This window comes from Nostoc sp. UHCC 0251 (genome assembly GCF_034932245.1).
In the GTDB taxonomy this organism is placed as follows: domain Bacteria; phylum Cyanobacteriota; class Cyanobacteriia; order Cyanobacteriales; family Nostocaceae; genus Nostoc.
Map to the genome: position 1 here is coordinate 1 of NZ_JAYGHD010000289.1, position 57191 is coordinate 57191.

General features: G+C 42.9%; 67 protein-coding genes and 1 pseudogene (1 of these 68 running past the window's edge). 50 read left to right on the top strand and 18 right to left on the bottom strand.

Annotation, left to right across the window (positions count from 1 at the left end; genetic code table 11):
* The first annotated feature begins 296 nt into the window (after positions 1–296).
* The 4 genes from VB740_RS19395 (at position 297) to VB740_RS19410 (ending at position 5580) form a co-directional block, all read left to right on the top strand.
* Entirely contained in the window at positions 297–1586 is a 1290-nt protein-coding gene (locus VB740_RS19395; protein WP_323201573.1) for a cation:proton antiporter, read from the top strand.
* 335 nt (positions 1587–1921) lie between these two features.
* Positions 1922–4132, top strand: a complete 2211-nt coding sequence (locus VB740_RS19400) for a cation:proton antiporter (protein WP_323201574.1) — start codon at positions 1922–1924, stop codon at positions 4130–4132.
* A gap of 4 nt (positions 4133–4136) precedes the next feature.
* Complete coding sequence (locus VB740_RS19405) at positions 4137–4646, top strand: hypothetical protein (protein WP_323201575.1); 510 nt, start codon at positions 4137–4139, stop codon at positions 4644–4646.
* A 100-nt stretch (positions 4647–4746) separates the two neighbouring features.
* Positions 4747–5580: an AMIN domain-containing protein gene (locus VB740_RS19410; RefSeq protein WP_323201576.1), complete on the top strand. Its 834-nt coding sequence runs from the start codon at positions 4747–4749 to the stop codon at positions 5578–5580.
* A 149-nt stretch (positions 5581–5729) separates the two neighbouring features.
* Here the strand turns inward: VB740_RS19410 and VB740_RS19415 are convergent, their stop codons facing one another.
* Positions 5730–6269 carry a DUF3172 domain-containing protein gene (locus VB740_RS19415; protein WP_323201577.1) on the bottom strand — a complete coding sequence of 180 codons (540 nt, stop codon included), beginning with the start codon at positions 6267–6269 and terminating at the stop codon, positions 5730–5732.
* 563 nt (positions 6270–6832) lie between these two features.
* On the opposite strand from VB740_RS19415, the gene VB740_RS19420 reads away from it, so the two are divergent.
* Positions 6833–7660, top strand: coding sequence for an ABC transporter permease (locus VB740_RS19420; protein WP_323201578.1), 828 nt, complete (start codon positions 6833–6835; stop codon positions 7658–7660).
* A 186-nt stretch (positions 7661–7846) separates the two neighbouring features.
* On the opposite strand, the gene VB740_RS19425 is transcribed toward VB740_RS19420, so the two are convergent.
* Positions 7847–8323, bottom strand: coding sequence for an NAD(P)H-quinone oxidoreductase subunit N (locus VB740_RS19425; protein WP_196510707.1), 477 nt, complete (start codon positions 8321–8323; stop codon positions 7847–7849).
* A gap of 996 nt (positions 8324–9319) precedes the next feature.
* Here VB740_RS19425 and rplC point away from each other — a divergent pair.
* From rplC to prfA, 31 genes are all read left to right on the top strand, one after another.
* Complete coding sequence (gene rplC / locus VB740_RS19430) at positions 9320–9952, top strand: 50S ribosomal protein L3 (RefSeq protein WP_323201579.1); 633 nt, start codon at positions 9320–9322, stop codon at positions 9950–9952.
* 104 nt (positions 9953–10056) lie between these two features.
* Entirely contained in the window at positions 10057–10695 is a 639-nt protein-coding gene (rplD, locus tag VB740_RS19435; protein ID WP_190891234.1) for a 50S ribosomal protein L4, read from the top strand.
* Positions 10688–11002, top strand: a complete 315-nt coding sequence (locus VB740_RS19440; protein ID WP_069070779.1) for a 50S ribosomal protein L23 — start codon at positions 10688–10690, stop codon at positions 11000–11002. The genes rplD and VB740_RS19440 overlap by 8 nt, the downstream gene beginning before the upstream one ends.
* A gap of 154 nt (positions 11003–11156) precedes the next feature.
* Complete coding sequence (gene rplB, locus VB740_RS19445; RefSeq protein WP_323201580.1) at positions 11157–12020, top strand: 50S ribosomal protein L2; 864 nt, start codon at positions 11157–11159, stop codon at positions 12018–12020.
* 143 nt (positions 12021–12163) lie between these two features.
* Positions 12164–12442: a 30S ribosomal protein S19 gene (gene rpsS, locus VB740_RS19450; RefSeq protein ID WP_012410721.1), complete on the top strand. Its 279-nt coding sequence runs from the start codon at positions 12164–12166 to the stop codon at positions 12440–12442.
* Positions 12443–12522: 80 nt separating this feature from the next.
* Positions 12523–12879, top strand: a complete 357-nt coding sequence (gene rplV / locus VB740_RS19455) for a 50S ribosomal protein L22 (RefSeq protein WP_190727944.1) — start codon at positions 12523–12525, stop codon at positions 12877–12879.
* A 53-nt stretch (positions 12880–12932) separates the two neighbouring features.
* Positions 12933–13715, top strand: a complete 783-nt coding sequence (gene rpsC / locus VB740_RS19460) for a 30S ribosomal protein S3 (RefSeq protein WP_323201581.1) — start codon at positions 12933–12935, stop codon at positions 13713–13715.
* Positions 13716–13808: 93 nt separating this feature from the next.
* On the top strand, positions 13809–14234 hold the full coding sequence (rplP, locus tag VB740_RS19465) for a 50S ribosomal protein L16 (protein ID WP_190727943.1): 426 nt from the start codon (positions 13809–13811) through the stop codon (positions 14232–14234).
* Positions 14235–14237: 3 nt separating this feature from the next.
* Positions 14238–14465 carry a 50S ribosomal protein L29 gene (rpmC, locus tag VB740_RS19470; RefSeq protein ID WP_323201582.1) on the top strand — a complete coding sequence of 76 codons (228 nt, stop codon included), beginning with the start codon at positions 14238–14240 and terminating at the stop codon, positions 14463–14465.
* Positions 14466–14471: 6 nt separating this feature from the next.
* Positions 14472–14720: a 30S ribosomal protein S17 gene (gene rpsQ / locus VB740_RS19475; protein WP_100901244.1), complete on the top strand. Its 249-nt coding sequence runs from the start codon at positions 14472–14474 to the stop codon at positions 14718–14720.
* A gap of 46 nt (positions 14721–14766) precedes the next feature.
* Positions 14767–15135: a 50S ribosomal protein L14 gene (gene rplN, locus VB740_RS19480; RefSeq protein WP_069070772.1), complete on the top strand. Its 369-nt coding sequence runs from the start codon at positions 14767–14769 to the stop codon at positions 15133–15135.
* The gene (gene rplX / locus VB740_RS19485) at positions 15135–15488 is read left to right on the top strand and encodes a 50S ribosomal protein L24 (protein WP_190891243.1); all 354 of its coding nucleotides are present in this window, start codon (positions 15135–15137) and stop codon (positions 15486–15488) included. The genes rplN and rplX overlap by 1 nt, the downstream gene beginning before the upstream one ends.
* Positions 15489–15613: 125 nt before the next feature.
* Entirely contained in the window at positions 15614–16162 is a 549-nt protein-coding gene (rplE, locus tag VB740_RS19490; RefSeq protein WP_012410713.1) for a 50S ribosomal protein L5, read from the top strand.
* A 20-nt stretch (positions 16163–16182) separates the two neighbouring features.
* Positions 16183–16584, top strand: a complete 402-nt coding sequence (gene rpsH, locus VB740_RS19495) for a 30S ribosomal protein S8 (RefSeq protein WP_012410712.1) — start codon at positions 16183–16185, stop codon at positions 16582–16584.
* Between the two features lie 79 nt (positions 16585–16663).
* Positions 16664–17212: a 50S ribosomal protein L6 gene (gene rplF, locus VB740_RS19500; RefSeq protein ID WP_323201583.1), complete on the top strand. Its 549-nt coding sequence runs from the start codon at positions 16664–16666 to the stop codon at positions 17210–17212.
* Between the two features lie 2 nt (positions 17213–17214).
* Entirely contained in the window at positions 17215–17577 is a 363-nt protein-coding gene (gene rplR, locus VB740_RS19505) for a 50S ribosomal protein L18 (RefSeq protein ID WP_099101131.1), read from the top strand.
* Positions 17578–17697: 120 nt separating this feature from the next.
* On the top strand, positions 17698–18225 hold the full coding sequence (rpsE, locus tag VB740_RS19510; protein WP_229450970.1) for a 30S ribosomal protein S5: 528 nt from the start codon (positions 17698–17700) through the stop codon (positions 18223–18225).
* A gap of 102 nt (positions 18226–18327) precedes the next feature.
* Complete coding sequence (rplO, locus tag VB740_RS19515; RefSeq protein WP_292838050.1) at positions 18328–18771, top strand: 50S ribosomal protein L15; 444 nt, start codon at positions 18328–18330, stop codon at positions 18769–18771.
* A 74-nt stretch (positions 18772–18845) separates the two neighbouring features.
* On the top strand, positions 18846–20156 hold the full coding sequence (gene secY, locus VB740_RS19520) for a preprotein translocase subunit SecY (protein WP_190910327.1): 1311 nt from the start codon (positions 18846–18848) through the stop codon (positions 20154–20156).
* A gap of 2 nt (positions 20157–20158) precedes the next feature.
* Positions 20159–20713 (top strand): adenylate kinase, encoded by a 555-nt coding sequence (locus tag VB740_RS19525; protein WP_323201584.1) that lies wholly within the window; start codon positions 20159–20161, stop codon positions 20711–20713.
* 178 nt (positions 20714–20891) lie between these two features.
* Positions 20892–21116, top strand: a complete 225-nt coding sequence (gene infA, locus VB740_RS19530) for a translation initiation factor IF-1 (protein ID WP_006276978.1) — start codon at positions 20892–20894, stop codon at positions 21114–21116.
* Between the two features lie 117 nt (positions 21117–21233).
* Positions 21234–21347 carry a 50S ribosomal protein L36 gene (gene rpmJ / locus VB740_RS19535; protein WP_015129703.1) on the top strand — a complete coding sequence of 38 codons (114 nt, stop codon included), beginning with the start codon at positions 21234–21236 and terminating at the stop codon, positions 21345–21347.
* 114 nt (positions 21348–21461) lie between these two features.
* Complete coding sequence (rpsM, locus tag VB740_RS19540; RefSeq protein WP_323201585.1) at positions 21462–21842, top strand: 30S ribosomal protein S13; 381 nt, start codon at positions 21462–21464, stop codon at positions 21840–21842.
* A gap of 54 nt (positions 21843–21896) precedes the next feature.
* On the top strand, positions 21897–22292 hold the full coding sequence (rpsK, locus tag VB740_RS19545) for a 30S ribosomal protein S11 (protein ID WP_069070761.1): 396 nt from the start codon (positions 21897–21899) through the stop codon (positions 22290–22292).
* Positions 22293–22617: 325 nt separating this feature from the next.
* Positions 22618–23565 carry a DNA-directed RNA polymerase subunit alpha gene (locus VB740_RS19550; RefSeq protein ID WP_323201586.1) on the top strand — a complete coding sequence of 316 codons (948 nt, stop codon included), beginning with the start codon at positions 22618–22620 and terminating at the stop codon, positions 23563–23565.
* Positions 23566–23597: 32 nt separating this feature from the next.
* Entirely contained in the window at positions 23598–23948 is a 351-nt protein-coding gene (rplQ, locus tag VB740_RS19555; protein ID WP_100901254.1) for a 50S ribosomal protein L17, read from the top strand.
* 132 nt (positions 23949–24080) lie between these two features.
* Complete coding sequence (gene truA, locus VB740_RS19560; RefSeq protein ID WP_323201587.1) at positions 24081–24929, top strand: tRNA pseudouridine(38-40) synthase TruA; 849 nt, start codon at positions 24081–24083, stop codon at positions 24927–24929.
* Between the two features lie 116 nt (positions 24930–25045).
* On the top strand, positions 25046–25507 hold the full coding sequence (gene rplM, locus VB740_RS19565; RefSeq protein ID WP_323201588.1) for a 50S ribosomal protein L13: 462 nt from the start codon (positions 25046–25048) through the stop codon (positions 25505–25507).
* A complete protein-coding gene (gene rpsI / locus VB740_RS19570; protein ID WP_104906415.1) occupies positions 25507–25923 on the top strand; it encodes a 30S ribosomal protein S9 in 417 nt (138 codons plus the stop codon). Before rplM ends, rpsI begins: the two co-directional genes overlap by 1 nt.
* Positions 25924–26078: 155 nt before the next feature.
* Positions 26079–26321, top strand: coding sequence for a 50S ribosomal protein L31 (rpmE, locus tag VB740_RS19575; protein ID WP_109011936.1), 243 nt, complete (start codon positions 26079–26081; stop codon positions 26319–26321).
* A gap of 104 nt (positions 26322–26425) precedes the next feature.
* Positions 26426–27523, top strand: a complete 1098-nt coding sequence (gene prfA, locus VB740_RS19580) for a peptide chain release factor 1 (RefSeq protein ID WP_323201589.1) — start codon at positions 26426–26428, stop codon at positions 27521–27523.
* Between the two features lie 9 nt (positions 27524–27532).
* Here the strand turns inward: prfA and VB740_RS19585 are convergent, their stop codons facing one another.
* Positions 27533–27979, bottom strand: coding sequence for a hypothetical protein (locus tag VB740_RS19585; protein ID WP_323201590.1), 447 nt, complete (start codon positions 27977–27979; stop codon positions 27533–27535).
* A 239-nt stretch (positions 27980–28218) separates the two neighbouring features.
* Between VB740_RS19585 and VB740_RS19590 the strand changes: the two genes are divergently transcribed.
* The 3 genes from VB740_RS19590 to VB740_RS19600 all read left to right on the top strand — a co-directional run bounded on the left by VB740_RS19590 (position 28219) and on the right by VB740_RS19600 (position 29823).
* Positions 28219–28581 carry a helix-turn-helix domain-containing protein gene (locus tag VB740_RS19590; RefSeq protein WP_094328443.1) on the top strand — a complete coding sequence of 121 codons (363 nt, stop codon included), beginning with the start codon at positions 28219–28221 and terminating at the stop codon, positions 28579–28581.
* Positions 28582–28784: 203 nt separating this feature from the next.
* Positions 28785–29243, top strand: a complete 459-nt coding sequence (locus tag VB740_RS19595; protein ID WP_323201591.1) for a DUF29 domain-containing protein — start codon at positions 28785–28787, stop codon at positions 29241–29243.
* Positions 29244–29358: 115 nt separating this feature from the next.
* Positions 29359–29823, top strand: coding sequence for a hypothetical protein (locus tag VB740_RS19600; RefSeq protein WP_323201592.1), 465 nt, complete (start codon positions 29359–29361; stop codon positions 29821–29823).
* 27 nt (positions 29824–29850) lie between these two features.
* On the opposite strand, the gene VB740_RS19605 is transcribed toward VB740_RS19600, so the two are convergent.
* Entirely contained in the window at positions 29851–29997 is a 147-nt protein-coding gene (locus tag VB740_RS19605; RefSeq protein ID WP_323201593.1) for a hypothetical protein, read from the bottom strand.
* 80 nt (positions 29998–30077) lie between these two features.
* Between VB740_RS19605 and VB740_RS19610 the strand changes: the two genes are divergently transcribed.
* The 7 genes from VB740_RS19610 (at position 30078) to VB740_RS19640 (ending at position 36648) form a co-directional block, all read left to right on the top strand.
* Complete coding sequence (locus VB740_RS19610; RefSeq protein ID WP_323201594.1) at positions 30078–30575, top strand: hypothetical protein; 498 nt, start codon at positions 30078–30080, stop codon at positions 30573–30575.
* A gap of 34 nt (positions 30576–30609) precedes the next feature.
* Complete coding sequence (locus VB740_RS19615; RefSeq protein ID WP_323201595.1) at positions 30610–31431, top strand: Rpn family recombination-promoting nuclease/putative transposase; 822 nt, start codon at positions 30610–30612, stop codon at positions 31429–31431.
* Between the two features lie 51 nt (positions 31432–31482).
* The gene (locus tag VB740_RS19620; protein WP_323201596.1) at positions 31483–31794 is read left to right on the top strand and encodes a hypothetical protein; all 312 of its coding nucleotides are present in this window, start codon (positions 31483–31485) and stop codon (positions 31792–31794) included.
* A 155-nt stretch (positions 31795–31949) separates the two neighbouring features.
* Positions 31950–33635, top strand: coding sequence for an ABC-F family ATP-binding cassette domain-containing protein (locus VB740_RS19625; protein WP_323201597.1), 1686 nt, complete (start codon positions 31950–31952; stop codon positions 33633–33635).
* Between the two features lie 222 nt (positions 33636–33857).
* The gene (gene gpmI / locus VB740_RS19630) at positions 33858–35456 is read left to right on the top strand and encodes a 2,3-bisphosphoglycerate-independent phosphoglycerate mutase (protein ID WP_323201598.1); all 1599 of its coding nucleotides are present in this window, start codon (positions 33858–33860) and stop codon (positions 35454–35456) included.
* A gap of 132 nt (positions 35457–35588) precedes the next feature.
* Positions 35589–35822, top strand: a complete 234-nt coding sequence (gene secG / locus VB740_RS19635; RefSeq protein WP_094328436.1) for a preprotein translocase subunit SecG — start codon at positions 35589–35591, stop codon at positions 35820–35822.
* Between the two features lie 10 nt (positions 35823–35832).
* On the top strand, positions 35833–36648 hold the full coding sequence (locus VB740_RS19640) for a peptidase (RefSeq protein WP_323201599.1): 816 nt from the start codon (positions 35833–35835) through the stop codon (positions 36646–36648).
* Positions 36649–36735: 87 nt separating this feature from the next.
* Here VB740_RS19640 and VB740_RS19645 read toward each other — a convergent pair whose 3' ends face one another.
* From VB740_RS19645 to VB740_RS19680, 8 genes are all read right to left on the bottom strand, one after another.
* The gene (locus VB740_RS19645) at positions 36736–37179 is read right to left on the bottom strand and encodes a DUF29 domain-containing protein (protein ID WP_323201600.1); all 444 of its coding nucleotides are present in this window, start codon (positions 37177–37179) and stop codon (positions 36736–36738) included.
* A gap of 179 nt (positions 37180–37358) precedes the next feature.
* Entirely contained in the window at positions 37359–37535 is a 177-nt protein-coding gene (locus VB740_RS19650; RefSeq protein ID WP_323201601.1) for a DUF6887 family protein, read from the bottom strand.
* Positions 37532–37708 carry a DUF6888 family protein gene (locus tag VB740_RS19655; RefSeq protein WP_323201602.1) on the bottom strand — a complete coding sequence of 59 codons (177 nt, stop codon included), beginning with the start codon at positions 37706–37708 and terminating at the stop codon, positions 37532–37534. The genes VB740_RS19650 and VB740_RS19655 overlap by 4 nt, the downstream gene beginning before the upstream one ends.
* Positions 37709–37766: 58 nt before the next feature.
* Positions 37767–38915 (bottom strand): glycosyltransferase family 4 protein, encoded by a 1149-nt coding sequence (locus VB740_RS19660; protein WP_323201603.1) that lies wholly within the window; start codon positions 38913–38915, stop codon positions 37767–37769.
* Positions 38916–39268: 353 nt separating this feature from the next.
* Complete coding sequence (locus VB740_RS19665; RefSeq protein WP_323201624.1) at positions 39269–40906, bottom strand: MFS transporter; 1638 nt, start codon at positions 40904–40906, stop codon at positions 39269–39271.
* Positions 40893–41819 carry a DNA repair protein RecO gene (gene recO / locus VB740_RS19670; RefSeq protein WP_323201604.1) on the bottom strand — a complete coding sequence of 309 codons (927 nt, stop codon included), beginning with the start codon at positions 41817–41819 and terminating at the stop codon, positions 40893–40895. Before recO ends, VB740_RS19665 begins: the two co-directional genes overlap by 14 nt.
* Before the next feature lie 87 nt (positions 41820–41906).
* Entirely contained in the window at positions 41907–42587 is a 681-nt protein-coding gene (deoC, locus tag VB740_RS19675) for a deoxyribose-phosphate aldolase (RefSeq protein ID WP_323201605.1), read from the bottom strand.
* 166 nt (positions 42588–42753) lie between these two features.
* Positions 42754–43932 carry a DNA cytosine methyltransferase gene (locus VB740_RS19680; RefSeq protein WP_323201606.1) on the bottom strand — a complete coding sequence of 393 codons (1179 nt, stop codon included), beginning with the start codon at positions 43930–43932 and terminating at the stop codon, positions 42754–42756.
* Between the two features lie 285 nt (positions 43933–44217).
* Here VB740_RS19680 and VB740_RS19685 point away from each other — a divergent pair, with 285 nt between their 5' ends.
* Positions 44218–45489: a glycosyltransferase family 4 protein gene (locus VB740_RS19685; RefSeq protein WP_323201607.1), complete on the top strand. Its 1272-nt coding sequence runs from the start codon at positions 44218–44220 to the stop codon at positions 45487–45489.
* Positions 45490–45724: 235 nt separating this feature from the next.
* Here the strand turns inward: VB740_RS19685 and VB740_RS19690 are convergent, their stop codons facing one another.
* From VB740_RS19690 to VB740_RS19715, 6 genes and pseudogenes are all read right to left on the bottom strand, one after another.
* Positions 45725–47062, bottom strand: coding sequence for an iron uptake porin (locus VB740_RS19690; RefSeq protein WP_323201608.1), 1338 nt, complete (start codon positions 47060–47062; stop codon positions 45725–45727).
* Between the two features lie 139 nt (positions 47063–47201).
* Positions 47202–48209 carry a phosphotransferase family protein gene (locus VB740_RS19695; protein WP_323201609.1) on the bottom strand — a complete coding sequence of 336 codons (1008 nt, stop codon included), beginning with the start codon at positions 48207–48209 and terminating at the stop codon, positions 47202–47204.
* A 196-nt stretch (positions 48210–48405) separates the two neighbouring features.
* Complete coding sequence (locus VB740_RS19700; RefSeq protein WP_323201610.1) at positions 48406–50241, bottom strand: ABC transporter ATP-binding protein; 1836 nt, start codon at positions 50239–50241, stop codon at positions 48406–48408.
* A complete protein-coding gene (locus tag VB740_RS19705; protein WP_323201611.1) occupies positions 50242–51423 on the bottom strand; it encodes a glycosyltransferase family 4 protein in 1182 nt (393 codons plus the stop codon).
* 170 nt (positions 51424–51593) lie between these two features.
* Positions 51594–52040, bottom strand: a pseudogene (locus VB740_RS19710) (colanic acid biosynthesis glycosyltransferase WcaL); the annotation flags it as partial.
* A gap of 55 nt (positions 52041–52095) precedes the next feature.
* Positions 52096–53373, bottom strand: coding sequence for a glycosyltransferase family protein (locus VB740_RS19715; RefSeq protein ID WP_323201613.1), 1278 nt, complete (start codon positions 53371–53373; stop codon positions 52096–52098).
* 423 nt (positions 53374–53796) lie between these two features.
* On the opposite strand from VB740_RS19715, the gene VB740_RS19720 reads away from it, so the two are divergent.
* From VB740_RS19720 to VB740_RS19730, 3 genes are all read left to right on the top strand, one after another.
* A complete protein-coding gene (locus VB740_RS19720) occupies positions 53797–55332 on the top strand; it encodes a HAMP domain-containing sensor histidine kinase (protein ID WP_323201614.1) in 1536 nt (511 codons plus the stop codon).
* 6 nt (positions 55333–55338) lie between these two features.
* A complete protein-coding gene (locus tag VB740_RS19725; RefSeq protein WP_323201615.1) occupies positions 55339–56007 on the top strand; it encodes a response regulator transcription factor in 669 nt (222 codons plus the stop codon).
* Positions 56008–56187: 180 nt separating this feature from the next.
* On the top strand, positions 56188–57191 hold the 5' portion of the coding sequence (locus tag VB740_RS19730) for a HAMP domain-containing protein (RefSeq protein ID WP_323201616.1). The gene runs 127 nt beyond the window's last position; the window shows 1004 of its 1131 coding nt (coding positions 1–1004); it begins with the start codon at positions 56188–56190; the stop codon falls past the right edge of the window.

Genomic DNA, 57191 nt, shown 5'->3' on the forward strand with positions numbered 1-57191 from the left:
TAGAAGGTGATGTCTCTGTTTTTCTTTCCTCTATTACTACTAGCTAGGCAGTTACAAATTAACTCATATATGGCGGTTTCAGTTTCGATGCAATATGTTGTATTGACGTACAGTTGTATGAGCTTTTACGAACAATAGGGTAGTTACTACAACTACCCTATCTCATCAAATTAAAAACAGCTAGCCTATGTTTCCAAAATTGGTACTTGTGCTGATGTAGCCATATGAGAAAAGTAGAGCAAGCTATAAAGCCAGGAGAGATTATTGAATGCAGAGATGCAAATTAAGGAAGTGCAATGTCAAATTTTGATCTAGTTATTCAGCTATTTCTGCAACTCACAGTTATTCTAGCCACATGTCGCATCGTCACGATTTTAGGACGCCGCTATCTTGGTCAAACCGATGTTGTTTGCGAAATGATTGCAGGTGTAATGCTAGGGCCATCACTTTTAGGATTGATTGCACCGGACTTTCAGCAATGGCTGTTTCCTAAGCTTCCCATCATCACTGCTGTAGGACTCAAGATACCCAATCCATCGATGTCTATTTTATATGCTATTAGCCAGATTGGGTTAGCAATTTATATGTTTTTGATTGGTTTAGAGTTTAACACTAAACTCTTAAAACATCATATTAAAAGTGCAAGTTTGCTATCTGCTGCCGGGATTATTACTCCCTTTATTTTAGGAGCGATCGCATCTTTTTGGTTTTATCACAATGGCGATTTCTTTCAACCAAAAGTAACGTCTTGGTCAGCGGCTTTGTATCTAGGCGCATCCATGACAATTACGGCCTTTCCGATGTTAGCTCGCATTCTTTACGAACGCGGTCTTGCACAAACCCGCTTTGGTACTTTGGCTTTAGGTGCAGCATCGGTAGATGATGCAGTTGCTTGGTGTTTGCTAGCGATCGTACTTGCTAGCGTGAAAAATTCTCTTAGCATCGCCATATTAGCAATTGGTGGTGGCATTTGCTATGTGCTATTTGCAATTTTTCTCGGTCAACCTCTACTAAGAGCGTTCACACGCATGACAAAACGTGATGCAGGTGTGAACAAACAAACCCTGACTTTGATGTTGATAATTTTGATGTTTTGTGCATGGTTTACCGATGTCACAGGCATCTATGCAATCTTTGGTGCTTTTGTGCTGGGAGCAGTTACACCACGGGGAGAATTTGCCCAACAAATTCGCCAATATACGGAGTTTTTAACTACTTCATTTTTGTTACCGATATTTTTTGTCTTCTCTGGACTGAACACTCAAATTGGACTGGTAAACACACCTACTTTGTGGGGAATTACGCTGTTAATAATTGCGATCGCAATTCTTGGCAAAGGTGTTGCTTGTATGTTGGCTGCAAAATTGGCAGGGGAAAATTGGCGGGAATCTGCAACTATCGGTGCTCTGATGAATGCTCGTGGTTTGATGGAGCTAATCATCCTGAATATTGGTCTTGAGCAAGGTATAATTACCCCAACTTTATTCACTATCATGGTTATTATGGCAGTCATTACTACACTCATGGCATCACCACTGATTGCCTTTTTATTGCAAGGTACAAGCTATAAGAAATATTCCGCTTAAACAAATTTAAATTTAAAAATAATTACCTAAGGATTGGTAAACCTATCTGCTTTATCTTTGGCTATAACTGCTAATCGGTTTGTAATTACATTTGAGCAATACTACAAGCTGACTGCCTATGATCTAATTTTTTGATATCGGTAATTGAGAACATATTCTAGATGTAGATCCTAAAATCATCAGAATTCATGTTTCCCAGATGCAAAGTTATCGTAACAGCAATTGACATGACAATAAAACACAAATTAGCCTTGGGTCTATCTAACAAACTTGACATTTTTCAGTATTTGGAAGAATTATCTTAGAGAAACCAGATAGTTAATTTTGAGGAAACCATGCATATAGTTATTCTCGTTCTGGTTGAAGTGCTGATTGTTATTGGACTTTCACGGCTAGTAGGACTAGGATTCCGTTCCATTAAGCAACCGCTGGTAATTGGTGAGATTGTTGCCGGGATTATGCTGGGCCCATCTTTATTTGGTTTAGTTGCTCCCGATGTAGCAGTTACCTTGTTTCCACCAGAAACTATTCCTTTTCTAAATGTTTTGTCTCAGGTGGGACTAATATTTTTCATGTTTCTGATTGGGCTAGAACTAAATCCAAAATATCTTAATAGTCAGTTAGAAGTAGCTATTTTAACTTCTCACGTGAGCATTTTGGTGCCGTTTTCTTTAGGAACATTGCTAGCGGTAATCCTTTATCCCCTAGTTTCCAATGCAAGTGTATCTTTCACCGCTTTCGCTTTGTTTTTGGGGGCGGCGATGTCGATTACTGCCTTTCCGGTGTTGGCGCGAATCATTACTGAAAACAATTTACAAGGAACGCGTTTAGGAACGTTGGCGTTAACTTGTGCAGCAGTGGATGATGTGACAGCTTGGTGTCTATTAGCAGTAGCGATCGCAGTTGCTCGAACTGGTGACTTTGCTGGTGCGATACCCACAATTATCGCCAGCATAGTTTACATCGGCTTGATGTTAACGGCGGGACGTTGGTTCCTGCAACGCCTTGCCAAACATTACCTGCGTGCGGGACGCCTCAGCCAATTGCTGCTAGCTGGGATTTATATGGGCGTGGTTGCGTCAGCACTAATTACCGAACTAATTGGTATTCACTTAATTTTTGGGGCATTTTTACTGGGAGCAGCCATGCCCAAAAATGAAGATTTAGTGCGGGAATTGGCAATAAAAACCGAAGATTTTGTCCTGATCTTCTTGCTGCCAATATTTTTTGCCTACAGTGGCTTACGGACGCAGATTGGCTTGCTCAACCGTCCAGAATTGTGGCTTTTGTGTGCGTTGGTTTTAGGAGTGGCGATCGCAGGCAAATATGTTGGCACTTATGTAGCGGCCCGTGTCAGTGGCATTAGTAAACGGGAAGCCTCGGCACTCGGTTGGTTAATGAATACTCGCGGTTTAACCGAACTGATAGTATTAAACATTGGTCTAGAGCTAGGGGTAATTTCCCCTTTAATATTTACCATGCTAGTAATTATGGCATTGGTAACTACATTCATGACCTCGCCACTGCTGGAATGGACATATCCGAAAAAGCTGATCAGATTAGATGTCATCGAACCGGAATTGAAAGCAGAAACAGATATAGACACCTCTGCTGGAGGTGAAACTTACCCCCATCCTTTCCGAATTTTGGTGCCAGTTGCTAATCCAAGTACCCAAAAAGGTTTAGTACAGTTGGCAGTAGCGTTGGCGCAGCCTGCCGTAGGTATCGCTCTCAATTACCGATATCCTGCCATTGTTAACCCTCTTAGCCTGATTGAATTTGAAGAAGACTATGCCTTTGAAAGTACCCCAGTTGAAGCAGATCGATTAATCGCCCAACGCCGCCAGCAGCTACAAGAGTTGATTAATACTCTCGAACCGCCAGAAACTCGTTCTTGTGTGCATCCGATAGTTCGCATATCCAGCAATGTTGCCCGCGAAACAGCACAGATTGCCACATCAGAACAAGCTGATTTAATTCTCGTCGGTTGGCATCGCCCAGCTTTTAGTAGTAATCGTTTAGGTGGACGAGTCGGACAAATGCTTACCACTGCCCCAGTAGATGTAGCAGTGTTTGTAGATAAAGGTAAAGAGCGATTAGAAAGTTTATTGGTACCTTATTCTGCCAATATCCATGATGATTTAGCACTAATACTAGCTCTGAGACTGCTAATCAATCGTGAGACTTCTGTGTTGCAGATATTACAGATAGTAGCAAATCATGCCAGGGAAGAATTGAATTACGAACTACACACGATGATGGAGCAATTGCCCACCAGTGTACGCGATCGCATTGAAATCAAAATTATCGAAGCCCCAGAACCAATCCAAGCCGTAATTCAAGCCTCAGAAGGTGTTGACCTAACTATTGCTGGTACTAGCCGCGCTTGGGGTATCGAGCGCCAAACCTTGGGAAGATATACAGATCAACTAGCCATCCAATGTCGTTCCTCCCTGCTGATTACGCGCCGATACAGCCAAGTCACCGCTCACCTTGCCTCTATGATTCCTGAGGTTAGTAGTCAAGAGCCAACATTAAGGAGTTGAGATTATGAATCATTTCAACCTCAAATCTTTAACTTTTTACGGAGTAGCAATAAGTTCAGTGCTAGTGTTGTTTAAAACTGTCAGTGTTTATGGGGAAAACAATCTCAAGGCTCCTTCTCCAGTTAACGGTCGTTATCGTCTAACCCTGTCAGAGAATTTGCCGAACTGTGAAAAATCGGATACTCTGACGTTAAATATTGAGCAGTCGGGTATTTACTTAAATGCCTCTGTATTACCGGCAAACGCTAACCCCGATACTGACAAAAAGCACTCTCTGGCAGGTATCTTCAGAAATCAACAGTTAAATTTATCCGGGAAAGTTGGTAGATCAATCCTTTGTAATATTCCTCGCCCCCAAAATGATCCTCTAAACTCAGTCGCAATTCAAATGCAACTTGTAGATAAAGGTAATATGACAGGTCAATTAACCGTAAATGGCATTCCACAAACTCTAAAATTTACCGCTGTGCCCCAAAAAGCTCAGGAAAAATCTCAGAAGTTGAACAGCCATTGAACTGGAGAGTGGGGACTGGAAACTAGGGATAGGGATTTAAAGCGCGAAGTAAACAGCAATGTGAGCGCATTGTATGGGTTTTATGGAGCAGATAAAAAGAATGAATCAGGGATTAAAGACTAGGCAATTTTGCCAATGGAGTAAGCAGCTATATAGCACAAGTGTATTAGGCTTTTGTGCAGCGATCGCCCTCGAAACTTGCACTACTGCTGCTACACCAATGGCAAAGCTAGATAATTGGCGTTTTTCTCCCAAGACACAGCAACTTGAAATCACCCTATCAGCAGGCACAACCCCTCGTTATTTTTACTTAGCCCAACCCTCTCGTGTTGTTGTAGATTTACCGAATACTCAGTTGGGCAAAGTTACTACGCAACAAAATTATTCTGGAGCAATCAAAAGCATTCGTGTTTCTCAACTGAATGAGCATGACACACGCATTGTCCTAGATTTGGCACCAGGGACTGTTTTTAATCCTAAACAGATACAACTGCAACCCGTTTCCCGAAAAAACTCCACTCGCTGGGTATTACGTCCGTTTATTTCTGGTAAAACTACTGCCGTGAAACCAGGAAGCTCCCCACCTTCACCCAAAAAACCATCTCAAACACCCCCAAAGCCGCCTAGTAACGTACCCGTAACTACTACTAATCTACAAGCGCCCTTACTCACAGTTCCGCCTCCATCCAATGAACTGCCTTCAACAATTACTACTAACTCAGGGCAGCCTTTTGTCACTGTTCCTCCCCTAACTCCCAATACACCCTCTCAAGAACCTAGTTTGATTCTTCCCCCTCCGTCTTTCCCAAATCAACCCGGTAACTTGAATAGCATTCCTCCTTTCGGTATGTCGGAATTTCCAGTTCCAACAATCCCAAATGTTCCAAATCCCCAGGTGATAGAGTTTGGTCAACCCCTGCCTAAAAATAGATAGTGGGGAGTGGGGAGTAGGGAGTAGGGGAGAGAAGGGGATGAGGGAGCAGGGGAGGCAGGGGAGGCAGGGGGAGCAGGGGAAGCAGGGGAAGCAGGGGAGAAAGAAGAACCAATGCCCAATGCCCAATTCCCAATTCCCAATTCCCAATTCTAAAATCTGTCAGTTTCCTGAGGTGTTCCAACTGCTCCTGGTTGAGCCGTAAAGAAGTTTTGAGCAGCTTCATTCTGATATATACACCTAATATCAGGTTTGTCACTATCTAAGTTACCTGTAAAGCCAAAGGTGTTCAGGCGATTTTTACAATCTCTTACCTGATCATTAGTCACCAGCTTACGTTGCTCTAAAAGCGCCCAGTTATTTTGTCGGATCACACATCCAGGACGCATACTAGGCTGGGCAACATAGACATTGAAGGGGTTGAGAGTGACGAACAGTCTAGCGTCCATCACCATCGCGCTGGCTCCGTACTGCACACAAATTTCAGGGTTTGGTGCTTTGGTGTCAATGAATTCGCGGGAAGCCACATTTGATGGAGCCAACGTGGTTGTAGAACTAAAAGCAATGCCAATCCCAATTCCCAAAATCAACACCCCTCCCATAATTGCGATGGTGAAGAGGTTAAACATTGGGGATTGGAAAATAGAGGGTTTAGAAGTAGTAGCCGATCTACCAGTAGGTTTACGTCTCATTGTTGCTTAATCACCTTCACGCCGATTTGGAAGGGAGTGGTCTAAAGTTTTCTCCCTATTTTCAGTATGCCTATTCTTGATTGTAATTGTCTGCAAGTTTTTGGGCAGTATTCTTCTTAAATGATAAAAATAGTAAGTTATCTAGATATTTCGACAGAATTTCAACCTTGTCGGTTATTGTTTCCATCTTGAATAATTGGTGAGTATTTTTATTTATTTGCCGATTAAGGAATTGTTATTACTATTTTGCTGCTTCACATAAAAATTACAGAGTAACTGTCTTTAAACTTCTATATTTTATTAACCAATTATAGCATATTTTTTATATCTATCAGATAGTCTTGATTCAATTTGCACAAATGATGCAGTCAGAATACTTGAATTATCTAGCTTTTTATTTCTAAGTTTGCGGAAATTATGAGCGGAGGAAACCTGTGATTATAAATTTCCTAACCGAATTTCTCGTATTCTTATTAGAAGAAATTTTGGTTACCCCTAGTAATTGATATGTTAAACAATGTAACTTAAAATTTAAGAAAGTTTTAATAACTAATTAGAAGCAAGTGGCATCTCAAAGAGCGTTATTCTCAAGCAAGAAGTTCAAAACTTCGCAACTTAAACTCCTTCTAGCTGATAGTCTGACTATTTTTTGGGGAGATTGGTTAGATTTACGTGTCAGAATCGTACAAGTTGCTGCATCAGGGTTAATATCCCCACTGATATATATTTTAGCTTTTGGCTTGGGTTTAGGTAGTTCCATCAAACCAGGCTCGGGGATTAGTGGTAACTATAACAACTATTTAGAATTTATATTACCGGGGATGGTGGCGCTATCGTCGATGACGATTAGCTTTGGTGGAACGACATTTTCCATTTGTGGAGACAGACTATTTACCAAAACCTTCGAGGAATTATTGTTAACTCCTATACATCCCTTAGCGTTGCATATCGGAAAAATGCTGGCAGGAGTAGTGCGGGGATTGATGACATCTGGTTCGGTGATTTTGGTAGCAGTGCTGTTGACTGGAAACTGGAATTTTCTCAATCCACTATTTTTACTGTTGGTAGTGCTGAATTGTTCCGTATTTGCTGGGTTAGGGGTGATTGTGGGGTTGAGTGTGCGATCGCTCGAATCAGTTGGACTCTACAACAATTTTATAATTATCCCCATGTCTTTCTTAGGGGCAACCTTTTTTGACCCTGTTACATTACCAGCTGCCCTCAAAGTCGTAGTTTACCTGTTACCACTCACCTACGCCAGCATCGGACTGCGTGCAGCTGCCCATTTACCCTTATCCCAGTTTCCTTGGTACAGCATACCGATTTTGCTAGTGATAGCGATCGCTCTTTCTTTGTGGGGTGGTTATAAATTCGCTCACCAACAGGATTAAAATAATTCGTAATGACGCTCCTGCGTCGCTACCGCTGCGCTAACGTAATTCGTAATTGGTTAAAGCCTTTATTACAATCTATGCTTTAACTTTTGCATCTTGTGGTTTTCGATTCAGCATTATTGAAATGCTGATTGAATTGAGTCATTAGTCATGAGCAAATGACTAATGACTAATGACAAAGGACTAACTAGCTAACAGAGTTTTTTCTAGAGAAGTCCAACGGAAGGCGCGATCGCCACCTCTCTCAATCACTACTCTCACTCGTGGTTCTAGCTGAGGCAAATTCGTTAAATACTCAAGTTCCTCATTGGAAAGAATATGCCCTTCAATAATCCACAAAACCAGCCCCTTTGACTTTGGTGGTAGCTGTTCTAGATGAGAATTGAGAATTGGTGGTAAATAGTACACATGACCGACTGCGGCACCGCTACCAGTGCTTTTTTTACCAAGATGAGGAGGTCTGACTCCATGAATTCTTGTGAGATACGCAGCTACGTCGCCCAGTCCTCTGGCGGTAATGTGGAGGGTGGTATAACCAGCTGCGCGTAGTCGGCGCTGATATCGCCCTTCATAACCCCCTTCCAGAGGTACATACACTCCAAGAGCGCCAAATTTTTCCAAATCGCGGATTAAACCATTGCCAGTGGTAATTAGTGCCATAGATTTTCGTCTTATCCCACTTAGATATCTCTATTATTTACCCTGAACCGATAGATTAAAAGCATTTTCTTTGGGCATTTTCTTTGGGCATTGGGCATTGGGCATTGGGCATGGGTTATTTATTCTCCTTGTCCTCCTCTGCTCCCCCTGCCTCCCCTGCCTCCCCTGCTCCCTACTCCCCACTCCCCACTCCCCAAAAATAACTCTATAAATTACTAGACAAACATAAATAAATAATTTATATTATTAGATTGTGACCAAACACGCAAATTAGGCTGCATTCTTACTGTCATTCTGAGGTAGTGTTAGCGTCAAAGCTAATAACTTAATCCAAATTGGATAATTTAACTCAGATTGATCATAGACTGGTAAACTAAGAAAGCTTTCAGGTCAACATTGGAGCTTATGGACGAAGAATCAAAGCCAATCCAAAGCTCCAGGGTACACTTACTCCTGTGCCTCTGAAAAAGCAGGCAAAATCTTAAACAATAGTTTAAGGTGTTTAAGGAAGTAAAAACTGAGCAGCAATGTTGGTTTAATGGCATTACGTCAGTCTCAGTTAACGGATACTGGGCGGTAAAAATCGCTTAAGTCCAACTGCAACACGGCAGTAGCCAATCTCCGGGAAGGCGTCTTATGGGCGTCTAAAAATCGGAAAACCCCGCCGACAGCGCTGCCTCCAGAAAGTGCCAGAGCAATTGCTTGGACGAAAGCATTGCTGCACACAGCTTAAAGCTGTAGCGCCTTGCATTGATTCCAGAAGTTACTCCTTCCCAATGGGAGGGTACTTGTGGCTGTTCTGGTGATCTAGTGAGTGAAGCTAAACAGATTCACCAAGCAGTACGGACACGGTTTGTTGTGTCCGAAAGCATTTGAAGCGGTTTATTTAAACCATTTCAAATTTCGCAGGCTAACCCAGCCTAAACTGATGCGTACAAAGCGTGTCCTCTAGAGTCCAATTCCAAGGTCAGCAAGTAGAAAGGAGAACCAGTTACTGTGTCTGTAGGTATTCTCGGCACCAAGCTGGGCATGACCCAAATATTTGACGAAGCAGGAGTAGCTATTCCTGTAACTGTCATTCAAGCAGGGCCATGCACCGTTACACAAGTTAAAACGAAACAAACCGACGGTTACTTTGCCATTCAAGTTGGTTTTGGCGAAGTTAAACCAAAGGCACTGAACAGACCACTATTGGGTCATTTGGCTAAATCATCTGCCCCAGCATTGCGTCACCTAAATGAATATCACACCGAGAGTTCTGGTGATTATGCTTTAGGTCAACAGATTAAAGCAGATATTTTTAGTGAAGGTCAAATTGTCGATGTAGTCGGCACAAGCATCGGTCGCGGCTTCGCGGGTAACCAGAAGCGCAACAACTTTGGTCGTGGGCCCATGTCACACGGTTCCAAAAACCACAGAGCGCCGGGTTCTATTGGTGCTGGTACAACACCAGGTCGTGTCTATCCAGGTAAGCGGATGGCAGGTCGTTTAGGTGGTAAACGTATTACAATCCGCAAATTGACCATAGTGCGAGTTGATGCAGAACGCAACTTATTGCTAATTAAGGGAGCAATTCCTGGTAAACCGGGCGCTCTAGTAAGTATTTTGCCTGCAAAAGTAGTGGGATAGTCAAAAGTCATTAGTCAAACGTCATTAGTCATTAGTCATTGGCTAAAGACAAATGGCATAAAGACAAATGACAAATGACCAATGACAAAGGACAAATAACAAAGATGGTTGAAAGCGTAGTTAAAAATTGGCAAGGAGAACAGGTCGGCGAGACGACCTTCGAGTTGCGCGTTGCCAAGGAAGAAACAGCGTCTCATATTGTGCATCGCGCCTTAGTACGGCAATTGACTAATGCTCGTCAAGGAAATGCCAGTACAAAAACTCGTTCAGAAGTCAGAGGCGGTGGCCGTAAACCTTGGAGACAAAAAGGTACTGGTCGCGCTCGTGCAGGGTCTATTCGTTCACCGTTATGGCGTGGTGGTGGTGTGATCTTTGGGCCAAAGCCCAGAGACTTCAACCTGAAGTTGAACCGCAAAGAGCGACGTTTAGCACTGCGGACAGCATTTGTCAGCCGCATTGAAGACTTAATAGTAGTAGAAGAATTTAGCACCGAGCTATCTCGTCCTAAAACTAAAGAATTAGTGGCAGCGCTTGCCCGTTGGGGAGTAGTACCAGAAAGCAAGTCACTGTTAATTTTGTCTGAGATTGCGGATACAGATAACATTTATTTGTCAGCCCGCAACATTGAAAATTTAAAACTAATTGCAGCCGACCAGCTAAATGTTTTTGATTTACTGCACGCTGACAAGATTGTAGTTACGGCATCAGCCCTAGAAAAAATTCAGGAGGTCTACAGTGCCTAGCTTTGACCCCCGTGACCTTGCCGACTTAGTACGTCGCCCAATCGTCACCGAGAAAGCGACCATCCTAATGGAACAAAATAAGTACACCTTTGAAGTAATTCCAAAGGCATCTAAGCCAGAAATAAAGGCTGCAATAGAAGACTTATTTCAGGTCAAGGTTGTAAAAGTCAACACCACCCTACCACCGCGTAAAAAGCGGCGCGTTGGTAAATTTATTGGTTATAAGCCCCAATATAAGCGAGCCATTGTTACCGTCGCACCTGGGGATGAAGACAAGATTAGACAAGTCCTATTCCCAGAAGTCTAGGAGTTTTAGATTTTAGATTTTAGATTTTAGATTGAGGAGTTTACTCAATAATTACCAAAGATGGTCGCAATTAGTTAAACACTCATTAAATCCAAAATCCGAAATCCGAAATTAAGTAAATCCAAAATCCAAAATCCAAAATCCAAAATAGATTATGGGTACTCGTTCTTATCGCCCTTATACCCCCAGCACTCGCCAAGTCACAATTTCTGACTTTGCGGAAATTACAAAAACTGAGCCAGAAAAATCCCTAACGACCTCGAAGCATCGCGCCAAAGGTCGGAATAATACTGGACGGATTACTAGTCGTCGCCGGGGTGGCGGACACAAACAACTTTACCGGATCATTGATTTTAAAAGGGATAAACACAATATTCCTGCCAAAGTCGCAGCAATTGAATACGATCCTAACCGCAATGCCCGAATTGCCCTTGTGTATTACCAAGATGGCGAAAAGCGGTATATCCTCCATCCCAACGGGTTGAAAGTTGGAACAATAATTATTTCTGGGCCTGAAGCTCCCTTTGAAGATGGTAATGCTTTACCTCTGTCGAAGATTCCCTTGGGTACTGGTGTTCACAACGTAGAACTGACCCCTGGCAAAGGTGGTCAAATCGTGCGTGCTGCTGGTGCTAGCGCTCAAGTTGTGGCAAAAGAAGGTAATTATGTCACTCTCAAGTTGCCTTCAGGAGAAGTCCGCTTGATTCGGCGCGAATGCTACGCCACCATTGGGCAAGTAGGCAACACCGATGCGAGAAACCTGAGTGCAGGTAAAGCAGGGCGAAATCGCTGGAAAGGTCGCCGTCCTAAGGTTAGAGGTAGCGTCATGAACCCAGTGGATCACCCACATGGTGGTGGTGAAGGTAGGGCACCTATCGGTAGATCGGGACCTGTTACACCTTGGGGTAAACCCACATTGGGCGCGAAGACACGCAATCGTAAGAAACTTAGCAGCAAATTGATTATCCGTCGTCGCCGTAAGTCTTCCAAACGCGGTCGCGGTGGTCGTGAATCATAGAATTTTAGATTTTAGATTTTGGATTTTAGATTGGGGTCTACTTGTGAACATTGAAAATTTGTGAAACTTGAAAAGGCACCTACATTATCCAAAATCCGAAATTCTAAATCCTAAATCCTAAATCCTAAATCCAAAATTGAACTATGGGTCGTTCTCTAAAAAAAGGTCCTTTCGTTGCGGATCATCTCTTAAAGAAAATTGAAAAGCTCAACGACAACAACAGAAAAGAAGTTATTAAAACTTGGTCAAGAGCTTCGACAATTTTGCCCCTAATGGTAGGTCATACCATAGCTGTTCACAACGGACGCCAACACGTTCCAGTTTTTGTAAATGAACAAATGGTGGGACACAAGTTGGGTGAATTTGCCCCGACACGTACCTACAGGGGTCATGGAAAAAGTGACAAAAAAGCGGGTAGGTAGTCATTAGTTATTAGTCATTAGTCATTAGCTAAAGACAAGTGACAAATGACAAATGACAAATGACAAAATTGGAGAAAATTATGGCTACTAATACTACTGAAGTAAAAGCGATCGCTCGTTTTATCCGCATCTCGGCCTACAAAGTGCGACGGGTACTCGATCAAATCCGGGGGCGATCGTACCGAGAAGCGTTAATCATCCTGGAATTCATGCCCTATCGCGCCACTGAACCCATCTTGAAGGTTCTTAGAAGCGCTGCCGCCAATGCTGAACACAACGCTGGGTTAGATCGGACTCAACTAGTGATTACTCAGGCATACGCCGATCAAGGGCCATCGCTGAAACGGTTCCAACCAAGAGCGCAAGGTCGAGCTTACCAAATTCGCAAACCGACGTGTCATATTACTGTGGCTGTTGCAGCCGCTCCAGAAAAATAAGCACGTTTACACGAATAAATTGCGTAAAGTAAGAAATTTTAGAGGAAGCATTCGTGGGACAGAAAATTCATCCAGTTGGTTTTCGCCTGGGTATTACACATGAACATCAATCCCGTTGGTTTGCTGTTCCTGATCGCTATCCAGAACTTTTACAAGAAGATCACAAACTCCGTCAATACATAGAACAAAAGCTGGGTAGACTTGCTCAAAACAACGCCGGGATTTCTGAGGTACGGATTGAGCGCAAAGCCGACCAAATCGACTTAGAAGTACGCACAGCAAGACCAGGCGTAGTAGTGGGCCGTGGTGGACAAGGTATCGAATCCTTGCGTACCGGACTCCAAGGACTGTTGGGTAGTAATCGCCAAATTCGCATTAACGTAGTTGAAGTCCAACGAGTTGATGCTGATGCCTACCTAATTGCCGAATACATTGCTCAACAATTGGAACGTCGGGTTTCCTTTCGGCGGGTAGTGCGGCAATCGATTCAGCGGGCCCAACGCGCTGGTGTCCAAGGTATTAAAATCCAAGTTAGCGGTCGCCTCAACGGTGCAGAAATTGCCCGGACAGAGTGGACTCGTGAAGGTAGAGTACCTTTACATACCTTACGGGCTGACATTGACTACTCTTATTGCACCGCAAAAACTGTTTACGGCATTTTGGGTATCAAAGTATGGGTCTTTAAGGGAGAAATTATTCCTGGACAGGAAGAAACACCTTTACCACCAGCAAGCCGCGATCGCGAACGTGATCCTCGCGATCGCGATCGTGAACCCCGTCGTCGTCAACAACAACGTCGTCGTCAGCAATTTGAAGACCGCTCAAATGAAGGATAAATGGGAATGGGGCATGGCGCATGGGGCATTGTCAATTCTCAATGCCCAATGCCCAATGCCCAATGCCCAATGCCCAGTACCCAGTAGCCAATCATGTTAAGCCCTAGAAGAACTAAATTCCGCAAACAACAGCGCGGACGGATGGAGGGACTAGCCAGCCGTGGTAGCACCCTCAACTTCGGTGATTTTGCACTCCAAGCGCAAGAACCCGCTTGGATTACCTCCCGGCAAATCGAGGCTTCTCGTCGGGCGATGACCCGTTATATTCGTCGGGGTGGACAAATCTGGATTCGGATTTTCCCTGATAAACCTGTAACCATGCGTGCTGCTGAAACCCGGATGGGTTCCGGTAAAGGTAATCCAGAGTTTTGGGTAGCTGTAGTCAAGCCAGGACGAATTTTGTTTGAAATCGGTGGGGTTTCTGAAGAAATCGCCCGTGAAGCTATGCGTTTGGCTTCATTTAAACTGCCCATAAAAACTAAATTTATTGTGCGCTCTCAACCACAGGAGCAGGAGTAGCTTATGCCTCTTCCCAAAATTTCAGAAGCTAGAGAATTAAGTGACGAAAAGCTCTCTGATGAAATTGTCGCTGTTAAAAGACAACTATTTCAGTTGCGCTTGCAAAAAGCTACAAGACAACTAGAAAAGCCTCACCAGTTCCGACAAATGCGACACCGCCTAGCCCAATTGCTGACGCTAGAGACAGAACGCAAACGGGCAGCAAGTCAATCGGCTAAAGAAGAAAAGTAGGAGATTATGGCAGTTAAAGAACGAGTTGGCTTGGTAGTGAGCGATAAAATGCAAAAAACTGTGGTAGTCGCCATAGAAAACCGCGCTCCTCACCCCAAGTACGGCAAGATTGTGGTTAACACCCAACGATATAAAGTTCACGACGAAGAAAATAAGTGTAAAGTAGGCGATCGCGTTCGCATTCAGGAAACTAGACCCCTGAGCAAAACTAAGCGCTGGAAAATCACAGAAGTCCTGAACGTCAAACCTACTTAAACCTCATCGTTGTTAGTTTCTAACAACATTACAAGGGAGAATAATTGTGATTCAACCCCAGACTTATCTAAATGTCGCAGATAATAGCGGCGCCCGTAAACTAATGTGCATCCGCATCTTAGGTGGAGGCAACCGCCGTTATGGTTTTATCGGTGATAAAATTATCGCCGTTGTCAAAGATGCTACACCCAACATGGCTGTAAAAAAGTCTGATGTTGTGGAAGCAGTAATTGTCCGCACTCGTAAAGCTGTATCTCGTGACAGCGGCATGAGTATTCGCTTTGATGATAACGCTGCTGTGATTATCAACAAAGACGGGAACCCTAGAGGCACACGGGTTTTTGGCCCAGTTGCCCGGGAACTGCGCGATAAAAACTTTACCAAAATCGTTTCTCTGGCTCCGGAGGTGCTTTAATGGCAACCAAACAGGGTACGCCCAAAGTATTCCACAAAATGCATGTCAAAACTGGCGACACTGTACAAGTGATTGCTGGCAAAGACAAAGGAAAAGTTGGTGAAATTATCCAGGCACTTCCTCAACTGAGTAAAGTTGTTGTCAAAGGTGTCAACATTAAAACCAAGCACGTGAAACCCCAGCAAGAAGGGGAGTCAGGGCGGATTCTCACCCAAGAATTCCCGATTCATAGCTCCAACGTAATGCTTTATTCCACCAAGCAAAACGTTGCCAGTCGTGTTTGTTATACCTTTACTTCAGAAGGAAAAAAAGTCAGAAAACTTAAAAAAACTGGCGAAATTCTGGATAAATAGTCATTAGTCATTGGTCATTAGTCATTAGTTATTAGTAAAAAGACAAATAACAAAAGACAAAGGACAAATAACAAAGGACAATAAAAGTTCCCTGACCAAGCCCAGGGATATCAGGACAAAAAACTATGGCGACAACAAGACTCAAAAGCTTATATCAAGAGACAATCGTCCCCAAACTGATCAATCAGTTTCAATATACCAACGTTCATCAAGTACCGAAGTTGGTAAAGGTTACTATTAACCGGGGTTTGGGTGAAGCAGCTCAAAATGCGAAGTCGCTAGAAGCATCCATAAACGAAATTGCGCTGGTAACAGGTCAAAAACCAGTAGTGACCAGGGCGAAAAAGGCGATCGCTGGCTTTAAAATTCGTCAAGGAATGCCTGTGGGGATCATGGTGACGCTCAGAGCCGAACGGATGTATGCCTTTTTTGACCGACTGGTTAGCCTATCACTGCCCAGAATTAGAGATTTTCGCGGCGTTAGCCCTAAAAGCTTTGACGGACGAGGTAACTATACTCTGGGTGTAAGAGAACAGCTAATTTTTCCAGAAGTCGAATACGACAGCGTTGATCAAGTGCGTGGGATGGATATTTCCATCATCACCACAGCAAAAAACGACGAAGAGGGCCGCGCCTTACTTAAAGAATTAGGAATGCCCTTTCGCGATCAGTAAGTTCATCTATAGAGGGAACGATGGCGGCTAACGACACAATTGCAGATATGCTGACGCGCATCCGCAATGCCAACCTGGCGCGGCATCAAACTACACAAGTGCCAGCTACAAAAATGACCCGCAGCATTGCCAAAGTGCTACGGGAGGAAGGCTTTATTGCTGAAATCGAAGAAGCAGAAGAAGGGGTAAAGCACAATCTTGTGATTTCCCTGAAATACAAAGGTAAAAACCGTCAGCCTCTAATCACCGCCTTAAAGCGAGTGAGTAAGCCTGGCTTGCGTGTTTATTCCAACAGAAAAGAACTACCAAGAGTACTAGGCGGTATTGGCATTGCCATTATTTCTACATCCAGTGGGATTATGACTGACCGCGAAGCGCGGCGTCAGAACTTGGGTGGCGAAGTGCTTTGTTACGTTTGGTAGTCATTGGTCATTAGTCATTTGTCATTAGTGAAATACAAAGGACAAAAGGCAAAGGACAAATAACAAAGGACAAAAAGTCATGTCTCGTATTGGTAAACGTCCAATTACTATTCCCGCCAAAGTTCAAGTGGCGATCAATGGTACGAATATTGTGGTGAAAGGCCCGAAAGGAGAACTTTCTCGCACTCTTACACCTAATGTTTCACTCTCTCAAGAGGGAGACATATTACAGGTAAATCGTCGGGATGAAACTCGGACCTCAAAGCAACTGCACGGCTTGAGCCGCACTTTAGTTGCCAACATGGTTGAGGGAGTTTCTCAAGGATTTCAGCGCCGTTTGGAAATTCAAGGTGTTGGCTACAGGGCACAGCTTCAAGGGCGCAACCTAGTTTTGAATATGGGTTACAGCCATCAAGTGCAAATTGAACCACCAGATGGAATTCAGTTTGCAGTAGAAGGTACCACCAACGTCATTGTCAGCGGCTATGACAAAGAAATCGTAGGTAACACAGCTGCAAAAATTCGCGCCGTTCGTCCACCAGAACCTTACAAAGGTAAAGGCATTCGCTATGCCGGTGAAGTGGTCAGACGGAAAGCTGGTAAGACTGGTAAGGGTGGTAAGAAGTAGAAATGAAACTTACTCGTAGAGAATCAAAAAACCGTCGTCATCGACGCGTTCGTGGCAAAGTTATTGGCTCCCCAGAACGTCCGCGTTTAGCGGTATTTCGTTCTAATGAGCATATTTACGCCCAGATAATTGATGATACTCAACATCAAACCATTGTGGCAGCATCGACTGTAGAACCAGAACTGAAATCTAGTTTAGCGTCATGTGCAAACCGCGACGCATCGGTGCAAGTTGGGAAGTTGATCGCAGTGCGATCGCTAGAAAAAGGGATCACCAAAGTAGTCTTTGATCGCGGTGGTAACTTATATCATGGTCGTGTCAAAGCATTAGCTGATGCAGCACGCGAAGCTGGTTTAGATTTCTAAAGTCATTAGTCATTAGTCATTGGTCATTGGTCATTGGTCATTTGCAAAGGACAACTGACAAAAGACAACTGACAAATGACAAAGGACAAAAGACAACTGACATTAAAAGAGCACTAAATTATGGCAACAGAGCGTAAAAGTAGAACAAAGCGCGCCAAAAAAGAAGAAACCACTTGGCAAGAACGGGTTATCCAAATCCGACGCGTGAGTAAGGTAGTTAAAGGTGGTAAAAAACTCAGCTTCCGAGCGATCGTGGTTGTTGGTAACGAACGCGGTCAAGTTGGTGTCGGAGTAGGTAAAGCCTCAGATGTAATTGGCGCTGTTAAAAAAGGCGTAGCCGACGGCAAAAAACACCTCATTGATATCCCCATCACCAAATCCAACTCCATCCCCCATCCCATTGATGGTGTCGGTGGTGGTGCAAAGGTGATGATGCGCCCAGCCTCACCTGGTACTGGGGTAATTGCTGGTGGTGCTGTACGGACTGTGCTGGAATTGGCAGGAGTTCGTAACGTCTTGGCCAAGCAACTTGGCTCTAACAATCCGCTCAATAATGCTAGAGCCGCAGTCAATGCCTTATCTACACTGCGGACTCTTTCTGAAGTCGCAGAAGATCGCGGTATTCCTATTGAAAGTCTCTACATCTAACTAGTCATTTGTCTTTAGTCAGTAGTCCTTTATTCTGAACAAATGACAAATGACAAATGACAAATGACAAACGACAAACGACAAACGACAACTTGGTAACTTATGAGACTCCATGATGTTAAGCCGCAAAAAGGCTCAAAGAAACGCAAGAAGCGTGTAGCCAGAGGTATTTCTGCCGGTCAGGGTGCCAGTGCTGGTCTAGGTATGCGAGGTCAAAAGTCTCGTTCTGGGAGCGGTACTCGACCAGGTTTTGAAGGTGGTCAACAGCCATTGTACCGCCGCTTACCTAAGCTGAAGGGCTTTCCGATTGTTAATCAGAAGATTTACACTACGATTAATGTAGAGAAGCTAGCCTCTCTTCCCGCTAATACGGAAGTAACTTTGACCTCCTTGAAGGCAGCAGGTATCCTTACTGCTGTTAAGGGGCCATTGAAAATTTTAGGTAACGGAGAATTGAGCACTCCGCTCAAGGTACAAGCGGCAGCTTTCACAGGTACAGCTCGTAGCAAAATTGAGGCAGCTGGTGGTAGTTGTGAAGTTTTATGAGTGAGCCGGAACAGCGCACTTAAATGAAAGCCAACTCGCTATCAGCGCCTGGTTCACTATAAAGGTAGCACTCTATGATCAGTCGAGATAAAGCCCCAACGGCTCAAGAAACTTTTATGCAGATGGCACAAGCAGCTGGCCTCAGAGGTAGGTTGCTTGTCACCGTGGGTATTTTAATTTTGGTTCGCCTGGGCATCTTCTTGCCCGTACCAGGGATTGATAGACCGAGATTTGCTGAAGCCATATCGGGCAGTAATTCCATATTCGGCTTATTGGATATATTTTCCGGGCGAGGACTTTCCACTTTAGGAGTCTTTGCTTTAGGGATTTTGCCCTTCATTAATGCGTCTATTATCATCCAATTGCTCACTGCTGCAATTCCATCTTTAGAAAATTTACAGAAAAATGAAGGCGAAGCAGGTCGGCGAAAAATATCGCAAATTACTCGCTATGTAACTGTAGGTTGGGCGATTCTTCAAAGCACAGCTTTTTCGGCATTATTCCTCCAGCAATTTGCCTTAAACCCAGGGCCCATCTTTGTAGCTGAAACTGCGATCGCTCTGACTGCTGGTTCTATGTTTGTAATGTGGGCATCAGAACTCATTACAGAACGTGGCATTGGTAATGGCGCATCATTGCTGATTTTTGTCAACATTGTAGCGTCATTACCAAAAGCCTTAGGCGATACCATCGACTTGGTGCAAGCTGGTGGTCGGGAAACAGTGGGCCGTGTGATCGTGCTGATCTTAGTTTTCCTAGCGACAATTGTTGGTATTGTGATTGTGCAGGAAGGAATGCGCCGCATCCCAATTATTTCGGCTCGTCGTCAAGTAGGTCGGAGAGTTTTGGCAGAGCAGCGTAGCTATCTGCCCCTAAGGCTGAATCAAGGCGGCGTGATGCCAATTATTTTTGCTGCTGCCATCCTCAGTTTGCCACTGCTGATCGCCAATTTTACTAAAAATGCCGATTTGGCGAATATAGTTAACACTTATCTGAGTCCAGGCGGTTCTAGCTCCTGGGTTTATGCCCTGGTCTACATGATTTCCATTGTTTTCTTCAGCTACTTTTATTCTTCGTTGATTCTCAACCCAGTAGATGTAGCGCAAAATTTGAAGAAAATGGGTTCTAGTATTCCTGGCATTCGACCTGGCAAGGCGACTAGCGAGTATATAGAACGCGTTTCTAACCGACTCACTTTTTTGGGTGCGATATTTTTGGGCTTGGTTGCTATTATCCCCACTGCCGTGGAAAGTGCTTTGAATGTGAAAACTTTTCAGGGAATAGGTGCTACCTCTTTGTTAATTTTAGTCGGTGTGGCAATTGAGACAGCCAAACAAGTCCAAACTTACGTTATCTCTCAGCGCTATGAAGGAATGGTGAAATAATAGTGACGCGATTAATCTTCTTGGGGCCGCCTGGAGCTGGTAAAGGAACACAAGCTCAAACTTTGGCTGAACACTTGAATATTCCCCATATTTCTACTGGTGAAATATTAAGACAAGCCATGAAAGAGCAAACTCATTTGGGAATCAAGGCTCAAAACTATGTAAATAGCGGCGAGTTAGTACCTGACCAGCTAGTGCAGGACTTGGTACAGGAGCGCCTCAGCCAACCAGATGCCAAAAATGGTTGGATTCTTGATGGTTTTCCCCGCAAAGTTACCCAAGCAGCTTTTCTGGAGAAGTTACTGGAAGAAATACATCAGAGTGGCGAAAGGGTAGTCAATCTAGATGCACCAGATGATGTTGTAGTAGCACGTTTGCTAGCTAGAGGACGAAAAGATGATACTGAAGAGGTGATTCGTCGTCGTTTAGAAGTATACCGCGCTGAAACTGCACCTTTAATTGATTATTATGACGATCGCCAAAAACTTTTAACAGTCAATGGCAATCAGTCCCAACAAGATGTCACTAGTGAACTTCAACAGGTAATAACTTCCTAACTTGAGAAGAGGGAGTAGAGCATTCACCACTCAATACTCCCCACTCCCCCTACGAAGAAGCAGATCAATTTTAGCTAAGATATATTAATAAACTGTTGATATATTTCTTAAAGTGTGTTCTCTTGCAGATAAAGCACTGCAACTGAACACGAAATTGTTGAGTTGAGGAAAAAACAAATTGTCTAAGCAAGATTTGATTGAAATGGAAGGCACGGTTACAGAGTCCTTGCCCAATGCGATGTTTCGCGTTGACTTGGACAATGGCTTTAACGTGCTAGCTCACATTTCCGGCAAGATTCGCCGCAATTATATCAAGATTTTGCCCGGCGATCGCGTCAAGGTAGAGTTAACTCCTTACGACTTGACCAAAGGCAGAATTACCTATCGACTACGAAAGAAGTAAGTATATGTAGAGAATTTTACCATAAAACCATTTTTTTGACTGTTTAATAGTCATTTAAGTGGATTAATTTCCCTATAAATGCTATAATTTAATATTTGGAGTCAAAAAATAAAAGGCATGAAAGTTAGAGCCTCAGTCAAGAAAATTTGTGAAAAGTGTAACGTGATCAAACGTCGTGGTCGCGTCATGGTGATTTGCGTAAACCCCAAGCACAAGCAACGTCAAGGATAACGCTCTTACCAACAGAGTGAGTTGCAACACGCATATCATTATTAAAACGAAAAGACGCGATTAATCACGTTTTTTAACCAACAGCAATTGCGAAAACAATAGGGAGAGTTCATTGTGGCACGGATTGCCGGAGTAGACCTTCCACGCGATAAGCGCGTCGAGATTGGTCTGACTTACATTTACGGAATTGGGTTATCACGCGCTCAAGAAATTATAGCGACTACTGGTGTCAACCCAGACACCCGCGTTAAGGACTTAAGTGATGCTGATGTGACAGCCCTACGAGGCGAAATAGAAAGCAACTATCAAGTTGAAGGCGACTTGCGGCGCTTGGAGTCTTTGAACATCAAGCGCTTAGTTGACATTGGTACCTACAGAGGGCGTCGTCATCGCATGGGCTTACCAGTCAGAGGACAAAGAACTCGCACCAATGCCAGAACCCGTCGAGGCAGAAGGCAGACAGTGGCTGGGAAGAAGAAGGCTCCAGGGAAATAATTTTGCAACGTTTGCTAATCCGAGCAAGTTTTACCTTAAATCAACTAAACAAGTATGGCGAGACAACCAACTAAAAAAACCGGGAGCAAGAAGCAGAAACGGAATGTACCCAGTGGGATGGCCTACATCCAGTCTACTTTCAACAATAGCATTGTCACCATTACCGATCAAAATGGAGATGTCATCTCCTGGGCTAGCGCTGGTTCTAGCGGTTTTAAGGGAGCAAAAAAGGGAACTCCCTTTGCAGCGCAAACCGCTGCTGAAAGTGCAGCCCGTAGAGCCATTGATCAAGGAATGCGCCAAATTGAGGTAATGGTCAGTGGGCCAGGAGCAGGTAGAGAAACCGCTATCCGGGCACTTCAAGGAGCAGGACTGGAAATTACACTCATTCGGGATATTACCCCCATTCCTCACAATGGTTGCCGTCCACCCAAGCGCCGTCGAGTTTAAACACCAAGGCTTGGGCATTGAGGACGATAAGCTACAACCAAAGCAAGTAAAGTTACTTGCAATGACTGCTTGGGCGTCTAACGTGCAAATTGTCATAGGCTGAAAACTTGGGAGACCAAAAGCGCTTCAGATTACCCGCTGGGAAAGCTGTTAAACTTCGGAAACCCAAAATATTATTAGCGCCTGCAAGCTCAATAGGGGCGTCAAACTATACTGTAATTTTATACCAGTAGTTTGATTAACCTAGACCTACAGGACATAAAGTCAATTCGGGAGGCAATTGATTTGTCTGCTAGCAGCACCTTAGAAAAAGGGAGGCTCATCCGTGGCGCAGTTTCAGATTGAATGTGTAGAGTCTAATACTGAGGAAAGTCGGAACCATTACAGTAAATTTGTTCTGGAACCTCTAGAACGTGGTCAAGGAACAACGGTTGGCAACGCACTGCGGCGGGTTTTACTATCCAACCTAGAAGGTACAGCAGTTACAGCAGTGCGGATTGCAGGCGTTTCACATGAATTCGCTACAGTTCCGGGCGTGCGGGAAGATGTGCTGGAAATCCTCATGAGAATGAAGGAAGTTATCCTGAAAAACTATTCTTCGCAGCCCCAGATTGGTAGATTACTTGTTAGCGGTCCAGCAACAATCACTGCGGCACATTTTGATTTGCCCAGTGAAGTGGAAGTCATCGATCAAACTCAGTATGTAGCCACCATCGCTGAGGGTGGAAAGCTGGAAATGGAATTTCGGATCGAGAAAGGCAAAGGCTATCGCACCGTAGAGCGAGGACGTGAGGAAGCCACATCGTTGGATTTTCTCCAAATCGACTCAATCTTTATGCCAGTGCGAAAAGTCAACTACAGTGTTGAAGAATCTCGTGGGGAAGGCTTGATTCCAAAAGACCGACTACTGTTGGAAGTTTGGACAAATGGCAGTATTTCTCCTCAAGAGGCACTATCTTCTGCCGCTGCGATCTTGGTAGATTTATTCAACCCGTTGAAAGACATCTCCCTAGAACCAACAGACACAGGTTCGGAAATTCCAGACGATCCAACTGCCCAGATACCCATCGAAGAGTTGCAACTTTCTGTGCGGGCATATAACTGTCTCAAACGGGCACAAGTTAACTCTGTGGCAGATTTGTTGGATTATACCCAAGAAGACCTCTTAGAAATTAAGAACTTTGGTCAGAAGTCAGCAGAAGAAGTCGTAGAAGCTTTGCAGCGACGCTTGGGCATCACCCTGCCAATGGAAAGAGGCTCTAAACACCCTTAAGAAAAACCGTTCATAACTCATAGTGCATAATTATGCGTCACCGTTGTCGCGTCAAAAAACTCAGTAAACCAGCCGATCAACGCCGTGCTTTACTGCGATCGCTCGCCACCGAGCTGATCCGTCATGGTAAGATCACCACCACTTTAATTAGAGCAAAAGTTCTAAGAAGTGAAGTGGAAAAAATGATTACTCTAGCAAAAAATGGCTCCTTGGCAGCACGCCGTGAAGCTCTTGGCTATATCTTCGACAAACAACTGGTTCACGCTCTATTTGAGCAAGCTCCTACTCGATATGGCGATCGCCAGGGCGGTTATACCCGCATTCTGCATACCGTACCGCGTCGGGGTGATAATGCAAAAATGGCAATAATTGAATTGGTTTAAGTCATTTAGTCATTGGTCATTAGTCATTAGTCATTGGTCATTAGTGAATAACAAAGGACAAGTGACATAGACGCCCTTGGGCGGCTTCCCGTAGGGTAGGACAAATGACAAAAGACAAAGGACAAAATCTGTATGTTAGAAAGCCACCAGCCTACACAAACTCATCGAGTAGCCTTGGTAATCCAATACCTGGGCACTCATTTTCACGGCTGGCAACGGCAAAAAAAGCAGCGGACAGTCCAAGAAGAGATAGAAATTGCGATCGCTACTATTCTTGGCTACCATGTAACATTACACGGTGCCGGGCGAACCGATTCTGGAGTTCACGCTGCTGCTCAAGTAGCCCATTTTGAAGCAACAGGTTTAATTCCGCCTCACAAGTGGGCAACAATCCTAAATAGCTATCTGCCGCCAGATATATTAATCAGGGCTTCAGCTAGTGTAGATAACCGTTGGCACGCTCGCTTTAGTGCAGCTTATCGACGGTATCGTTACACAATATATACTGAAGATCGGCTTAACTTGTTTGTAAGAGCCTTCAGTTGGCATTATTATTATGCACCCCTGGATGAATCTTTAATCCAAGCTGCCCTGAAACCTCTTTTAGGAAAGCATCACTTAGCTGCTTTTCACCGTGCAGGCTCAAAGCGATCGCATTCCTGGGTAGAGGTGCAAGCAGCAGAGTGTCGTCGCAGTGGGCCATTTATCCATATTGAAATACAGGCAGATGGATTTTTGTATGGCATGGTACGGCTGTTGGTAGGGATGCTGGTACAAGTAGGTTCTGAACAACGTACACTTTCTAGCTTCACCGAACTCTGGAAAGAACAACGTCGAGAAGAAGTGAAACACGCCGCACCGCCCCAAGGCTTGTGCTTATTGCGAGTCGGTTATCCAGATTTTCCCTTTCCAAAAGAGATTTGGTACGACACCTTGCCAAAGTTCGTCACTAGTCAAGAGTCATTAGTCATTGGTCAGTAGAGACGCGATTAATCGCGTCTGTACAATGGTCATTAGTGAATAACAAAGGACAACTGACGAAGGACAAATGACAATTGACTAATGACAAATTAAAAATGACAAAGGACAAATGACAAATGACAACGAGTAAAACATACCTTCCTTCTCAAGCAACCCTTGAGCGTGAGTGGTACATAGTAGATGCCACCGATAAACGCCTTGGTCGCCTCGCCAGCGAAATTGCCCAGGTATTGAGAGGCAAAAAGAAACCCGAATATACACCCCATCTAGACACAGGTGACTTCGTAATCGTCATCAATGCCGAAAAAGTAGCAGTCACAGGCAAAAAGCGCACTCAAAAGCTTTACCGTCGCCATTCTGGTCGTCCTGGTGGGATGAAAACTGAAACTTTCGCTAAACTGCAAGGCCGCATACCAGAGCGGATTTTAGAACAAGCTGTTAAAGGGATGCTACCTAAAAATAGCCTGGGTAAGCAGTTGTTCACAAAGCTGAAAGTTTACGCTGGACCTACGCATCCCCATGATGCTCAAAAACCTAAAGAACTAAAAGTTAGTACAATTCCTGGAGAAGAAAATTAATGGTAGTAGCAGACGCCAATAGCGGTCGCGCCGTATACTGGGGTACTGGTCGTCGTAAGAACGCAGTAGCACGGGTACGCTTGGTTCCAGGCACCGGTCAACTGATTGTGAACGGTAAAGATGGAACCTTGTATTTCCAATTCAACCCCAACTATCTGGGAGTGATTAAAGCACCTCTAGAAACTCTGGGATTAGAAAACGAATATGACATTTTAGTAAAAGCAGAAGGCGGCGGCTTGACCGGACAAGCTGATTCTGTTCGTTTGGGAGTTGCTCGTGCTTTGTGCCAACTAGACCCAGACAACCGCCCACCTTTGAAAACCGAAGGTTATTTGACTCGCGATCCGAGAGCAAAAGAGCGGAAGAAATATGGTTTACATAAAGCTCGGAAAGCACCTCAGTACTCTAAGCGTTAGGGCATGGGGCATGGGGAATTGGACATGGGGCATTGGTTTCTCCCACTTCCTCATCTCCCCCTACTCCATCATCTCCCCACTCCCCACTCCCCACTCCCTAGCTCTAATTGAAACCTGAAAGTTATAATTGATATAGATTCATCACAAAAAGAACAATGGCTAAAGCTGATATTCACCCCAAGTGGTATCCAGATGCTAAAGTTTACTGCAACGGTCAAGTTGTTATGACCATTGGCTCTACCAAGCCAGAATTGCATGTAGATGTTTGGTCTGGAAATCACCCATTTTACACCGGCACTCAGAAGATTATTGACACTGAAGGTCGAGTAGAGCGCTTCCTCCGCAAGTACGGTATGAGCAGCACTCAAACATCTGGCGACGATCAAAACAAAAAGTAGCGGGTTGGCTCTGCTGTTAACGACGGCCCTGCATCAGCTGGGTCGATTTTCATTTATATGCTCGAGCCAATTTGTTATTTTTTTAAGGAGCGATCGCAATCGTCATGGCTGAATCATACTTACTGGACAAACTAAAATCCGTTGAACAAACTTTTAATGAATTAACACGTCGTCTTGGCGACCCCGATACCGCTAGCAATCCTGATGAGTATCAAGAAATTGCTAAGTCTCGTTCTTCTTTGGAAGAGGTCGTTGATACTTATGAAATTTGGAAAACAGCCCAAGAAGACTTGATCGGAGCGCGTGAGGTTTATAAAGAATCTGCGAGTGATCCAGAGTTGCAAGAAATGGCATCACTGGAAGTAAAAGAACTTGAAGAAAAAATCGAACATTTAGAGTCTCGCTTGAAAGTCTTGCTGCTACCACGCGACCCCAATGATGAAAAGAATATCATGTTGGAAATTCGCGCTGGTACTGGTGGCGATGAAGCAAGCATTTGGGCTGGCGATTTGATGCAGATGTACACCCGCTATGCCCAGACTCAAGGTTGGAAAGTTTCTCTAGTGAGCGAATCTCGTGGAGAAATGGGTGGCTGGAAAGAGGTCATTCTCGAAATTAAAGGTAATGATGTTTACAGCCAGCTAAAGTTTGAAGCTGGAGTGCATCGTGTGCAGCGCGTGCCGGCAACTGAATCTGGAGGACGGGTTCATACTTCCACAGCTACCGTGGCGATTATGCCAGAGGTGGATGATGTGGAAATTCACATTGACCCGAAAGATATTGAAATGACTACAGCCCGTTCTGGTGGTGCTGGTGGACAAAACGTCAACAAGGTGGAAACAGCCGTTGACTTGATGCACAAACCGACGGGAATACGCATTTTCTGTACAGAAGAACGCAGCCAGTTGCAAAACAAAGAACGGGCGATGCAAATTCTGCGGGCGAAGTTGTATGACATCAAGTTAGGCGAACAACAAGCAGCTGTTACTTCCATGCGGCGATCGCAGGTTGGTACTGGATCGCGATCGGAAAAAATTCGCACCTATAATTATAAAGATAACCGCGCTACCGATCATCGGTTAGGTCAGAATTATTCTCTTACCCCTGTTTTAGATGGTGATTTAGAGACACTTATCCAGTCTTGTATATCTCTAGACCAACAGGAACGGCTGGCGGAGTTAGCGACTTCTGCCGCTAACTAATTTTTGCTGTTAAATATTATGTAAAGCCACTTGTTGTACTGTTGTTTTTAACACAGACAAGTGGTTTTCTAATATCGCGTGGAGTATATCTTCTATTTCACTGGGATAATGATAGTAGGTAAATTCGTACTTCATAAGGTAATTTAACTTTGCCCATTCCTTCAGAGTTTCACAGGTATAAATTAGCTTTTCCACTTCTTCTTGCCAACGTGCAAAAATCCGGTAGCTAAAAAAGCTGCTGCATATATTGCCTTTTGCATCCCAGTAGGAAATACACACTTGATGCTTCAGAAGGTGGATTTTTTTGATTTGCTTAACATCGTAGCCTTTAACTTTTAAAGCTTCTTTAGTTTCTGCGTCAGAAATGTTCCACTGTTCTGGTTTAATTTTATTAGTGGCTATAAGGTTTTTACCTTTGCGGCGATATTGGTTAATTTTGCGTGGCTTGCGAAACATGATGCACCTTCGATATTATTTCTCGCAGCAAAGTCTAGCTACTAGCACAAGCGCCGTAGCAAACTAAGTTTTTTGGGTTGGTTAAAGATAGATAGGTTAGTCTACTAGCTTGATGCCTGTAGTTGCCGATTTACAACCAGAGATATAGTTTAGTACTAAAACACAAGGCTGTCAATATAAAAGTAAACTTGTAATATTGAAAGTAGACTTGTAAATAAAGTTGGCTAGCTATATAAGCAGTGAAGATCGAAAGCAAACAAAAACTGATTGAAATCATTAAACTAGCTCGCGGTTCAATGAGTCAGCGAGCATTTGGTAAGCTTTTGGGGGTATCTGCTACTGCTGTTCAGATGTGGGAAAAAGGTGTGAAGGTTCCAGATACAGAAAATTTGGCTCGAATCGCATCGAAAGCAGGCTACACAATGGAAGAGTTAATCAGCTGCATAGATGGCAAGCCAATTCCAGAAACCTCAGATTTGAGTCTGATTCTTAGACAAATCCAGCACATGCCTTTGGCTCAAGTGGCTCAAATAGTCCAAGCTGCGGCAGAGAGATTGGCGGCTGTGGCTGAAGCATCTGGGGATGAGGCGAAGGCTAGTTGAATATTTGTTCAGGATTGAATTTAAATTATTAAAATATAACGTTTCTCGTTTGTATGCAATACACTCTGACCTCTCTCCAAACCTCTCTCCTAAAAGGAGAGAGGCTTTGAATTTTACTCCCCTTCCCTTGTAGGGAAGGGGCTGGGGGTTAGGTCTGTATTGGACTCAACCTAGAAGCGCTATAGCTCTCGTTTCTCAACTCTATGGACAAACCTTTTTTGTATGACCAAGATTTCTATGGCTGGACGCAGCAGCAGGCTAAAGCGTTAGAGCAGAGGCTAGTTATGGAACTAGACTGGCAACACCTGCAAGAGGAAATTCAAGCTTTGGGGAGACAGGAGTATCGGGAACTCGTGAGTCATCTGAGCGTATTACTCGGTCATCTCTTGAAGTGGGAGTATCAACCCAAACAACGTTGTCGCAGTTGGTTTTTAACAATTCGAGAACAGCGCCGCGCCATTCATAGGCATCTGCGGCAGAACCCTAGCTTAAAGTCTCGAATAGAAGAAGCCTTGTTAGATGGCTTTGAAGGGGGAGTGGATTTGGCGTTACGAGAAACTAACTTACCATTACGAGCTTTTCCAGAACATTGCCCTTATTTATTTGATGATGCGATCGCAGACAATTTTCTGTGTGATACTCGTCAAGACTGGGAAGGATAATTACTACCTTTTTTATAATGCTCATTTATTATTTGGAGATACCTTAAGTAGAACGAGGTGAAAAAATTATATACTTATAAGTTTTACTCCAAGGTAGTTAGATATACTTACATCTATGAAACAATTAATAGGAAATGTAAAACAAACTATAGCGCAAAAAGAAATACTTTGGGCTTATCCAATTGCACTGAAATTACAAAAATATCACTATAGTTTGGCAATCCAATGGGCAATAGAATGCATACAAATATATTCATCCGAGATTGAATCGGACAAACTCTCCCAGCTTAATAAATATATTCAGCAAGCTTTGTCAGAGCCAAATTTTTTAACTCCTTTACAGTGTAATGAAATTAGTCGAGAAATATGGTATTTGCCTGAAAGGGAAGAAATTCAAACTGCAATAGCTCGAGTATGGGGTTCTATGGCAGCTTTTAAAGATGGAGAAGATCGTGGTGGAGTAATGGAAACCACTAGGGCAGTCGAATTAGTATTACCTAATATATACGATCATCGTCTATTAGATCGATACCTAGAAGCTGCTGTAATAATTTTTGAAGAATACGAATCACAAAACTAGGCGTGTGAGTAGTAGAATCGCATTGATTCACATGGCGATCGCTAATTTTGGCTGAGTTAGAGGTTCTGGTAGAAATACATAACGGCTGCACAAACTAAGTTCGTCTGCGTGGACTCCAGCAAGTTGAAACCCACGGAGGTAGGTTTTGTCTGTATAGCTGCGATTTCTAATCACCAGTGCTAGGGTATTTTACTGGCAGTTAAAGAATAAATGGTTTTAAAATGGTGCAATCTTAAAATATTTAGGGTGCAACTATGTCGCTACGCAATGAGCCTTTAGATTGGCAACTTGAAACGAATAATCCTTATATACCAGTTTATCATCAAGGTAATTTTGTAGGTTTTTTCAAACCAGAATATGCTAATGAAATTATTAAAACTTTAAATGAAGAAGAAGTTTTAAAGAAAGCGCTAAAAATGGCTTGTACTGATTTAATTAAAAAAATCGGTGGCGATACCAGAAAAGTCAATTATTTAATGGAAAAATATGTAAAAACTAGTGAGCGCCCGAAGCATGGAACTAGAGCGATCGCAGTTTTACTTAAAGACAGACAAAAAGAGCTTGACTTGAGTAATCAGGAGTTTGCTAAATTCTGTGACACCTTTAAATTATCTCCGACTGAACTGAATAATATTTATACTGGAGAAGCATTTGATGATAGTTTGTTAGCGCCACTATCACGTATATTAGGGATGGCAAAAGAGCAATTGCTGAAAGTGCGAGATGGTTGTGAAGAATCAAGCAACACATAAACAGCAAATCAAAATCTTCAAATGATATAAACTTGTGAAAACAGACATCATCTTTTATCGGCTGTTTCAAGAATTCCCTGATATCTTCTTTGAACTTATTGGTAATCCTCCAGAATCAGCTAGCCTTTATCAATTTTCATCAGTTGAAATCAAACAAACAGCCTTCAGAATAGATGGTGTGTTTCTACCGACGCAAGGAAGCGAGAACCCGATTTACTTTGTAGAAGTACAATTTCAAGCTGATGGGGAAATTTATTCACGGCTAATTGCAGAAATATGTTTATACCTCCGTCAGAATCAACCATCAAATGACTGGGGTGCTGTGGTTTTATACCCAAACAGGAATGTAGATACAGGCAATATCAAACATTACCATGAGTTTTTCACAAGTGGGCGCGTCAGGCGCATTTATTTGGATGAATTAGGTGAAGGTGCATTGCTTCCAATTGGCATTGCAACTGCTAAATTAGTAATTGCAACCGACGATATAGCGATCGCACAAGCAAGGGAGTTGATAGACAGAACTAAGTCCGAGATAAACTCACCACCAAAACAGCAGCAATTATTACAATTTATAGAGACTATCTTGGCTTACAAGTTTCCCACAATGAGTAGGGAGGAGATGGAGCAAATGTTTGGATTAAGCGAGTTAAAGCAAACCAGATTTTATCAAGAAGCCTTTCAGGAGGGTGTTGAACAAGGTAAGGTTCAAGGCATCGAACAAGGTAAGGTTCAAGGCATTGAACAAGGTAAACTCAGAGCAGTACCAGCAATGTTGGCAGCCGGGTTGACTGTAGAACAAGTAGCACAGGCGCTAGATTTGAGTGTAGAACAAGTCAGACAAGCCGCGCAGTAGGATTCTTCTGATCAAGGAGTAGAGGAATTGGTGGACTACAACATAGGAACTATGAGTTTCAAAGATACAAAAGTTTATCAAGAAGCATTTGAAGAAGGGCGTTTGGAAGGTTTACGGCAATCAGTACCTCGTCTATTAGATTTAGCGTTAACTATTGAGCAAGTTGCGGAGGGATTAGGTTTAACTATAAACCAAGTTCAAAACGCAAAACTCTATCATGATGGCATCCAAATAGGGGAGCGTATAGCCAAATTAAAATTAATACCCACCTTGTTGAAATTTGGGGTGACAGTGGAACAAGTGGCTGAGGCATTTGATTTCAGTGTCGAAGAAGTCAGACAAGTAACGCAAAGCCAGCCTTAAGATAGATGTGGTAAATTTTATCCGTGGCTCAAGCCAAATTTGGTTTGCGGCTTCCAGACATTTTCACGACGAATTTATAGTTAATTTTTGTTAATATTAGAGGCGGTGTTAGTACTTCGTCCTCAACCACCCACTCCCTACCTGAGAGAAACTTAATGCTGCGACTAGAACATATAAGTAAAATTTATCCCACAGGCGAAGTTCTCAAAGATATCAACTGGGAAGTTAAACCAGGCGATCGCATTGGCTTAGTCGGTGTCAATGGTGCTGGAAAATCCACCCAACTGAAAATCATTTCTGGGGAAATTGAACCCACCGCAGGCGAAATTATCCGTCCTAATAGCTTACATATAGCCTACCTTAACCAAGAGTTTGAAGTAGACCCCAGCCGCACCGTTAGAGAAGAATTTTGGACTGTCTTCCAAGAAGCCAACGAAGTACAGTTATCTCTGGCGCACATACCACAAGAGATGGAAACGGCTAACCCAGAGGAACTGGATCGACTGATCGACAAGTTGGATCGGTTGCAGCGCAAATTTGAAGCCTTGGATGGCTACAACTTAGATGCACGCATCGGGAAAATTTTACCAGAGATGGGGTTTGGGCTAGAAGATGGCGATCGCCTCGTCAGTGCCTTCAGTGGTGGTTGGCAAATGCGGATGAGTTTAGGTAAAATCCTGCTGCAAAAACCCGACTTGTTGCTGCTGGATGAACCGACTAACCACCTAGATTTAGAAACCATTGAGTGGTTGGAAAATTATCTCAGAGGGCTGATTACGCCGATGGTAATAGTCTCCCATGACCGGGAGTTCCTTGACCGTCTCTGCACCCAAATTGTGGAAACTGAACGTGGCGTTTCTGCTAGCTACCTTGGTAACTACTCGGCATATTTGGAACAAAAAGCCGAAAGTCAATCAGCACAACTGAGTGCTTACGAACGCCAGCAGAAAGAATTAGAGAAACAGCAAACCTTTGTTGATAGATTTCGCGCTAGTGCTACCCGCAGTACCCAGGCGAAAAGCCGGGAAAAGCAACTCGACAAAATCGAGCGCATTGAAGCACCCGTTGGTGGTATGAGAACTCTCCACTTCCGTTTTCCCCCTGCACCCCGCAGTGGACGCGAAGTAGTGGAAATTAAAGATTTAACTCATCTTTATGGTGATAAAATCTTGTTTTTAGCAGCAAATCTGCTTATTGAAAGAGGCGATCGCATTGCTTTTCTTGGCCCCAACGGTGCTGGAAAATCTACCCTTCTGCGCGTAATTATGGGTATGGAACCACCCACTGAAGGTACCGTTCAATTAGGGGATCACAACGTTATTCCTGGTTACTTTGAGCAAAATCAAGCTGAAGCCTTGGACTTGAAGAAAACTGTCATGGAAACTATCCATGATGAAGTTCCAGACTGGGATAACCAAGAAGTCCGAACGCTTTTGGGACGCTTCTTATTTACTGGTGATACTGTATTTAAGGCAGTTGGAGCATTAAGTGGAGGAGAAAAAGCTCGTTTGGCGTTGGCAAAAATGCTCTTACGTCCCGCGAACTTACTAATTTTAGATGAGCCGACAAACCATCTAGATATTCCAGCCAAAGAAATGCTGGAAGAAGCGCTCAAAAATTATGACGGTACGGCAATTGTAGTTTCACACGATCGCTACTTTATTTCTCAAGTAGCTAATAAAATCGTCGAAATCCGTGATGGTGAATTCCGCGTTTATTTAGGAGACTATCATTACTATCTCCAGAAAATTGCCGAAGAAAAAGAACAAGCAAAGTTAGCTGCGATCGCTGCTGAAAAAGCTGCTAAAAAAGCTGCAAAAGCTTCCAGTAAAAAGAAATAAGAGATCGAGTACAGACTTAGTAGTAGTGCTAAAATGCTACTACTAAGTAATTACTTGTTATTAGCGATCGGCAACACTACAGAAAAATTGCTAAAGTTTAAAAAATCATTCAAAAAACTGTTAAGTCTTTCATAAAATAAATTAATAAGCAAAAATTCACTTGCGGCGTGGATTAGCAATGGTATCATTCGGGTATTACAAAAAGTAAAGGGCAATTTTACTATGACCAAAGCACCTGTTGCTCCTGTGGTGCTAGTCATTTTAGACGGATGGGGCTACTGCGAGGAGAAGCGAGGAAACGCTATTGTTGCTGCTAAAACTCCCATTGTGGACAGTTTATGGGCAGCTTACCCGCATACCCTCATCCGCACCTCAGGAAAAGCCGTAGGGTTGCCAGAAGGTCAAATGGGCAACTCGGAAGTAGGTCATTTGAACATTGGTGCTGGGCGAGTTGTACCGCAAGAACTGGTACGCATCTCTGATGCGGTCGAAGACGGTTCTATTGCCTTAAACCCAGCACTCGTTAAAATCTGCCAGGAAGTTCGCTCTCGGAATAGCAAGCTGCATCTAGTCGGGCTTTGTTCTGAGGGAGGGGTACATTCTCATATCACCCATCTATTCGGACTACTTGACTTAGCCAAAGACCAGCGAATTCCAGAAGTTTGTATTCACGCCATTACCGATGGTCGTGACACCGCCCCAACTGACGGTGTAAGAGCAATCACAATGCTCCAAAATTATATAGACCGCACAGGAATTGGGCGCATAGTCACCCTTAGCGGTCGCTACTACGCGATGGATCGTGATCACCGTTGGGATCGGGTCAAACGCGCCTACGACGTGATGACTCAAGATGGTGTGGTTGATAATCGCAACGCTGTGGAAATCTTGCAAGCATCTTACGCCGAAGGGGTAAAAGATGAATTTATTAACCCCATCCGAATTGCACCCGGCGCAATAGAACCAGGGGATGGGGTGATATTTTTCAACTTCCGCCCCGATCGCGCCAGACAACTGACTCAAGCTTTGGTCAGTCCCACGTTTAACGGTTTTGAAAGACAGCAAATTACACCACTGTCTTTTGTCACGTTTACACAGTATGATTCAGACTTACCCGTGGCTGTAGCCTTTGAGCCGCAGAATCTCAGTAATATTCTGGGAGAAGTCATAGCCAATCATAGTCTAAATCAGTTCCGCACCGCCGAAACAGAAAAATATGCCCACGTCACCTATTTCTTTAATGGGGGTCTAGAGGAACCTTTTGCTGGAGAAGATCGGGAACTGGTAAGCAGCCCGATGGTAGCGACTTATGATCACGCCCCAGCAATGTCAGCAGTAGCAGTTACAGATGTTGCGATCGCTGCGGTTCAAAAAGGTACGTATTCCTTAGTTGTGATTAACTATGCTAACCCAGATATGGTAGGGCATACTGGTCAAATCGAAGCTACCATTACAGCAGTTGAGACAGTTGATCGCTGTTTGGGACGCTTGTTAGAGAGCGTTATCAAAGCAGGCGGTACAACAATTATTACTGCCGATCACGGTAACGCTGAGTATATGCTAGATCATGGGGGTAATCCCTGGACAGCCCACACCACTAACCCAGTCCCCTTGATCTTGGTAGAAGGCGAGAAAGTCAAAATCCCTGGATATGGTACAAATGTCGAACTGCGAAGCGATGGCAAGCTATCCGACATTGCCCCCACAATTCTAGAGATTTTACAGCTGCCTCAGCCACCAGAAATGACCGGGCGATCGCTGCTGAAAACAGCAGATTATGAACTGCAACGCACTCGCACTCCCGTGCAAGTAGGGCTGTAAAATAGTGCTGAGTGCTGAGTGCTAAGTTAGGAGTTTTTAGTGAACTCCTAACTTTTGAATTCAGAATTCTGACTTCTGACTCTTGACTCCTGACTCCTGTTTTTTAAAACTTGTTATAAATGAGATTCCACCATGACAGTTACTAATATCGTGCAAGGCATTTGGGCGTTTTCCGCCACTGGTTTGATTATCTTGGTTTTATTGCATAGCCCAAAAGGTGATGGCATTGGAGCCATTGGCGGACAAGCCCAGCTATTTAGCAGCACCAAAAGTGCAGAAAACACCTTAAACCGAATTACTTGGGCATTGACAGTAATTTTTCTCGGTTTAACAGTAGTTTTAAGTGCTGGTTGGCTACCTAAATAAGGATAGGTAAATGGGGAAAAAAACCCAACACCAAATACTTAACATCCTAATAACTTTAATCTCACAACGGTTAATTACAGCTCTTGCCTTATTTATTGGCACAGGGCTGTTTATCGTTTGTATTAATCTTCATTCGAGTTATGGGTTTACAATAATACCAAAATATGTATATTCAGACTTAAAAATTTCTCTCTCTACTTCGTCTCCCCCAAAACCCCATCCCTTACCGCCTACACTTGCACAGTGGCAAGATAATACTAATAGTGGTGACTACTTTTCCCAAGTCACAACAACTCAAGTTGGTTATTTAATCTGGTCACAATTTCCTGTAAGAGTTTACGTAGAACCACCAAAAGCCGTTAGCCAAAAACAAGCTCAAGCATGGGTTAACGCTGTATTACAGGGTGTACAAGAGTGGAGTACTTATTTACCTTTAACAGTAATCAAACAGCCAGAAATTGCTGATATTACGATTGTGCGAAAAGCGCCACCTCTACAAATTTCCCCTGGTAGTAATATACCTCGTGCGCGATCGGCACAAACTACTTACAAGTTGTACACCAGCAACAAAGTTTTATCTCACCGCTTCACCATCTTGCTAAGTCCCAGTCAAACAGGTGAGTATCTCATTGCAGCAGCCCGCCATGAATTCGGTCATGCGCTAGGAATTTGGGGTCATAGTCCGCTACAAACTGATGCGCTATATTTTTCTCAAGTTCGTCAACCGCCGCCTATTTCTTCCAGAGATGTAAATACTTTAAAGCGGGTTTATGAACAGCCAACTACTTTAGGATGGTCGTTAGTGGATAATTCAAATATTAATTGATAGGTAGACTATAAGCTCGTCACTACGGAAAAAATGCTACTAATAGCGAGCCGACTTTATCATTACTTACAATCAAAAAATTGAAGATTAAGGCAACCAATTTTTATCCAAAATTTGTTCTAAGGTATAAGGAGATAATTCAGGTAAATTAGTAAAATGTGTTTTAGCTTTAACATAATCTAAAGCATTGTTATAAATTATGCTGAAATTCTCCTCTAAATGATTGCGTAAATTGGCACTTAAATCTTCATTTAGTTGATTACGAAAACTAATAATTTCTGCTGCCCAATGATTAGCATTTCTTGGCTTTTCTAAATCCCAATATCGATAAAGTAATAAATGTCTAATAATCTGTTCCAATAAACTTCTGACTCGCCTTTTTTCATTTTTAGCCAAATCTTCCAATTCTTCTATTAAGTTTTCATAGTCAATGTCTGCTAATTGTCGATTTTTGAGACATTTAATGGTCTCTTCTAACCATTGCAGGTAATTGGATTCATATAATGTTTTTATGTCGATGATTGCAGTCATTTTTTGATTTTGTAGCTTTAATTTACTATTATTTATTATTTCATGTTAACTAATTTATTAATTTTTGCCGATAATTATTTACATTTTATGGCATTGCTTTGGGTGAGATGATGCACTACCATTAGTTTTCCAGCGTTTTAAATCTCTTTATCGGATCTTGTTGGGGATTAAGAGCAATTTCACGATGCCAGTCTTTTCTTAAGCTCTGCCTCTAGTTGTTCATCAGTACTGACCACTACCCGCCCTGGCTTGGCTCTCATAATACTGAGGAAATATTGAAATGCTTCTTCATCCTGGGGGTTGGCTTTTACGTATTCCCGCAGTTCTTTTTCTGACAAATTTAAATAGTCACTCATCCGATAATCTCCTCTCCATTGCTAAGAATCTCTACCTGAATTGTTTCACCGATTAAAACTACGATTCTGTTTGTTCTTTGATCAAATCTAACTAATTCTATATTCCGTAGTAAATTACTGGTGCGAACGCTTAAACGGAAAAAGGCTTTGAGTTGGTCTATGGTTGGTTCCATTTGCTATTGTCTACTTTTCCGTTAACGCTGCGCTATCTGTTGTAACAACTGGGGTTGCCTACGCTCTACGACTTAGCGGTAGAGGTCGCTGTGCTAAAACTTCTTTATAAAGTTCTTCCAGCAGAGTAATATTTTTACTAAGGGTATAGCGGTCTAATACACGCTGTCTGGCTTTTTGCCCCAGTAAGGTTGTTAACTCTGGATGGTCTTGCAACACTGGCAAGAGGGTTCTTAATTGCGATCGCGCTGTTTTAGTACTAATAACTATACCTGCGCCCTTTTCCAATACTTCTCCATCTGCACCCACGTCTGTTGCTAAACAAGCTAGCCCGCATGACATTCCTTCTAACAGAGATAGGGACAAACCCTCTACCAATGAAGGCAAAACAAATACATCTGCGCCCCGCAAAATCTCAATGCGTCGGTCTTCATCAGCGATAAATCCCAACCAGATAATGCCGTATTCTGAACCATAAAATTGCTCTAAAGAAGACTTTAAAGGCCCATCGCCAACAATTAGCAACTTAGTACCTGGTCCCATTGCCGACTGCTTCCAAGCCCGGAGCAGGGCTTCGACATTTTTCTCTGGCGCGATTCGACCCTGATAGACAAATAAACGTTCGGCTTTAAATTCTGTTTTGACTTGAGAAAACCCTGGAGAATACTTCGCGGTATCAACACCGTTGGGAATTACGGCTATATTTTCTTTCCTCACACCCATTCCTGCCAATAATTCTCGCTGAATTTGAGAAAATACAATCACGCGATCATAGTTAACTAAAAAAGGTGCGTAGAGCTGATAAGCCAAAAGTTGTGTTCCCGATATCAGCTTTGCTCCCTTGCCAGCAAACGGTGTGTGAAAAGTGGCAACTAGGGGCAACCTCAGTTCTTCACAGATTTCTGGTAGAAAAAAGTCTAGAGGAGATAGCGTCAAGGAAGCATGGACTATATCTGGCTTGATTTTCCGCAACGAATCGGTTAAAACTTTGGTCGCTTTAAAAGTGGGAATTGTATAAACCTGGGACTTGTAAATGAAAGGGAGGGAAACCTCTCGAAGATTTGGCCAATTGTCAGGTTCAGACTCTTCCTGGGCGAAGTGAAGAAAGCTAACTTGATGTCCCCTGTCTAGCAAGGCATTTGTAATTTCTCGACTGTAGGTGACATTGCCGCAAAAGGGTGATTTTTTTCCAATCCAGGCTATACGCATTCTTTATTTAGCTGTAAGAAAAGCGGGTTTGATCTATTACTCGTGTGTCCTTCGTGATTTTTATTTTATCTAGCTATACTTGCTGGTTTTTTTAGTTATTACAGATTCCCAACATAATTTAGTTTAAAAAGCCTATTTTAAGCTGATTAAACCAGTGGGTTTATGGCTTTATTTATTCTACTTATAAGTTGTTAATTTATGATATTTAAACAACTTATTTTGACTAATGTCAGATTGATATCCCGCAAGTATGTGATAAATTTTCACTGAGCATAGTTTACCATGAACAGAAAAGCTTTAAGTAAATATTAATTACTTTAAGGTAATGAATAATAGCTCTTGTTAGCTGATAACTACTTCTGTGAGTTATACCAGGATAATATACCTCCTGAAACCACGATCGCAGCTAATCCCAAAAAAACTGCCTGTAATCCTACAAAGGTTTCTGCTACACCTGCTAATGCCAAAGGTAAGGAAAGAGCAATATTAATTACATTGTTTTGTAAACCAAAGACTTTACCACGCATTTCTGGAGGTGTTTCTGTTTGGATCGCTGTTTGCATAGGAATACCCACTAGTGCCCCAAAGATACCTAATAGCATCACCAGTAACAGAACTAGCCACAGTTGGGTTGTAAATATTGATAGACCAATCAGGGATGCTGTCATGCCCATACAACCACACAGACTTAGCTTGGTATAGGAGAAGCGTTGACCAAATTGACCGAGAATTGTTGCTCCAGCAGCAATGCCAACACCGCCGGCTGCTAGTAAAAAGCCGAACTGCGAGGCTTTCATGTTGGGAATAATTTCCGCCATGCGAACGGCTAGAACAGTTAATGCTGCAAAGACAGAAAACAATATAATTAGCTGAAGCAAAGCATTGCGGACGCGATGATTTGCTTTGAGGTAGGCAAAACCATCTCGCAAGTCAGAGAATACGTGAGGGAATTCTGTACCGGGGTCATGGTGTTTTTCATTAGTTGCCAACAGGAATAAAATTAGTCCTGCGATCGCATAACTACCACCGACTAAAAATTCTTTGCCCAAACTACCACTACCACCAATTTGCAGCCAAAGTCCATCTGCGATCGCTAACAATGGTTCCCCGACAGCAAATCCAACAATCACCGATGCCATCATCGTTGTTGTGTAAAGCGAGTTTGCCGAGAGCAAATCCTGTTCTTCTACCATTAAGGGAATTGCCGCCTGTTCTGCTGGTGCAAAAAACTGCGTCAGCGTCGAAACTAAAAAAGTTACACCCAGAATGATCAAAAAACCCACAGGCAGTACTCCTATGGGTTTCCAGTCATGAGTCAACCACATCAGAAAGGGAATTGACAAAACCAGGATGCCGCGCCATATATTTGTTGCCACCAGCACAGCCTTTTTCGACCAGCGATCGACAAATACACCAGCCACGGAACCAAACAATACAGCTGGAATCGTAAAAGCCATCATCAAGGCTGATACCCAACCACTAATACTTTGATTACTAGCCTGAAACTGAGTATTAATCAAAGCAATCATCAGCACCAAATAAACTTTATCTGCTAGTTGGGAAAAAACTTGACCGCCCCAAAGAGCCAGGAAATTAGGGTTTTTTAATACAGGCAAAAACCCCTGTTGTTTGAAATTTACTAAACCACTTTCCCCACCTGAACCAGATCCATCTAATTTTTGTGGTTCTTTTTCTGGGATAGTAGCTACTGGCAAATGCCCGTTACTATCTCCTTGGGCAGTGGTTAATTTGTCCTCAGATTCTCTTTCTGATTGACTTGGAACATCAGTTTTTGGGATCTGATCTGTCCAACTTTGATCGTTTTCAGAAACATCTTTTGGGGACATTTCTTGGCCATTAATTTGACTAGGTGTACACTTGGAAACGGCGCTCAAGTGATTCCTGACTGTAGGTTCTGATACCCTATTCTGTTTTTTAGCGAGGCTTGGAGACAAAGGCAGGATTTTTTTATCCAAATCAGACGGTTGCATCATGGTTGGCAGCAAAATAAGAGTCGATCAAGGTAGCAGAGCGGATAGGGCGACCTAATTGATACTGAGCATACTGGCGCAAAATCTGCTCAACAGATAACCAGTCATGATCTCTAGCACCATCAATTTGCATTATCTCTGGTTGTGACAGATGTTGAAGCAAAGCTAGTTCCATAGCACCCGGACGACTAGAAATCACAGGTATTTCTTGCCGATGCACAACAACTGTTTGGGCATTGGGCATGGGGGATGGGGCATGGGGCATTGGGAATTGGTTATTAATCTTCCTCTGCTCGCCTGCTACTTTGCTCCTCTGCCCCTCTCTTCGTAAACTTTCCCAAGCTTCTAAGCAAACCGTTCCACCCGCAGGGATGCTAAATCCTACCTGCCAGTTGGGGTTTGTAAAGTCTGGCTTTAGGGAACGTCCAGATAAACAGCAGACTTGCACTTGTGGCGTTACTCCTGCTAACGCTAAAAGGTGAAACACCCCATGAGCTAGATGAGCCAAAACCCTAGATGGATTTGCACTAGACAATGCCTCCAACCGATGGAGATGTTCATTGAACAACTCATAAAGTTCTTCTTGGGGTTGTTCGCTTAAAGCTTGACATAGGACTATTTCTGCTAAATACTGGCTGGCAGCCAATTTTCCTAAATCTTTAGCTAAACCAGGATAAGTTTTTAACGTCTGTGCTTGAGTAATTTTATCAAGCGATCGCCCTTTCGCAATCAATAGTTCATTCACAACAAACATACCACTCCTACCGCCCAGGCTGGAGTTGTGCTTGCGTGCCCCTGGAGCTACTGCTCGAATCAGACCGAATTCTGGTGTCAAAATCGTCACTATTTTATCCGATTCTCCCAGCACCTGAGTTTTAAGATTAATTCCAGTTGCTTTGTAGGTTCTACTCATTAGTCATTGGTCATTAGTCATTAGTCATTAGTCATTAGTTATTGGTCATTCTTCATTTGCAAAGGACAAAGGACAAATGACAAATGACTATTCACCCTTTCCCAGGTTATCGCGCTGGCGGATCAAATCGATACCGCGAGATGTGCCTAATCTAGTAGCACCCGCTACGATTAAGTCTAGAGCTTGATTGATAGTGCGGATACCACCTGAGGCTTTAATTCCCACTTTTTCTTTTGCAAATTCCTGCAAAAGACGTACATCTGCCACTGTTGCACCACCATTCCAACCTGTACTAGTTTTTAAGAATGCCGCTCCCGCCTCCATAGCTATTTCAGCAGCTATTTTTTTTTCGGCATCTGTCAACAGGTTAGTTTCCAAAATGACCTTGACAGTTTGCCCAGTTTCTTCACAAATTTCAGCAATTTCCCGGTGGACTTCTTCAGTTTTTCCAGCTTTCAACCAGCCCAAGTTCATTACCACATCCAACTCAGTGGCCCCATTATCCGCCGCCTCTTGAGCCTCATACAGTTTCACTGCTGAAGTCGTTGCACCAGAGGGAAAGCCAATCACCGTACAGACTTTTGGGTTTTTACCATGCAGGAGTTCGACTGCTTGTTTGACATAGGCGGGGTACAAGCAAACCGCCGCAAAATTGAATCTGTATGCTTCTTCACACCACTGCTCAACCTGCTCTGGAGTAGCCGTTGGCATTAAGAGGGAGTGATCGATAAATGGCGCAATATCAATGTTTGGATAGTCTGCTGCCATCGTGTCTTCTGCCAGTAATTATTAAAGTTTATAAAAAATTAAAACATTTCTTATATATATATTAAACCATATTTATTACGAGTTTATTCTGAAAACAAGCTGCTGACTTCTCTTGGATGTCAGCTTTGTATATATCGCAGAATTACTGTAAGTGTTTAAGTTGACATTAGGCAGTAGTAAGATTAGGAATATCAACAGCATTTGTCACACTAATTCCTAAGAAGTTAATAATAGTTTTAGCTAACCCCTTTGATGTCAAATATGGGACGCCATTACCAATAGTTTTAAACATATTTGTGAGCGACATATTCTCTGGAAGCACAAAAGTTGCAGGCAAAGATTGTATGGCTAAAGCTTCCGCCACAGATATTCGCCGGATTTTATACGGATGCAAATGTACTTCATTATTTCCATAGCAAGCTGTCGGAGAGTAACGCCATCTGTGAAGACGCTTGAAAGACTTTTTAGAATCATCACCTTCATCAATAGCAGCAAATCTGGTGATACCTGCCCTTGGTTGAAAACAGTTATCAGCATTGGGATGCTTTAGCACATTATTTTTTCTAAACCAGTATTCAACGGTTAGTTCTTGAGGAATGCCATCAGGGCAAGGCATTATAGAATTTTCTTGAAATGGATCGCACTTACACCAAGGATAAACAAAAACCTTTTTTTGAGGATACAAAATATGATTGTTCCAAGGAAAAATCTCTTCAGATAGTAACTTTTCAATACTGTATTTTATTCCTATATCCTTTATCAAAGTATTTTGGAAACCAATGAGAATAATTCTTTCTCTATCCTGAGGTACACCATATTCGATAGCATTAATTAACCGCTCTGTTAATATATAGCCTGCTTCCAGTAATTGTTGCTTGAGCGATTCAAAAAATAAACGGTGTTTTGTCGTTCTCCACAATCCTTTAACGTTCTCAAATAAAAAGAAATCTGGAAGATTGCGGCAAATTAATTCAACGTAAGAAGCGGAAAGCTTGCCATTCTCTCCTAAATGTCCTCTATTTTTCCCGCCAATAGAAAAATCAGGACATGGAGGCCCACCAATGAAGCCGACAATATTATTAGATTTGCGACAGTCTTGTACTAACTCTCTGAGGTGTTGTGTTTGTAAACCTTCGAGAAGTTGTGTTATATCTCCTGCTTCTCCGTCATGATACCCATATTCTGGCAACGGTAGATTGAGAATCTGCCGTGAATACCGATATGCCGCCATGAATGGTGAAAAAATTTCATTGACGTAAACAATGTTAAAACCGCTGGTTTCAAAACCTAAATCTAGCAAACCTGAGCCAGCAAAAAAGGAAAAAATACAAGGACGATCGCTCATTCAATAACTAGTGCCGTGAGAGAGTCTTAATTAATATCGGAAAACATGGGGTTTATACTTACGTACCAGTCAAAAATAAACAATTTTAATATTGCTTAAATAGGAAAAAAATTCACATCTAATCTAAGTATTTAATATCAAAATTTACTCAATCTTTAAGGAAAATACCTGACAGAAAAAGAGGATGAAGTCACAATTAAATATAGGAGTTTTCAAACTCTAAATCATGTTTAAGACAAATATTTGTCATTAAATAAAAATTCGGGGTAATTCGGACTAATTTTTATGCGAATTTTAATTTACTCCTACAACTATTATCCAGAGCCAATCGGTATTGCCCCACTAATGACTGAATTAGCAGAGGGACTAGTGAAGCGTGGGCATCAAGTGCGCGTAGTTACTGCTATGCCCAACTACCCTGAGCGTCAAATTTACCAGGAATATCGGGGCAAGTTGTATCTCAACGAATACAAAAATGGTGTTCAAATCCAACGCAGTTACGTTTGGATTCGTCCCCAACCCAATCTATTAGATCGGGTGTTACTAGATGCTAGTTTTGTTGTCACTAGTTTTTTGCCTGCCCTTATCGGTTGGCGTCCAGATGTGATTCTCTCAACATCGCCATCTTTGCCAAGCTGTGTACCAGTCGCTCTTTTAGGATGGTTACGTGCTTGTCCTGTGATCTTAAATCTACAAGATATATTACCAGAAGCAGCCGTCCATGTCGGTCTGCTGAAAAATAAATTGCTTATAAAGTTATTTGCAGTGTTGGAAAAATTTGCTTACCACAGTGCCAGTAAAATTAGCGTCATCGCCGATGGGTTTGTGGACAATTTGCGAACTAAGGGTGTAAAAGCTGACAAAATTGTGCAGATTCCCAACTGGGTTGATGTAAATTTTATCCGCCCTTTGCCTAAAGAAAATAACCCTTTCCGCGCCGTACATAACCTGAATGGCAAATTTGTAGTACTTTATTCTGGTAACATTGCCCTAACCCAAGGCTTAGAAAGCGTCGTTAAAGCTGCTTCTGTGTTACGCCATATCCCAGATATTGTTTTTGTCATCGTTGGAGAGGCAAAAGGTTTAAAGCGATTGCAACAAGAATGTCTAGACTGCGGCGCAGATAATGTTTTGCTATTGCCATTTCAACCCCGCAAATATTTGCCAGAAATGTTGGCAGCTGCTGATGTTGGCTTGGTGGTGCAAAAGAAAAATGTTGTATCCTTCAATATGCCGTCAAAAATTCAAGTGCTACTTGCTAGTGGCGCGGCCTTAGTTGCCTCTGTCCCTGATAATGGTACAGCAGCAAGAGCTGTTAGGCAAAGTGGCGGTGGAATTATCGTTCCTCCAGAAGATCCTCAAGCTTTAGCAATGGCAATTTTAGATTTGTACCAAAACCCGGAAAAAGTCAAAACTCTAGGTTATAAAAGTCGCAAATATGCCGTTGAAAACTATGCTTTTGAGCAAGCTTTAAATCAGTATGAGTCCTTGTGTTACTCCTTGACGGCAGAACGTGGAGCAATTCAGTCCACAAGAGTTAGGAAACAAGAAGTTTAATTTACAGCAGTGGGGTTAGATTACACAAAATGCTAAACTCAAAACCCTAACGATTCTGCTCCAATTGCTCTGGCTGTTGCAGCCTAATTTTCTTACCCTGTTTAGGCTGGGCTAGTACTTAAACTGCATCTACCTTGAAAACCTAGTGTTTTGAATTAGGGTAAAGCTCAGAACTCAAGCCACAACTGAATAATATCCTCTCCTGAAAAACTCCAGGTTTCAAAATAGACGGGGTTTAGTAGGTAAAGGTTGTACGAATGGTACCAATATAAATGCTGCCATTACTATGATTATGTTCTGGACTCGTAATCACGAATAATCCCGGAGTTATGGCCAGATTATCTGTGACTTGAAGGTGGTAAAAGGCTTCCAGATGTAACGATGTATCCTTATCTTTGAAGTCATCACCGAAACTATTATGAGTCACTTTGGGAGGTTGACCCACTGTAAATCCTGCAAAGCTGCCTTTTCGTCCGATATCTCTGAGAGCTAGTAGCACTGCCCATGTGAAGATGGACGCATTGGGATCTATTGGTAAATCTTCTGCTTTTGCATGAATAAAACCAACTCTACCACCGAGAGTAATAACTGGGCTAAGTTGCCAAGCAGCTTCTGCACCAAATGAATTAGCAACGATCGCATCTGCCTCCTCATTAAATGGATCGCTGGTTAATTCGCTTCCAGTTCCCGTCTTCAAATTGTTATGAGAGTGAATATAGGTAAGGCTGAGTTCTGTTGTTTTTGTCGGTTCGAGGGTTAGTTGAGCGATCGCTCCGTAAGGGCTAGCAAAAATTCCCTTCTCTGAATTAGCTGCATTGCTGCTGATATATGCTACTGACAGATTCAGAGCATCATTCAAATTATGAGAAATACCGATACCTGCCCCACCACCTTGTCGGCGAATGGGATTTTCTCGCCCAAATGTAGAAATCGATCCGTCTTCACTACCGCTAAAAAGAGGATTGACGCTAGGAACAAAGTCACCTAATCCTCCTCCCAACGCGTACAAAGTCATGCGGGTTTCTTTACCTAATGGAAATCTGTACTCTAACTCATCTACTTCCACCTCATTATCATTGTCACCATCAAATCCCAAATTTGCCATTTGAGTTCCAGTCACATCTTCTAATTCTGGTGTGTTCCTTGCTTGTAAGCGCACTTGCAATTTATCTTTTCCAGTAAAACTGCTTACGAAGCTCAGGCGGATGCGATCGCTCAATACTAAATTTTCATTTATTGGTTTACTGCTGTTGGCTCTCTTTTCACCAGCAAATCCAGTCACAGCAAAGATGGCCTGTGCCTCAAGCTGAACATGGGGTGAAAACTGTTGCGTTTCTAATGCAGCAACGTTGGTTTCTAATAAAGTAGCTCGTTTTTCAAGGGTTTTTAATTCTGCGGATAATTCTGAAACAGATGTAATTTTACTTAATGCATGATTATCAGCATTAGATTCGCTTAAGTTATTAGGTTTGTCGGTAATGGGTGTTGCAATAGCTGGAGTTATGCTACTCAAAGTGCATGAGATAATTAAACTAATTAAGCGAAATTGTCGCCAAGAAGTTGAAGCTAACAATACTTTCTCCTGAAAATTAGCGATTAGGATATAAGAATTTGAATATCAAGACGAACCGCAGAGGCGCAGAGAACACAGAGAGAATAAGGAGAGATTTTTACGAATGATTTAGGATTGTTAGAGAAAATAAGAGTTTAGATCACGATGCGTTTCTAATATGCAAACGCTGTTCGCATAGGTTTAATAATGCTTCTGTAAAAGGACGACGTTCTAAAAATTGTGTGCTGATGTGAATATGTCGTACTAGTGTTAAGGTTACGTAGGATTGAATTGAAGTTTTAAATTCCTCGTTTGTAAGCTGAATAAATCTTTCAGTTAGGGCAGTTTCCCAATCGTGTAATGCTTCTGAATTACCCAGTATGCGAAGGCTGTATTCTTTAATATGACCAATGAAGTTACCGATATCAATGGCTGGATTACCTTCACAATATAAATCAAGGTCGATGAGATACAAATGAGAGCCATTAATAATCACTTGATCGGGATAAAAATCTCGATGAATACCACAGTGTTTTTGTTCTAGAGTATTTTCTCCTAAATGATTACATGCTTCTAATATTTGTTCTAAGCGTTTTTTCCATTCTGGATATTGTTGCATCACCAATGGAATCCTTTCATTCAAGATTCGCAGTTCGTCTGACATGGTATGAGAACGGCGAGCAGGAATGTTAGTTTGGTGAAGTTTATGAGCAGCTTCAGCAATTCGTTTTGCCAGGAAAAGGGTGTTGGTTTGAGTTAAGAATTGAGTAGCGATCGCTCCTTGAACTTTTTGCTGTAACCACATCTGCCATTCGGGAATTATCTCTACAGGTTGCGGTACTGAAATTCCATCAGCGCTATCGTCTGCAAATCCTGTTCGCCACAAGGATTTTTGTAATTCATAACTATTAAAGTCTGTTCCTTTAGCTCGGATTTTGCCAATTAATGTAATGGTTTGTCCGTGATTATTGAGCAATTCATATTCAATCAGACAACGCCGCCCTGGTTTGTGACGAATGACTTCGATTTTTTGCAGTTGGGCATTTTGAAATATTGGCAAGTACTCAGTGAACCGTTGTTGTACTTCCAATGGATCAAGAGCGGCTGACAAAAATGGCATTTTGAGATCAGTTACACTGTTGAAGCGATCGCTAACGAAAACAGTCATATTTATTGGGTGTAAATCTAAAAATTTTTATTCTCTTTGGACAATATGTAGCGCCATAATTTAATACGGTTCAGTTAAGGCTTTACTCTTTGTCAAGTGAATTTTTTTAACGAACTGCAAAGGACGCAAAGGACACGAAGAAAGAGAAGAAAGAGAAGAAAAATGCTTAACTGAAATGTATTGCGCCATAATTCGGTTATGTCATCAGAGGATTTGACTTTTCCTCAGTTCGGATTGCAGTCTGCATTTGATACAATGCCGCATAACGACCATTGTGTTGCATTAATTCCCGATGAGTGCCTTGTTCTAGCACCTGCCCATTTTCTATGTAAAGAATTATATCTGCGCGAGTTGCAAGATACAGATCGTGAGTAATTAAGAAGGTGGTGCAGTTTTGCGAGAGCCGTTGTAGAGCATCAACGATCGCTTTCTCATTGCCTTGATCTAGCCCAGTTGTGGGTTCATCTAAAATCAAAATTGGAGCTTGACGAATAGCAGCGCGGGCGATCGCAATTCGTTGGCGTTGTCCACCTGAAAGGGTTGCGCCTCTTTCTCCCACAAGTGTGTTGTATCCTTGGGGTAAAGCTTGGATGAAATCATTAGCATTAGCTAGACGAGTGGCTGCTTCAATTTCTGCATCCGATACGCCGGCAATGCCGTAGGCGATGTTTTCTCGAATAGTCGCGGCAAATAAGAGGCTGTCTTGCAAAACTACACTAATTTGTGGGCGTAATGATTCCAATGTGTACTCGCGGATGTCTCGCCCATCAATCATGACTTTACCCATCGTCGGCTCATAAAGTCGTAATAATAGACTTACTAAGGTAGATTTACCACCACCGGATGTACCAACGATCGCTACTTGCTGCCCTGGTTGAATGGTTAAATTGATATCTTCCAGCAGAACTTGTCCTGGTTCATAGGCAAAGTGAACATGATCAAAACAAACCTCACCTCGGAAAATTGGAGCCGGTATTGCATCCGGCAAATCTCGGACATCAGGTTGCTGTGATAATACATCTAAAATTCGCTCACCAGAAGCAGCAGCTTTAGCAAGTCTTCCGGTGTACTTAGCAAAGTTCTGAACCGGCTTAAAGGCATTTTTGAGATAGGTGAGAAATACCAGCACATCACCCGGTGTTAAAGCATTTTGCAATGCCAGCCAAGAGCCGTACCATAAAACAAGTGCTGTTCCTAGTGCAATTACAGCATCAACGGTTCGTTCGAGATGAGCCGCAAGGCGTTGGGTTTTGACGCTCTCCTTCAGGCTACGCTGATTTTGTTGAGAAAAAACTCGCGCAAAGGCATCTTGTAGCGAGAGGGCTTTGACTAATTTAATCGCAGCAATTGACTCAGCCGCCGTCGCCGCCACAGCCCCTTCTTGTTTGCGTTGTCTTAATGAAGACTCTCGAATTCGCTGACTCAGCCGATTCGTGACTAATGCAAACAATGGTAGGGTAAGTAGTGCAAGTAGGGTGAGGCTGCGATTTATCCAAAGCATCACGCTAATCATGCCAAACAGTGTGAGAATGCTCACTACCAGAGGTAATGCTGCCGTGATCATAATTTCTTGCAGACGGCTAGCATCGCTACTCACACGAATAATTAAATCGCCGCTACGAGCTTTGGTATGGTAACTCAAGGACAAATCTTGAAGATGACAATACAGATGATTACGCACCTCAGTCATGACTCGGCTACCTACTGTTGCTAGTCCGACGGTACTCCAATAGGCGGCAAGTGCGCGTAACCCTGTAATGACAAGGACTGTAACTGCTGAAACTGTCAGTAATGTAACTGGCTCCAGGCGATCAATTAATGGGATATTAGTAGGTTGATCGCCTTGAATTAGAACGTAATCAAAGACAAACTTTAGGGGCCACGGTTCCAGCACCCGTAGTCCGACATCCGCAACCAAAGCGATCGCAGAAATCAAAAGTAGTCCATACTGTTTTTGAATGTAAGGCCAGAAATAACGTAGTACTCCCCATAAACCGGGAATAGCTTTTTTCTGTGGCTTTGAACGTCCCATTTATCCTCTCACCTCCACTTGGAATTGAGGCGGAGTATTTAATCCAGCTATATGCAAAATCTGTCGTGCGATCGCTTCCCAAGTGTGATGTTCTATAACCGTTTTCCGCGCCGCTTGTCCCAAAGAATGGCGCAAATGAGGCGATCGCCACAATTTTTCTAATGCCTCTGCTAAGGCGATCGCATCACCTGGTGGGCAAAGAATCCCATTCATCCCTGTGTCAATTAGCTCCAGCAATTGCCCAATACCACTAACAACTACTGGCAAACCAGCCGCCATATATTCATAAACTTTCAACGGTGAGAAATAAAAATCGGATTCAGCCGGATATGGTGCAACAGCAACATCCATTGCTGCTAATAATTTCGGAATTTCATCAGGATTCACCGCTCCGGTGAATTTAGTATGAGAGTGTAATCCTCGTGCCAATAATTCGGCTTCGAGATTTTCCCGTTCGGGGCCATCGCCAACAATCAAAAGTCTGGCATTGGAAACTTGTTGATGCAATTGAGCAAAAGCTGTTGTGAGAATTGGCAATCCATGCCACGGTTTCAATGTACCGACAAATCCCACTGTAAAGGTTTCTGATTGCGTTGAAGATGCACGATCAAAAGTAGAGAAGCGATCGGGATTTACACCATTAGGGATGACATGAACTTTGCTACTTTTGACATACTTTATTAAGTAAGTTTTCACTTCCGATGAAACAGCAATTAGTGCTGTAGCCGCTTGAAAAACCCGATTGGCAACCTGTTCAGCGCTGTGGCAATCAATCAAGCCGCGATGTTTTGCCTGTTCTGCAATCAGAGGTGAATTCACTTCTAATAATCCGGGAATTCCCATTGCTTGGGCAAATTCCATTGCGCTATAACTCCAAAGGGAATAACGCTCATAAATTAAGTCAAATGGGCCAAACCTCTGCAAATCTAAACGCAAATCGGGATTAATCGATAAGGCAACTTGCTCTCGCACAGCCCGTTCTAGTTTTGGGATGGCTGGAAGCTGATGAACTGAAACATTAGTTAAATCTGCGGGTGGCTTTCCACCAATACGAGTGGCAAACAAATCAACTTGAATATTTTTCCGTTGCAATGCTCGAATTACTTCTTGGACATGGATAGAGCATCCTTTTTGCCCAAATACAGGAATTCCTGGATCGGCACAGATATAGGCAATTCGCACGCTCTAAACCTCCTGAACTACTTTTAAAGTCATGGCAGCATTCGGTTGAGCTGCATGAAATATTGCTCGTAATGCTGCGCTATTGCGATGAATGTCAAACTCAGATTCTATTAATTGTCTGGCTTGGGTTGATAATTTGACTCGCAAGGCTGGATTGCTAAGGAGTTGTTGAAGTGAGATGCTAACCGAGCTACACTGGTTGCGACAGTACCAAAGTGAGCGTGAAAATGGGTGATGCCTTTGAGTCGCGCTTCCCGTGCTAGCCATGCAGCTTGATAAACAGTGCTAGCTTGTTCACCTTGAGCATAAGCCAACTTTGGCCAAAAATCTGGAATAACTTTACTGGCTTCTTGTAATTCTGCCCAAAAATAGCTTGCTGCTGTGGGAGTAAGACTATTTAGGGATTCACTCATTCGACCTTGAATTGGTTTGCGAATGTAGTTTACGCTAGCACGTACCTGGGAAATAATATTTTGAAAATGAGTGTCACACGGTGGCCTCAAAGCAAAAATTTCAATATCTAAACCAGCCGCTTCATGAGCCAAAATTTCATTAACGACGAAGGTTTCAGAATAGCGAGGATAACGTTTAAGAATGTAACCAATATGGACTGACATAATAATTCGTAATTCGTAATTAGGAAGGTTGTTTTTTAGGTTCCCCAATTTCCTTTCAAGAAGCTTGTTGCGATGAATGATGAGCAGAGATTAGTATTTCGTTTACGAATTGAGGAATGCGGGTAAGTCCATCAAGATCGATACAATTACGGGCTTGTGGCGGCTTACCTTCTTGCATTAACCAATCTGTCAATGCTTCAGGTTTCAGATCATGCGGGTGCAGCATATCAACTAAACCAAGTGCCTGTAAGCGTTCGGCGCGGATTAACTGCTCTCGACGGGGCTTGATTCGAGGTACAATGAGCGATCGCTTTTGAAATGACAGCAATTCACAAGTTGTGTTGTAACCACCCATAGCAATGACGCGTTCAGCCTGATTCAACAACAGCGTCGGTTCAGCTAAATATTTCAACACCCGCAAATTAGAACGTTTAGCAGCATACTTCTGAAGCCGTTGCTGTACCTCTCGCGGCATGAACGGCCCCGTCAAGATGATGCCGTTCATCTCTGGCGGCAGTTCAGCACAAGCAAATGTTTCTGCCAGACGCGCTCCATCTTGTCCGCCTCCCACCAAGCACAACACGAATCGTTCAGATGGCAAATTCAGTGATTTCAATGCCTGAACGCTATCCATATCTACGAATTTGAGGCGGCTACGCTGGTCAAGATAGCCAGTGTAGCGTAATTTGGCTAAAGTCTTTGCATTGAAGCGATATTCCTGTGCTAGGTCATAAATAGCTGGATCACCATACACCCAAACTGCATCATAGTAGGTTTGAATCGCCTCTTCATTAGCTATTCTTTTCCACTCTCGATGCACGGATGTAGGATCATCTAACACATCCCGTAAACCTAAAATGCAGTGTGTTTTTCCTTGGGTAAGCAAATAATCTAGTGTTGGTTCTAGCTCTCTCACCGCTCCTCGCGGTGCATTATCCACAATTAGAATATCGGGTTTAAAAGTTTTGATGGTGGTAAGAATAACTTGCGATCGCAGCGTAATAATTTCCTGCAATGATAGATCCAATCGTCGTGCCTCATATTGCCCATCAATATTTTTGTGCAGAGCAGGTAGGGTCAAACAATCAACTCCTGGTAGTGTTATTACGTTGCTGGCATCCTGTATCCCACTAATCAGCAAAACATCAGTTTCTAGGTCTGAACATCCTAATGTTTGAGCAATCAACAAATTACGCCGCTTATGTCCCAGCCCCATTGTGTCGTGCGAATATAAAGCAATGCGACATTTACGAGCATTGCTAGATAAACTACTAACCTCTGAAGACGCTATGCTAGGCGACGTTCGTGCTATTTCTTTAACGAATTTTTTCATGTGTACTCCTGACAAACTTTTCATCCGGTGGCTGACGACTTGCAAATTTAGTTAGCATTTTATCCACCTTTTAAGTTTTAAATATTGAGATAAATTGATTAATTGATGATAATCTTTCTCTATGAATTACATAGGATAAAATTTCCCCCAATATTCATAGTTGGTTTCTTATAAATTACTTATATTTCTCAGGAAAATTAAGAATTTTCAAAAATAAAAAATCTTCATTTTTAAGCATAAAATTAAAATTAGGTTATTGCTTCGTTAACAAAAGTTAAAAGATAATTTATAAAGTATCAATTTCTCATGAAACTTGCATGAAAAAATAATGAAAATTATCTCATCAAGAATTAATTAGTGAATTGAAAGACTTAAACCGAGGATTTGATAAATTTAAACGACCTCAAATGAGGATGAGTAAAAATGAGCCGGGTAATAAACCGTTTTTGCGATCGCATGTCTGTTTTCAAAATATCTCAGTTGCTTTTAGTTTGGCAGCAACTATTGGGAGAAGCACGCACCCGGATTCTGCTCTGGTACTTGCTGATTTTAGGAATAACGTTTCTTACCGCTATTCCGGCATTTCACTATCACCTATACCAGCGCATTGACGAGCGTGTTCGTCAGGAGATGGAAGCAAACATGATGGCTTTCAAGGCGTTGATTAAGGGTGAAAAATCTCTTATAGAGAACAGATTCACTGATGATGACTTAGTTTCTGGAGAAGAAAAAATTACTGCTCCAGCCTCCGTAGAAGAATTAATCAAGCTTTTTAGAGCTTATTTGTTGTATCAGCGACTAGAAGATGAGTCTTACTTTATAACTTTTATAGATGGTGAATTCTACAAATCTAGTCCTAACGCCCGCCCTAAGCTTTTAGCTAGAGACTCATTACTAATGAGACGGTGGGCAAAACAGACCCAAGCAGAACAGGGAGAACAAGAATTTTCCACCCCGGATGCTAGTAATATTATTTACATGGTGGAACCGATTAAGATTAATGGACAAACACGAGGAGTCTTTGTTGTTGCCCACAATAGCACTGGGGAAAGGACAGAAGCCTTAGAAGCAGTCACTGTGATTCTTGAAGTTTTCAGCTTAGTGTTTGTGGTGTCGTTAATCCTTACCTGGTTTGCTGCGGGGCGGATACTCTCTCCTCTACGGACAATTCTCACTACAGCTCATGCCATTAATGAGTCAGATTTAACTCAGCGTTTGCCTGTGCGAGGTAAGGGAGAACTGGGGGAGCTGGCAAAGACATTCAACGAAATGATGGACAGACTAGAAGCAGCCTTTGCTAGCCAGCTTGAATTCGTGAACGATGCTGGACACGAACTGAGAACTCCCATCACTATTATTCGTGGACATCTAGAACTGATGGGAGATGATCCCCAAGAACAACAGGAAACCGTGGCATTAGTCATCGGAGAACTAGACCGGATGAGCCGTTTGGTTGATGATATGATTTTGCTGGCAAAAGCGGAACGCGCCGACTTTTTACAGGTAGCGACAGTAAATGTGGCAGATTTAACCAAAGAATTATTTGTTAAAGCCCAAGCACTGGCAGAGAGAGACTGGCAACTAGACTCTGTAGCCAAAGGTCAGATTGTTGTTGACCGTCAAAGAATTACCGAAGCCATGATGAATCTGGCCCAGAATGCTACACAGCATACTAAGGAGAGTGATACTATTTCCATAGGTTCAGCGATCGCCAAAGAAAAGGTGCGCTTCTGGATACGCGATACAGGCGAAGGCATTCCACTGGTTGATCAAAAACGAATTTTTGAACGCTTTGCCCGATCTTCCAAAAGTCGCCGTCGTTCAGAGGGCGCTGGGCTGGGGTTATCTATTGTGCGAGCGATCGCAGAAGCTCACTGTGGGCAGGTATTACTTAGTAGTCAGTTAGGATCAGGTTCGATGTTTACTATCGTTTTACCGCTCGATCCACCCAAGAAGTAAGTGTCTATGCCCAACATTCTCATCGTTGAAGATGAACCCCGGATTGCCTCATTTATTCAAAAAGGGTTGCGATCGCAAGGGTTCACAACAACAATTGTTACAGATGGTTTGTATGTGTTGGACGTGATCCAAAGTGGAACCTTTGACTTATTAATTTTGGATCTAGGGTTGCCTGGAAAAGACGGGTTTCAAGTACTCGAAGAACTGCGCGGACAGGGAGAAGACATACCTGTGATTATCCTCTCTGCCCGGAGTGACATTCACGACAAAGTTGCTGGACTAGAAGGGGGTGCAGATGATTATGTTACCAAACCCTTCCGATTTGAAGAACTATTGGCGCGGGTAAGGTTAAGGTTGCGAAGTACTAGACCTGCCAGAGATGCCCAAGAATTTATCCTCAAAGCTGGTAACATAGAGCTTAATTTGCGAACTCGGCAGGTGAAAATAGGCGATCGCCTCATAGAACTACCTGCCCGTGAATTCGCTATGGCAGAAATGTTTTGCCGCCATCCAGAACAAGTCATCAGTCGAGAACAACTCCTCGATCACGTTTGGGGTTACGACTATAACCCAGGTTCTAATATTGTTGATGTGTATGTCGGTTATCTCCGTAAGAAACTAGGCAGCAAACTAATTGAAACAGTTAGAGGCATGGGTTATCGCTTGCGAACGTAATGCTGAGTGCTGAGTCCAGAGTCCTGAGTGCTGAGTAAAGAATTCTCCACCTTGTCCTAATACGCTTTTTTCTCCCCCTGCCTCCCCTGCTCCCCCTGCTCCCCCTGCTCCCCCTGCCCCTGCCCTCTGCCCCTACCCCCTACCGGAAGGCATTCAAGTTCATCAAGGTCGTGATTGATTATGAAACAGCATCACAACTTCGATGAAATAGCTTTTGGTCGATCAAATAGCTCTTTGCAATCAACTAACTCCAGTCCAAACACAAGCAATTTTAGATATTGGTTCAGTCATCTGAAGGTTGGTCAAAAGATTGGCATTGGATATGCACTGATTTTGAGCATCGCTGTACTGGGAACTAGCATTGGGTTTCTGATTGCAGATCATTACCAGCGACAAGCGCAAAAGCGTGAAGAAGCGGCGATTGAAGAGTTATATAAGATGTATCAACTGAAAACCAGCGTGTTTCGTGTTCGTACCAACCAACACAAGCTGATTTTATACATGGATCAACCAAAAAGATGGCAAGAACAATATACTTTGTTAGTTAACTATGTTGAGCAAGCTAGACAAGTTTGGTTTGAGTTCAAAACTAACTACAGCATTGAGAACCCGAACCTATATGATTCTGTAATTGAACAAGAAGCAGTTCACCGCTTGTTGCAGGCCCACCAAGGCTTTGATACTTACTTACAGCGCGCAGAGGCTCTGTTTCACGATAACAATCCCAGTAAATTATCACCCAACGACATTAGAACAGCACAAACTAAACTCTTCAATTTCATGCATAGCTCATCAATTTTTATGATTGATGATTTTCTTGATGACATCACCAACCTTGTTGAAGTTATAGCCGAGGAGTATCAGCAAGCCAATTGGGAACTGCGAAGGGCAGAGAAATTACGTCTAAATATTATCTTAGGCAGCCTGTCACTATCGATCGCGATCGCCACATTATTAGCAATTTACACTAGTCGGGCCATTGCCCGTCCTATTCAAACAGTCACCCATATTGCCCAACAGGTTACAGAGGAATCTAATTTCGATTTACAAGCACCCGTAACAACCAATGATGAAGTTGGTATCTTGGCTACTTCCCTCAATCGTTTAATTTTGGAAGTTCATCAACTCATCACAGTTCAAAATGATGCTAACGAACAGCTAGAAGTATACAGCCAAGTACTGGA

Bases quoted from the DNA above. Each gene is read 5' to 3' on its own strand.
- rplR (WP_099101131.1), top strand. From the start codon at position 17,215: ATGAAACTTACTCGTAGAGAATCAAAAAACCGTCGTCATCGACGCGTT.
- VB740_RS19650 (WP_323201601.1), bottom strand. From the start codon at position 37,535: ATGAGTGACTATTTAAATTTGTCAGAAAAAGAACTGCGGGAATACGTA.
- rplF (WP_323201583.1), top strand. From the start codon at position 16,664: ATGTCTCGTATTGGTAAACGTCCAATTACTATTCCCGCCAAAGTTCAA.
- secY (WP_190910327.1), top strand. From the start codon at position 18,846: ATGATCAGTCGAGATAAAGCCCCAACGGCTCAAGAAACTTTTATGCAG.
- VB740_RS19415 (WP_323201577.1), bottom strand. From the start codon at position 6,269: ATGAGACGTAAACCTACTGGTAGATCGGCTACTACTTCTAAACCCTCT.
- rpsQ (WP_100901244.1), top strand. From the start codon at position 14,472: ATGGCAGTTAAAGAACGAGTTGGCTTGGTAGTGAGCGATAAAATGCAA.
- VB740_RS19595 (WP_323201591.1), top strand. From the start codon at position 28,785: ATGGACAAACCTTTTTTGTATGACCAAGATTTCTATGGCTGGACGCAG.
- VB740_RS19395 (WP_323201573.1), top strand. From the start codon at position 297: ATGTCAAATTTTGATCTAGTTATTCAGCTATTTCTGCAACTCACAGTT.
- VB740_RS19610 (WP_323201594.1), top strand. From the start codon at position 30,078: ATGTCGCTACGCAATGAGCCTTTAGATTGGCAACTTGAAACGAATAAT.
- rplP (WP_190727943.1), top strand. From the start codon at position 13,809: ATGTTAAGCCCTAGAAGAACTAAATTCCGCAAACAACAGCGCGGACGG.
- VB740_RS19620 (WP_323201596.1), top strand. From the start codon at position 31,483: ATGAGTTTCAAAGATACAAAAGTTTATCAAGAAGCATTTGAAGAAGGG.
- VB740_RS19680 (WP_323201606.1), bottom strand. From the start codon at position 43,932: ATGAGCGATCGTCCTTGTATTTTTTCCTTTTTTGCTGGCTCAGGTTTG.
- rpsS (WP_012410721.1), top strand. From the start codon at position 12,164: ATGGGTCGTTCTCTAAAAAAAGGTCCTTTCGTTGCGGATCATCTCTTA.
- deoC (WP_323201605.1), bottom strand. From the start codon at position 42,587: ATGGCAGCAGACTATCCAAACATTGATATTGCGCCATTTATCGATCAC.
- rplQ (WP_100901254.1), top strand. From the start codon at position 23,598: ATGCGTCACCGTTGTCGCGTCAAAAAACTCAGTAAACCAGCCGATCAA.
- secG (WP_094328436.1), top strand. From the start codon at position 35,589: ATGACAGTTACTAATATCGTGCAAGGCATTTGGGCGTTTTCCGCCACT.
- rplV (WP_190727944.1), top strand. From the start codon at position 12,523: ATGGCTACTAATACTACTGAAGTAAAAGCGATCGCTCGTTTTATCCGC.
- rplO (WP_292838050.1), top strand. From the start codon at position 18,328: ATGAGACTCCATGATGTTAAGCCGCAAAAAGGCTCAAAGAAACGCAAG.
- rpmE (WP_109011936.1), top strand. From the start codon at position 26,079: ATGGCTAAAGCTGATATTCACCCCAAGTGGTATCCAGATGCTAAAGTT.
- VB740_RS19685 (WP_323201607.1), top strand. From the start codon at position 44,218: ATGCGAATTTTAATTTACTCCTACAACTATTATCCAGAGCCAATCGGT.
- rplE (WP_012410713.1), top strand. From the start codon at position 15,614: ATGGCGACAACAAGACTCAAAAGCTTATATCAAGAGACAATCGTCCCC.
- prfA (WP_323201589.1), top strand. From the start codon at position 26,426: ATGGCTGAATCATACTTACTGGACAAACTAAAATCCGTTGAACAAACT.
- rplD (WP_190891234.1), top strand. From the start codon at position 10,057: ATGGTTGAAAGCGTAGTTAAAAATTGGCAAGGAGAACAGGTCGGCGAG.
- rpsI (WP_104906415.1), top strand. From the start codon at position 25,507: ATGGTAGTAGCAGACGCCAATAGCGGTCGCGCCGTATACTGGGGTACT.
- VB740_RS19600 (WP_323201592.1), top strand. From the start codon at position 29,359: ATGAAACAATTAATAGGAAATGTAAAACAAACTATAGCGCAAAAAGAA.
- VB740_RS19700 (WP_323201610.1), bottom strand. From the start codon at position 50,241: ATGGGACGTTCAAAGCCACAGAAAAAAGCTATTCCCGGTTTATGGGGA.
- rpmJ (WP_015129703.1), top strand. From the start codon at position 21,234: ATGAAAGTTAGAGCCTCAGTCAAGAAAATTTGTGAAAAGTGTAACGTG.
- VB740_RS19640 (WP_323201599.1), top strand. From the start codon at position 35,833: ATGGGGAAAAAAACCCAACACCAAATACTTAACATCCTAATAACTTTA.
- rpsH (WP_012410712.1), top strand. From the start codon at position 16,183: ATGGCGGCTAACGACACAATTGCAGATATGCTGACGCGCATCCGCAAT.
- VB740_RS19425 (WP_196510707.1), bottom strand. From the start codon at position 8,323: ATGGCACTAATTACCACTGGCAATGGTTTAATCCGCGATTTGGAAAAA.
- VB740_RS19405 (WP_323201575.1), top strand. From the start codon at position 4,137: ATGAATCATTTCAACCTCAAATCTTTAACTTTTTACGGAGTAGCAATA.
- rpmC (WP_323201582.1), top strand. From the start codon at position 14,238: ATGCCTCTTCCCAAAATTTCAGAAGCTAGAGAATTAAGTGACGAAAAG.
- VB740_RS19695 (WP_323201609.1), bottom strand. From the start codon at position 48,209: ATGACTGTTTTCGTTAGCGATCGCTTCAACAGTGTAACTGATCTCAAA.
- VB740_RS19645 (WP_323201600.1), bottom strand. From the start codon at position 37,179: ATGACTGCAATCATCGACATAAAAACATTATATGAATCCAATTACCTG.
- VB740_RS19585 (WP_323201590.1), bottom strand. From the start codon at position 27,979: ATGTTTCGCAAGCCACGCAAAATTAACCAATATCGCCGCAAAGGTAAA.
- VB740_RS19715 (WP_323201613.1), bottom strand. From the start codon at position 53,373: ATGAAAAAATTCGTTAAAGAAATAGCACGAACGTCGCCTAGCATAGCG.
- VB740_RS19725 (WP_323201615.1), top strand. From the start codon at position 55,339: ATGCCCAACATTCTCATCGTTGAAGATGAACCCCGGATTGCCTCATTT.
- rplB (WP_323201580.1), top strand. From the start codon at position 11,157: ATGGGTACTCGTTCTTATCGCCCTTATACCCCCAGCACTCGCCAAGTC.
- gpmI (WP_323201598.1), top strand. From the start codon at position 33,858: ATGACCAAAGCACCTGTTGCTCCTGTGGTGCTAGTCATTTTAGACGGA.
- VB740_RS19625 (WP_323201597.1), top strand. From the start codon at position 31,950: ATGCTGCGACTAGAACATATAAGTAAAATTTATCCCACAGGCGAAGTT.
- rpsE (WP_229450970.1), top strand. From the start codon at position 17,698: ATGGCAACAGAGCGTAAAAGTAGAACAAAGCGCGCCAAAAAAGAAGAA.
- VB740_RS19665 (WP_323201624.1), bottom strand. From the start codon at position 40,906: ATGCAACCGTCTGATTTGGATAAAAAAATCCTGCCTTTGTCTCCAAGC.
- rplX (WP_190891243.1), top strand. From the start codon at position 15,135: ATGGCAACCAAACAGGGTACGCCCAAAGTATTCCACAAAATGCATGTC.
- recO (WP_323201604.1), bottom strand. From the start codon at position 41,819: ATGAGTAGAACCTACAAAGCAACTGGAATTAATCTTAAAACTCAGGTG.
- VB740_RS19655 (WP_323201602.1), bottom strand. From the start codon at position 37,708: ATGGAACCAACCATAGACCAACTCAAAGCCTTTTTCCGTTTAAGCGTT.
- rplM (WP_323201588.1), top strand. From the start codon at position 25,046: ATGACAACGAGTAAAACATACCTTCCTTCTCAAGCAACCCTTGAGCGT.
- VB740_RS19410 (WP_323201576.1), top strand. From the start codon at position 4,747: ATGAATCAGGGATTAAAGACTAGGCAATTTTGCCAATGGAGTAAGCAG.
- VB740_RS19720 (WP_323201614.1), top strand. From the start codon at position 53,797: ATGAGCCGGGTAATAAACCGTTTTTGCGATCGCATGTCTGTTTTCAAA.
- VB740_RS19660 (WP_323201603.1), bottom strand. From the start codon at position 38,915: ATGCGTATAGCCTGGATTGGAAAAAAATCACCCTTTTGCGGCAATGTC.
- rpsK (WP_069070761.1), top strand. From the start codon at position 21,897: ATGGCGAGACAACCAACTAAAAAAACCGGGAGCAAGAAGCAGAAACGG.
- VB740_RS19400 (WP_323201574.1), top strand. From the start codon at position 1,922: ATGCATATAGTTATTCTCGTTCTGGTTGAAGTGCTGATTGTTATTGGA.
- truA (WP_323201587.1), top strand. From the start codon at position 24,081: ATGTTAGAAAGCCACCAGCCTACACAAACTCATCGAGTAGCCTTGGTA.